Origin of the sequence: Bradyrhizobium sp. TM102 (assembly GCF_009176685.1) — a bacterium.
Lineage (GTDB): Bacteria > Pseudomonadota > Alphaproteobacteria > Rhizobiales > Xanthobacteraceae > Bradyrhizobium > Bradyrhizobium ottawaense.
Window position 1 is genome coordinate 57,672 of sequence record NZ_AP021855.1, and the last position, 57,010, is coordinate 114,681.

At 64.9% G+C, this 57,010-nt stretch carries 48 protein-coding genes (2 of these 48 only partly in view); 22 read left to right on the forward strand and 26 right to left on the reverse strand.

Translation table 11 applies throughout. From position 1 onward, the window contains the following. The 5 genes from GDN70_RS00300 to coxB form a co-directional block, all read right to left on the reverse strand. Positions 1-497: the 5' portion of a cytochrome c oxidase assembly protein gene (locus tag GDN70_RS00300; protein WP_028139838.1), read on the reverse strand. It extends 157 nt beyond the left edge of the window; only the first 497 of its 654 coding nucleotides appear in the window; it begins with the start codon at positions 495-497; the stop codon falls past the left edge of the window. A 5-nt stretch (positions 498-502) separates the two neighbouring features. Next, positions 503-679, reverse strand: a complete 177-nt coding sequence (locus GDN70_RS00305) for a hypothetical protein (protein ID WP_018316353.1) — start codon at positions 677-679, stop codon at positions 503-505. After that, on the reverse strand, positions 676-1,620 hold the full coding sequence (locus GDN70_RS00310; RefSeq protein WP_038948601.1) for a heme o synthase: 945 nt from the start codon (positions 1,618-1,620) through the stop codon (positions 676-678). Before GDN70_RS00310 ends, GDN70_RS00305 begins: the two co-directional genes overlap by 4 nt. 61 nt (positions 1,621-1,681) lie before the next feature. Next, positions 1,682-3,301, reverse strand: coding sequence for a cytochrome c oxidase subunit I (ctaD, locus tag GDN70_RS00315; protein ID WP_028139836.1), 1,620 nt, complete (start codon positions 3,299-3,301; stop codon positions 1,682-1,684). Positions 3,302-3,387: 86 nt separating this feature from the next. Continuing rightward, on the reverse strand, positions 3,388-4,227 hold the full coding sequence (gene coxB, locus GDN70_RS00320) for a cytochrome c oxidase subunit II (RefSeq protein ID WP_028139835.1): 840 nt from the start codon (positions 4,225-4,227) through the stop codon (positions 3,388-3,390). A 463-nt stretch (positions 4,228-4,690) separates the two neighbouring features. Between coxB and GDN70_RS00325 the strand changes: the two genes are divergently transcribed. The 4 genes from GDN70_RS00325 (at position 4,691) to GDN70_RS00340 (ending at position 8,271) form a co-directional block, all read left to right on the forward strand. Then, positions 4,691-5,236, forward strand: coding sequence for an invasion associated locus B family protein (locus tag GDN70_RS00325; RefSeq protein ID WP_028139834.1), 546 nt, complete (start codon positions 4,691-4,693; stop codon positions 5,234-5,236). Positions 5,237-5,484: 248 nt separating this feature from the next. Beyond that, positions 5,485-6,912, forward strand: coding sequence for a metalloprotease TldD (gene tldD, locus GDN70_RS00330; RefSeq protein WP_026201654.1), 1,428 nt, complete (start codon positions 5,485-5,487; stop codon positions 6,910-6,912). Beyond that, positions 6,909-7,688, forward strand: a complete 780-nt coding sequence (lepB, locus tag GDN70_RS00335; protein ID WP_018316360.1) for a signal peptidase I — start codon at positions 6,909-6,911, stop codon at positions 7,686-7,688. Before tldD ends, lepB begins: the two co-directional genes overlap by 4 nt. 16 nt (positions 7,689-7,704) lie before the next feature. Next, positions 7,705-8,271 (forward strand): nucleotidyltransferase family protein, encoded by a 567-nt coding sequence (locus tag GDN70_RS00340; RefSeq protein WP_038971875.1) that lies wholly within the window; start codon positions 7,705-7,707, stop codon positions 8,269-8,271. Between the two features lie 128 nt (positions 8,272-8,399). Here GDN70_RS00340 and GDN70_RS00350 read toward each other — a convergent pair whose 3' ends face one another. The 3 genes from GDN70_RS00350 to GDN70_RS00360 all read right to left on the reverse strand — a co-directional run bounded on the left by GDN70_RS00350 (position 8,400) and on the right by GDN70_RS00360 (position 11,160). Then, positions 8,400-8,978 (reverse strand): PAN domain-containing protein, encoded by a 579-nt coding sequence (locus tag GDN70_RS00350; RefSeq protein WP_038971874.1) that lies wholly within the window; start codon positions 8,976-8,978, stop codon positions 8,400-8,402. A gap of 214 nt (positions 8,979-9,192) precedes the next feature. After that, positions 9,193-10,563 (reverse strand): glutamate--cysteine ligase, encoded by a 1,371-nt coding sequence (locus tag GDN70_RS00355; RefSeq protein WP_028139831.1) that lies wholly within the window; start codon positions 10,561-10,563, stop codon positions 9,193-9,195. A gap of 99 nt (positions 10,564-10,662) precedes the next feature. Further along, a complete protein-coding gene (locus tag GDN70_RS00360) occupies positions 10,663-11,160 on the reverse strand; it encodes a MarR family winged helix-turn-helix transcriptional regulator (RefSeq protein WP_018316363.1) in 498 nt (165 codons plus the stop codon). A gap of 126 nt (positions 11,161-11,286) precedes the next feature. Between GDN70_RS00360 and gstA the strand changes: the two genes are divergently transcribed. Both gstA and GDN70_RS00370 read left to right on the forward strand, forming a co-directional pair. Next, positions 11,287-11,901, forward strand: a complete 615-nt coding sequence (gene gstA / locus GDN70_RS00365) for a glutathione transferase GstA (RefSeq protein ID WP_038971873.1) — start codon at positions 11,287-11,289, stop codon at positions 11,899-11,901. A 239-nt stretch (positions 11,902-12,140) separates the two neighbouring features. Further along, positions 12,141-12,449: a hypothetical protein gene (locus GDN70_RS00370; RefSeq protein WP_131233047.1), complete on the forward strand. Its 309-nt coding sequence runs from the start codon at positions 12,141-12,143 to the stop codon at positions 12,447-12,449. A gap of 317 nt (positions 12,450-12,766) precedes the next feature. On the opposite strand, the gene GDN70_RS00375 is transcribed toward GDN70_RS00370, so the two are convergent. The 4 genes from GDN70_RS00375 to GDN70_RS00390 form a co-directional block, all read right to left on the reverse strand. Then, the gene (locus tag GDN70_RS00375; protein ID WP_028139828.1) at positions 12,767-14,980 is read right to left on the reverse strand and encodes an FAD-dependent oxidoreductase; all 2,214 of its coding nucleotides are present in this window, start codon (positions 14,978-14,980) and stop codon (positions 12,767-12,769) included. 151 nt (positions 14,981-15,131) lie between these two features. Continuing rightward, the gene (locus GDN70_RS00380; RefSeq protein ID WP_028139827.1) at positions 15,132-16,340 is read right to left on the reverse strand and encodes an acetyl-CoA C-acetyltransferase; all 1,209 of its coding nucleotides are present in this window, start codon (positions 16,338-16,340) and stop codon (positions 15,132-15,134) included. A 72-nt stretch (positions 16,341-16,412) separates the two neighbouring features. Next, entirely contained in the window at positions 16,413-18,203 is a 1,791-nt protein-coding gene (locus tag GDN70_RS00385) for an acyl-CoA dehydrogenase C-terminal domain-containing protein (RefSeq protein ID WP_028139826.1), read from the reverse strand. A 102-nt stretch (positions 18,204-18,305) separates the two neighbouring features. Continuing rightward, on the reverse strand, positions 18,306-18,689 hold the full coding sequence (locus tag GDN70_RS00390; protein ID WP_028139825.1) for a nuclear transport factor 2 family protein: 384 nt from the start codon (positions 18,687-18,689) through the stop codon (positions 18,306-18,308). A gap of 202 nt (positions 18,690-18,891) precedes the next feature. Between GDN70_RS00390 and GDN70_RS00395 the strand changes: the two genes are divergently transcribed. The 4 genes from GDN70_RS00395 (at position 18,892) to GDN70_RS00410 (ending at position 25,315) form a co-directional block, all read left to right on the forward strand. After that, positions 18,892-19,485 carry a PadR family transcriptional regulator gene (locus GDN70_RS00395; protein WP_028139824.1) on the forward strand — a complete coding sequence of 198 codons (594 nt, stop codon included), beginning with the start codon at positions 18,892-18,894 and terminating at the stop codon, positions 19,483-19,485. Positions 19,486-19,779: 294 nt separating this feature from the next. Next, the gene (locus GDN70_RS00400; RefSeq protein WP_028139823.1) at positions 19,780-23,313 is read left to right on the forward strand and encodes a tetratricopeptide repeat protein; all 3,534 of its coding nucleotides are present in this window, start codon (positions 19,780-19,782) and stop codon (positions 23,311-23,313) included. Positions 23,314-23,630: 317 nt separating this feature from the next. Continuing rightward, positions 23,631-24,548: a sulfite exporter TauE/SafE family protein gene (locus tag GDN70_RS00405; RefSeq protein ID WP_028139822.1), complete on the forward strand. Its 918-nt coding sequence runs from the start codon at positions 23,631-23,633 to the stop codon at positions 24,546-24,548. Next, positions 24,545-25,315 carry a TIGR02186 family protein gene (locus GDN70_RS00410; RefSeq protein ID WP_028139821.1) on the forward strand — a complete coding sequence of 257 codons (771 nt, stop codon included), beginning with the start codon at positions 24,545-24,547 and terminating at the stop codon, positions 25,313-25,315. Before GDN70_RS00405 ends, GDN70_RS00410 begins: the two co-directional genes overlap by 4 nt. 133 nt (positions 25,316-25,448) lie before the next feature. Here GDN70_RS00410 and GDN70_RS00415 read toward each other — a convergent pair whose 3' ends face one another. After that, on the reverse strand, positions 25,449-26,360 hold the full coding sequence (locus GDN70_RS00415) for a DMT family transporter (RefSeq protein ID WP_028139820.1): 912 nt from the start codon (positions 26,358-26,360) through the stop codon (positions 25,449-25,451). A gap of 97 nt (positions 26,361-26,457) precedes the next feature. On the opposite strand from GDN70_RS00415, the gene GDN70_RS00420 reads away from it, so the two are divergent. Continuing rightward, positions 26,458-27,321 carry a LysR family transcriptional regulator gene (locus GDN70_RS00420; protein WP_028139819.1) on the forward strand — a complete coding sequence of 288 codons (864 nt, stop codon included), beginning with the start codon at positions 26,458-26,460 and terminating at the stop codon, positions 27,319-27,321. A 36-nt stretch (positions 27,322-27,357) separates the two neighbouring features. Here GDN70_RS00420 and GDN70_RS00425 read toward each other — a convergent pair whose 3' ends face one another. Next, a complete protein-coding gene (locus tag GDN70_RS00425) occupies positions 27,358-27,603 on the reverse strand; it encodes a hypothetical protein (protein ID WP_028139818.1) in 246 nt (81 codons plus the stop codon). A 203-nt stretch (positions 27,604-27,806) separates the two neighbouring features. Between GDN70_RS00425 and GDN70_RS00430 the strand changes: the two genes are divergently transcribed. Both GDN70_RS00430 and GDN70_RS00435 read left to right on the forward strand, forming a co-directional pair. Beyond that, complete coding sequence (locus GDN70_RS00430) at positions 27,807-30,323, forward strand: glycogen/starch/alpha-glucan phosphorylase (protein WP_028139817.1); 2,517 nt, start codon at positions 27,807-27,809, stop codon at positions 30,321-30,323. A 191-nt stretch (positions 30,324-30,514) separates the two neighbouring features. Next, on the forward strand, positions 30,515-31,330 hold the full coding sequence (locus GDN70_RS00435; RefSeq protein ID WP_038950728.1) for an acyl-CoA thioesterase II: 816 nt from the start codon (positions 30,515-30,517) through the stop codon (positions 31,328-31,330). A gap of 37 nt (positions 31,331-31,367) precedes the next feature. Here the strand turns inward: GDN70_RS00435 and GDN70_RS00440 are convergent, their stop codons facing one another. Beyond that, positions 31,368-32,561 (reverse strand): serine hydrolase, encoded by a 1,194-nt coding sequence (locus GDN70_RS00440; protein WP_152102024.1) that lies wholly within the window; start codon positions 32,559-32,561, stop codon positions 31,368-31,370. Between the two features lie 56 nt (positions 32,562-32,617). After that, entirely contained in the window at positions 32,618-34,258 is a 1,641-nt protein-coding gene (locus GDN70_RS00445) for an NAD(P)/FAD-dependent oxidoreductase (protein WP_152102025.1), read from the reverse strand. A gap of 334 nt (positions 34,259-34,592) precedes the next feature. On the opposite strand from GDN70_RS00445, the gene GDN70_RS00450 reads away from it, so the two are divergent. Further along, on the forward strand, positions 34,593-35,480 hold the full coding sequence (locus GDN70_RS00450) for a helix-turn-helix domain-containing protein (RefSeq protein WP_028139814.1): 888 nt from the start codon (positions 34,593-34,595) through the stop codon (positions 35,478-35,480). An 81-nt stretch (positions 35,481-35,561) separates the two neighbouring features. Here the strand turns inward: GDN70_RS00450 and GDN70_RS00455 are convergent, their stop codons facing one another. From GDN70_RS00455 to GDN70_RS00465, 3 genes are all read right to left on the reverse strand, one after another. Then, positions 35,562-37,178, reverse strand: coding sequence for a phosphoenolpyruvate carboxykinase (locus GDN70_RS00455; protein WP_152102026.1), 1,617 nt, complete (start codon positions 37,176-37,178; stop codon positions 35,562-35,564). 285 nt (positions 37,179-37,463) lie between these two features. Continuing rightward, positions 37,464-40,058: a CHAT domain-containing tetratricopeptide repeat protein gene (locus GDN70_RS00460; protein ID WP_038973665.1), complete on the reverse strand. Its 2,595-nt coding sequence runs from the start codon at positions 40,056-40,058 to the stop codon at positions 37,464-37,466. A gap of 78 nt (positions 40,059-40,136) precedes the next feature. Then, complete coding sequence (locus tag GDN70_RS00465) at positions 40,137-40,871, reverse strand: HugZ family protein (RefSeq protein WP_038950720.1); 735 nt, start codon at positions 40,869-40,871, stop codon at positions 40,137-40,139. Between the two features lie 241 nt (positions 40,872-41,112). Between GDN70_RS00465 and GDN70_RS00470 the strand changes: the two genes are divergently transcribed. From GDN70_RS00470 to GDN70_RS00490, 5 genes are all read left to right on the forward strand, one after another. Continuing rightward, the gene (locus tag GDN70_RS00470; protein WP_008542552.1) at positions 41,113-41,814 is read left to right on the forward strand and encodes a response regulator transcription factor; all 702 of its coding nucleotides are present in this window, start codon (positions 41,113-41,115) and stop codon (positions 41,812-41,814) included. A gap of 118 nt (positions 41,815-41,932) precedes the next feature. Next, positions 41,933-43,729, forward strand: coding sequence for a sensor histidine kinase (locus tag GDN70_RS00475; protein ID WP_028139810.1), 1,797 nt, complete (start codon positions 41,933-41,935; stop codon positions 43,727-43,729). Continuing rightward, complete coding sequence (locus tag GDN70_RS00480; RefSeq protein ID WP_038973661.1) at positions 43,726-44,250, forward strand: HPr kinase/phosphorylase; 525 nt, start codon at positions 43,726-43,728, stop codon at positions 44,248-44,250. Before GDN70_RS00475 ends, GDN70_RS00480 begins: the two co-directional genes overlap by 4 nt. Before the next feature lie 133 nt (positions 44,251-44,383). Further along, the gene (locus GDN70_RS00485; RefSeq protein ID WP_007597752.1) at positions 44,384-44,785 is read left to right on the forward strand and encodes a PTS sugar transporter subunit IIA; all 402 of its coding nucleotides are present in this window, start codon (positions 44,384-44,386) and stop codon (positions 44,783-44,785) included. Next, a complete protein-coding gene (locus tag GDN70_RS00490; RefSeq protein ID WP_028139808.1) occupies positions 44,782-45,099 on the forward strand; it encodes an HPr family phosphocarrier protein in 318 nt (105 codons plus the stop codon). Before GDN70_RS00485 ends, GDN70_RS00490 begins: the two co-directional genes overlap by 4 nt. A gap of 137 nt (positions 45,100-45,236) precedes the next feature. On the opposite strand, the gene GDN70_RS00495 is transcribed toward GDN70_RS00490, so the two are convergent. After that, positions 45,237-46,862: a glycosyltransferase family 39 protein gene (locus GDN70_RS00495; protein WP_152102027.1), complete on the reverse strand. Its 1,626-nt coding sequence runs from the start codon at positions 46,860-46,862 to the stop codon at positions 45,237-45,239. 114 nt (positions 46,863-46,976) lie between these two features. Between GDN70_RS00495 and lepA the strand changes: the two genes are divergently transcribed. Continuing rightward, the gene (lepA, locus tag GDN70_RS00500; protein ID WP_028139806.1) at positions 46,977-48,788 is read left to right on the forward strand and encodes a translation elongation factor 4; all 1,812 of its coding nucleotides are present in this window, start codon (positions 46,977-46,979) and stop codon (positions 48,786-48,788) included. Positions 48,789-49,185: 397 nt separating this feature from the next. Then, positions 49,186-50,406: an MFS transporter gene (locus GDN70_RS00505; protein WP_028139805.1), complete on the forward strand. Its 1,221-nt coding sequence runs from the start codon at positions 49,186-49,188 to the stop codon at positions 50,404-50,406. Between the two features lie 44 nt (positions 50,407-50,450). Here the strand turns inward: GDN70_RS00505 and GDN70_RS00510 are convergent, their stop codons facing one another. The 5 genes from GDN70_RS00510 to GDN70_RS00530 are packed head-to-tail and all read right to left on the reverse strand — an operon-like array spanning position 50,451 to position 55,740. Beyond that, positions 50,451-51,683, reverse strand: a complete 1,233-nt coding sequence (locus GDN70_RS00510; protein ID WP_028139804.1) for an efflux RND transporter periplasmic adaptor subunit — start codon at positions 51,681-51,683, stop codon at positions 50,451-50,453. Positions 51,684-51,685: 2 nt separating this feature from the next. Beyond that, a complete protein-coding gene (locus GDN70_RS00515) occupies positions 51,686-54,049 on the reverse strand; it encodes an ABC transporter permease (protein ID WP_152102028.1) in 2,364 nt (787 codons plus the stop codon). Positions 54,050-54,054: 5 nt separating this feature from the next. Further along, positions 54,055-54,762, reverse strand: a complete 708-nt coding sequence (locus tag GDN70_RS00520; protein ID WP_028139802.1) for an ABC transporter ATP-binding protein — start codon at positions 54,760-54,762, stop codon at positions 54,055-54,057. Between the two features lie 52 nt (positions 54,763-54,814). Then, positions 54,815-55,489, reverse strand: a complete 675-nt coding sequence (locus GDN70_RS00525) for an isoprenylcysteine carboxylmethyltransferase family protein (RefSeq protein ID WP_038950711.1) — start codon at positions 55,487-55,489, stop codon at positions 54,815-54,817. Further along, entirely contained in the window at positions 55,489-55,740 is a 252-nt protein-coding gene (locus GDN70_RS00530) for a DUF2933 domain-containing protein (RefSeq protein WP_028139800.1), read from the reverse strand. The genes GDN70_RS00525 and GDN70_RS00530 overlap by 1 nt, the downstream gene beginning before the upstream one ends. Before the next feature lie 180 nt (positions 55,741-55,920). Between GDN70_RS00530 and GDN70_RS00535 the strand changes: the two genes are divergently transcribed. Then, positions 55,921-56,169 carry a hypothetical protein gene (locus GDN70_RS00535; protein WP_028139799.1) on the forward strand — a complete coding sequence of 83 codons (249 nt, stop codon included), beginning with the start codon at positions 55,921-55,923 and terminating at the stop codon, positions 56,167-56,169. Positions 56,170-56,326: 157 nt separating this feature from the next. On the opposite strand, the gene GDN70_RS00540 is transcribed toward GDN70_RS00535, so the two are convergent. Beyond that, on the reverse strand, positions 56,327-57,010 hold the 3' portion of the coding sequence (locus GDN70_RS00540; protein ID WP_152102029.1) for a hypothetical protein. It continues 63 nt past the right edge of the window; 684 of the gene's 747 nt are visible here — the last part of the coding sequence; its start codon lies off the right edge, out of view — the gene reads right to left on this strand; it ends in the stop codon at positions 56,327-56,329.

Here is a 57,010-nt window from a genome sequence, read left to right on the forward strand (position 1 = left end):
ATCTCGCGCTTCTCGCCGGGTGCCATGGTCTGCTCGGTGAAGCAGAAGCAGTTGATCTTCTGGAAATAGGAGCCGACCGTCAGCGGCGCGACATTGTAGGCGGCCTGCGCGGCAGTGGTGCGCGCGGCCTGGTTGGTCACGGTGTAGAAGACGGTCACGACCTGGCCGATATTGACCTCGATCTCGCTCTGCTCCGGCTCGAACTTCCAGGGCAGGCCGGGCGCGACGTTGGAATCGAAGCGTACCGAGATTTTCCGCGCGATCGGGCCGGTGGCCGGCGCGGAGGTCGCAACCTGGGTCGTGCCGTTGAAGCCGGTGGCGCGGCAGAACCAGTTGTAGAACGGCACCGCCGCGTAGGAGGCACCCACCATCAGCGCGACCACGCCGCCGCAGATGGAAGCAACCACCACATCGCGGCCCAGCCCGCGGCCCTTGGTCGGCTCACGCTTGGCCGGCTTGGCGCTGACATCCTGCGATATGGTCGGCTCGTGATCCATGTTTCCTACATCGGCCGCACGAGGACTGCCGGCCCCTTGACCATGGTGACGGCGAAGAACAGCACCACGAGCACGCCGAGCGCGAGCGCGATCGCGATCGATCGCTGACGACGGCTCTTCTTCTGCGCCTCGGTGAGGACGATTCCATCTGGCTCGGGTTTGTCGACCATCCCTGCGATCATGCGCCCCCTACCAGCGGAGCAAGTGCCCGGAACACGACCTCGGCCAGCAGGGTCGCGAACAGCACGAACAGATAGAGGATCGAAAAGGCGAATAGCTTGCGGGTCGCACGCAGCGACGCAGCTCGCTCGCGGCGCAGATAGACGTTGATCGCGAGCACCAGCATGCCGGCGCCGAGGATCAGCGAGACGATGCCGTAAACGGCGTCGAAATAGCCGAGCGCCCAGGGCGCCGCGGCGACCGCGATCAGCACGATGGTGTAGAGCAGGATCTGGAGCCGCGTCGCGTCGGGACCGGCGACGTTGGGCAGCATCGGAATGCCGGCGCGCGCGTAATCGTCGGAGCGGAACAGCGCCAGCGCCCAGAAGTGCGGCGGGGTCCAGAAGAAGATGATGGCGAACAGCAGCAGCGGCTCGACGTCGACAGTGCCTGTGACCGCGGCCCAGGCCACCACCGGCGGCAGCGCACCGGCGGCACCGCCGATCACAATGTTCTGCGCGGTCCAGCGCTTCAGCCACATGGTGTAGATCACGACGTAGAAGAAGATGGTGAAGGCGAGCAGCGCGCCCGCGATCCAGTTGACGAGGATACCGAGCGTCATCACCGAGAAGAAGGACAGCGTCAGGCCGAACGCCATGGCTTCAGGGCGTGTGATGCGGCCGCGCGGAATCGGCCGGTTCGCCGTGCGCGACATCTTGGAGTCGATATCGCCTTCCAGCGCCATGTTGAGCGCGCCCGAGGCGCCCGCGCCGACGGCGATGCAGAGCAGCGAGGTGATCGCCAGCACCCAGTGGAAATGCCCGGGCGCCATCGCCATCCCGACCAGCGCGGTGAAGATCACCAGCGACATCACCCGCGGCTTCAAGAGCGCGATGTAGTCGCCGACCTCCGCTTCGGAGATGCGGGGATTGATGTCGATGGCGTTGTGGTCGAGGACGGACACTTAATTCAACTCGCTTCGTTATAGAGCCGCGGCGCCCGTCACGGGCGCCGCGGGAGATCGATCACTGCACGCGGGGCAGCACTTCGAACTGATGGAAGGGCGGCGGCGAGGGCAAGGTCCACTCCAGCGTGGTCGCACCTGCACCCCACGGATTGTCGCCGGCCGGCACCTTCTTCATGAAGGCGTCGAGCACGCAGTAGAGGAAGATCAGCACGCCGAAGCCGGAGATGTAGGAGCCGACCGACGAGACCAGGTTCCAGCCCGCGAACGCGTCGGGATAGTCGACGTAACGGCGCGGCATGCCCGACAGGCCGAGGAAGTGCTGCGGGAAGAACACCAGATTGACGCCGATGAAGGTGACCCAGAAGTGCGCCTTCGCGAGCGTCTCGTTGTACATGTAGCCCGACATCTTCGGGAACCAGTAGTACCAGCCGGCGAAGATCGCGAACACCGCACCGAGCGACAGCACGTAGTGGAAGTGTGCGACGACGTAGTAGGTCTCCTGCAGCACGCGGTCGACGCCGGCGTTCGCCAGCACGACGCCGGTGACGCCGCCGACCGTGAACAGGAAGATGAAGCCCACGGCCCAGATCATCGGGGCCCGGAATTCGATCGAGCCGCCCCACATCGTGGCGATCCACGAGAAGATCTTCACGCCGGTCGGAACCGCGATCACCATCGTCGCAGCGACGAAATAGGCCTGCGTCGCCGACGACATGCCGACCGTGTACATGTGGTGCGCCCACACCACGAAGCCGATGCCGCCGATCGCGACCATGGCGTAGGCCATGCCGAGATAGCCGAACACGGGCTTGCGCGAGAAGGTGGAGATGATCTGGCTGACCATGCCGAAGCCGGGCAGGATCAGAATGTACACCTCGGGGTGACCGAAGAACCAGAACAGATGCTGGAACAGCACGGGGTCACCGCCGCCGTCAGGCGCGAAGAAGGTCGTGTGGAAATTGCGGTCGGTCAGCAGCATGGTGATCGCACCGGCAAGCACCGGCAGCGACAGCAGCAGCAGGAACACCGTCACCAGGATCGACCACACGAACAGCGGCATCTTGTGCAGGGTCATGCCCGGCGCGCGCATGTTGAAGATCGTGGTGATGAAGTTGATGGCGCCGAGGATCGACGAGGCGCCCGCCAGATGCAGCGACAGGATCGCGAAGTCGACGGCCGGGCCCGGATGGCCCGAGCTCGACAGCGGCACGTACATGGTCCAGCCGGCGCCGACGCCGTTGGCACCCGGCTCGCCCTCGACGAAGGTCGACATCAGCAGCAGGGCGAAGGAGGCCGGCAGCAGCCAGAACGAGATGTTGTTCATGCGCGGGAACGCCATGTCGGGCGCGCCGATCATCAGCGGCACGAACCAGTTGCCGAAGCCGCCGATCATCGCGGGCATGACCATGAAGAAGATCATGATCAGGCCGTGAGAGGTCACGAACACGTTATAGGTGTGCGTCTCGTGGAAGATCTGCACGCCCGGATACATCAGCTCGGCACGGATCGCGATCGACATCGCGGCGCCGATGACGCCGGCGATGACCGCGAAGATCAGGTACATCGTGCCGATGTCCTTGTGGTTGGTCGAATAGACGTAGCGGCGCCATCCGGTCGGATGGGCATGCTCGTCATGTCCGTGGGCGTGATCGCCGTGTGCCGCTGCGCTCGTTGCCATTTTCAAATCCTGCCTTGCGTCCCAATCGGACCTCTGGAGGTCCCGCCCTTATGTCGCTTTCAGTCCCTCAAGCCGTCACCCGACGCCTACTGCGTCGGGCCGGCCGCGGAGGCGTAGGTGCTGGTGCCGCCGCTCGCAAATTTCTTCTTTGCCGTCTCGACCCAGGAGGCGAACTCCTGGTCATTCACGACGCGAATCGCGATCGGCATGAAGGCGTGGTCCTTGCCGCAGAGCTCCGAGCACTGGCCGTAGAACATGCCGGTCTTGGTCGCCTTGAACCAGGTCTCGTTCAGCCGGCCCGGAATGGCGTCGATCTTGACGCCGAAAGCCGGCAGCGCGAAGGCGTGGATGACGTCGGCGCCGGTGACCTGGACACGAATCACCTTGTTGACGGGCACCACCATCTCGTTGTCGACGCCGAGCAGGCGGGGCTGCTTGTCCTGCGCCATCAGCGAATCGAACTCGAACTTGCCGTTATCGGGATAGGCATAGGACCAGTACCACTGCTTGCCGGTCGCCTTGATGGTGATATCCGCCTTCGGCACGTCGAGCTCAAGGAACAGAAGCCGGAACGACGGCACCGAGATGCCGACCAGGATCAGCACCGGAACCAGCGTCCAAGCCACCTCGATCAGCGTGTTGTGGGTGGTCCGCGACGGCACCGGATTGGCCCGTGCGTTGAACTTGATGACCACGACCACGAGCAGCGCCAGGACGAACAGCGTGATCAGCGTGATCAGCACGAACAGGAAGTTGTGGAACCAGATGATGTTGTCCATCACCGGGGAGCCGGACTCCTGAAGCGTCCATTCCCAGGGCTTCGGCTGCCCGAGCTCGGCAAATGCCGCACCGCCCGTCGCCAGCGTCAGACCCGCCACGGCCAATCCCAGCAAGTGCCGGCCCACCGGGCCCATCGACATCCTCATGCCGTTCGCGCTCCCCTTACGAAATCACCCCAAGTGCGCTCCCCCCTGTTTGCGGGAAACGCTTATTCGATCCGCCCGCCTGACAAACCGCCGCGCAAGAATACCTCTAAGAGGAATTGGGGCCAGATCGCTAGAACGCCGAAATCAAGCCTCTCAAACCATAATTTTTGATCTATCGCAATGCAGTCTTGAGCCCCGTCTGCCAGCGATCACCCGCAAGATATTTCCTAGTAAGATCAGACAAAAATACCGTTTGCCGGGATGCTGCCGCTTGACAGCGGAATTGCCCGCGGTAGGCACTGACAGATGGCCGCGCAGGAACCTGATTCGTGCGGGCGGCGGCGGCGCGAGGCGGCGTGGAATTTGCTTGGGAATCGCCTTCAAGACGCCGTCATTCCCGTATCAGTCCGCCAGATTAGTCCTCCAAGCGCGAGCGACCCAGGCGAGCAGAGGGACCGACCCGATGGGGCTTTCGAAATCGATGGCAAGGCTGGCGAGAAGGCAGATGACCCGCCTCCCGGCGCTGGCCAGCCTGCTGGCTGCGCTCGTCGTTCTGGCACTCCCCGGCCTCGCCCATGCGCAGGGCGCGGTGCGCTCCGTGCATGGCGACTGGCAGATTCGCTGCGACACGCCGCCTGGCGCCCAAACCGAGCAATGCGCCCTGATCCAGAGCGTGGTCGCCGAAGACCGCTCCAATGCCGGCCTGACCGTCATCGTGCTGAAGACCGCCGACCAGAAGAGCCGCCTGATGCGCGTGGTCGCGCCGCTCGGGGTCCTGCTGCCCTCCGGTCTCGGGTTGAAGCTCGACAACCAGGACGTCGGCCGCGCCGGATTCGTCCGCTGCCTGCCCAATGGCTGCGTCGCCGAGGTCGTCATGGACGACAAGCTGCTCGGCCAGCTCCGCACCGCCAAGACCGCCACCTTCATCATCTTCGAGACCCCGGAAGAAGGCATCGGCTTCCCGCTCAGCCTGAACGGGCTCGGTGAAGGCTATGACAAGCTGCCGTAGGGGCGGCAATCCGATCGCACGTTCTTAATCCCGTTCATCCTTCGAGGGCCGCTGAAGAAGCGACCGCCTCCAGCGACAACGGCTTCGCCGTTGCGCGGGGGTGACGGTGATGGATTGATGCTCGCGGCCAACATTTTCGACAACACCGTCGGCAATCCTATCGTTTCCGTAATGTGACGCCCCGCCCCCTCGCGGAACCGGTCCGAAACCATTATCTTGCCCCACATCTTCCGATAATGGACGGACGCATGACAAACCCTGCCACGACCTCCCTGCTCGACCGCGCCAATCTCGATCGCGACCAGGTTCGCCACGAGGTCGCACGCGGGCTTTCCGGTGCCGACGACGGTGAGCTGTTCCTGGAGTACAGCCAGACCGAAGCGCTGATGTTCGACAATGGGCGGCTGAAGCAGGCGACCTACGACACCTCGCAAGGTTTTGGCTTACGCGCGGTCAAGGATGATGCCGTGGGCTACGCCCACTCCTCCGACGTCTCGCTGCCGGCGCTGATTCGCGCCGCCGATGCAGTCGCAGCCGTACGCGGCGGCTATTCCGGCAGCTTCGCCGCGCCGCCCGCGCACACCAATGTGCGCCTTTACGGCGATGACAACCCGCTGGATGCCCCGGGCTTCGAGACAAAAGTAAAACTGCTCGCCGAGATCGACGCTTATCTGCGCGACAAGGATCCGCGCGTGCGGCAGGTCAGCGTCAGCCTGGGTGCGACCTGGCAGGTCGTCGAGATCCTGCGGCCCGACGGCGAGAGCTATCGCGACATCCGCCCGCTCGTGCGCGTGAACATTTCCGTGGTCGCCGGCCAGGGCGACCGCCAGGAGAGCGGCAGCAAGGGTTATGGCGGCCGCGCCGGCTATGCTGAATTCATCGAGAGCAAGAACTGGCGCGATGCCGCCGACGGCGCGTTGCGCGAGGCCTTGGTCAATCTGGAATCGATCCCCGCCCCCGCCGGCGAGATGGACGTCGTGCTCGGGGCCGGCTGGCCCGGCGTGATGCTGCATGAAGCGGTCGGCCACGGCCTCGAAGGCGACTTCAACCGCAAGAAGACGTCGGCATTTGCCGGCCTGATGGGCCAGCAGGTCGCGGCCAAGGGCGTCACCGTGGTCGACGACGGCACCATGGCCTCGCGCCGCGGCTCGCTGTCGATCGACGACGAGGGCACGCCGACCAATCGCACCGTGCTGATCGAGGACGGCGTCCTGGTCGGCTACATGCAGGACCGCCAGAACGCGCGGCTGATGAACATGAAGCCGACCGGCAACGGCCGTCGCCAGGGCTATGCCCACGTGCCGATGCCGCGCATGACCAACACCTACATGCTCGCGGGCGACCGCGATCCGGCCGAGATCCTCGCTTCGGTGAAGAACGGCGTCTTCGCTGCGAATTTCGGCGGCGGCCAGGTGGACATCACCTCAGGCAAGTACGTTTTCCAGTGCACCGAGGCCTACAAGATCGAGAACGGCAAGCTGGGCGCGCCGCTGAAGGGCGCCATGCTGATCGGCAACGGGCCGACCGACCTGCATCGCATCCGCATGATCGGCAACGACCTTGCGCTCGATACCGGCATCGGCACCTGCGGCAAGAATGGACAGGGCGTGCCTGTCGGCGTCGGCCAGCCGTCGCTGCTGATGGAGCGCATCACCGTGGGTGGAACGGGCGCATGAGCGTGGAAGAAAAGGTCACCGTCACCCCCAAGCGGAAGAGCAGCGGCTGGGGCGGGCAGATCGTTCAACTCGCCGGCATCGTCGCCGCCGTCTTCATCGCCAAGGGCGCGCTTGCCGAGCCGTTCTACGTGCCGTCAGGCTCGATGGAACCGACGCTGCTGATCGGCGATGCGCTGCTCGCCTCGAAATTCCCCTACGGCTACGGCACCTCGTCGCTGCCGATCCAGATCAGCCTGCCCGAGAGCGGCCGCGTCTTCGCGGAGACGCCGAAGCAGGGTGACGTCGTCGTGTTCCGCTGGCCCGGCGATCGCTCGCAGGCCTGGGTCAAGCGCGTCGTGGGATTGCCGGGCGATCGCATCCAGATGCGGCAAGGCCAGCTCTTCATCAACGACCGCCCCGCCGAGCTCAAGCCGGACGGCGTTGGCGCCGCCGAGGACGACAATGGCGGCAGCGAGCCCGCCTATCGCTATGTCGAGACGCTGCCGAACGGCGTCTCGCATTTGATCTTCAAGATGCGCGACAACGGTCCGCTCGACAACTCACCGGAAGTGACGGTACCGGCCGGCCACCTCTTCGTGCTCGGCGACAACCGCGACAATTCCGCCGACAGCCGCGTGCCGCTGCGGTCCGGCGGCGTTGGCCTGTTGCCGATCGACAATCTGATCGGCCGTGCCGATGCGGTGCTCGGCTCCTGGGATCTCGGCATACGCGGCCAGCCGGTTTACACCTGGCTCTCCGGCTTCCGGCTCGGCCGGTTCTTCACCGCCGTGCATTGAGCCGCCTCATCGCACGATGAACCGTGACGAATTCCTCGCGCTCGCGCTGAGAAATCCCGTCAACGTCACGATCATCGACGTGCTGGCGCAGCTCGATCTGCCGGATGCATGGCTGGTCTCGGGATGCCTGGTGCAGACCGTATGGAACGTGCTCACCGGCCGCGCCATCGATCACGGCATCGCCGACTACGATGCGTTCTTTTTCGATCCCGATACATCGTGGGAGGCGGAGGATTTGGTCATCCGCAAGCTGCATGAGCGGCTCGCGCATCTCGGCGCCAAGGTCGAGATCCGCAACCAGGCGCGTGTGCATCTGTGGTACCCGGCCAAGCACGGCCTGCCCTATCCGCCGCTGAGAAGCTCGAGGGAAGGCATCGACCGCTTCCTCACGCAGAACACGCAGGTCGGGGTCAGGCGCACAGGCGGTGGCTACGAGGTCTACGCGCCGCACGGGTTTGACGATGTCGCAGGGCTGATCGCGCGGCCGAATCCGGGCCCGAATTTTTCCGCGACGAATTACGAGGCGAAGGCCGCACGCTGGAAGGCGCTATGGCCCGAGCTCACGGTGAACGCGGCGGAGTGAGGTCTCGTAGGGTGGGCAAAGCGGAGCGTGCCCACGCGTCTGTCGCCGCGTCTCAGAGATCGTGGGCACGGCGCAAGGGCGCCTTTGCCCACCCTACGGCACCTGCGTCCGGGGCACGAGCACCAACGCTACCGCACCACGCCCGACGTGAAGCCCGCCTTCCTTCGCGGCGGCTTGATTTCCTTTTTCAGGAAGCAACGCGCTTCGCGCCCGGTGTAGCCGGGGCGGGCATAGGTGAAGGCGCGGCATTTGTTGTCGGCGGTGCAGGCGGCCTTGCAGGCCTCTTCGCCCTCGCCGTCCTTGAGCTCGAAATTGCGCAGATCGCCGCCGGGGCGGTCGATCGACGTCTCCACGCCCTCGACCCGCGGTTCGATCACGCCGGCGCCGCGCACACCCGAGATGCAGCAACTTCCCGGCACCCGCGCCGGCACCGTGTTCTTCAGCCAGCACACCGCCGCGCCGCCTTCGACGTCGGGATAGCTGAAGCTCCACGAGCGGCAGCGGCGGTCGCGCTCGCACAGCAGCGCGCAATCCTCAGGATCGCCTGAAGCGACCGGCGTGCTGAAATAGTCGCCGCCGGGCCGGTCGAACGCAGTCTGGGCGCGCGCCGGCACACTCGCGCATGCGAGCGAAAGCAGCGCGGCGCATGCTACGACTTTTGCCAAGACCTTTGCCATGACGGCGCCGGACAGGCGGCCCTTCCCCATCGGAACAGCTTTCGAGTTATTGACGACGCTCGGGTTTTTTCAGCCGGTCATTTGATCGCCGCAAACCTGTATGGGCGATGAACGGCTGAATCTCCGACCGGGGGCCGACCGGCCTAAAGCGCGATGCGATGAGGATGAATCGTCATCGCGCTTTAGGTTGTTGTTTAAGCATGATCTTTTCGGAAAGCCGCTGCGCGCTTTTCCGGATCAGGCTTTAGAACGCGTATTCCGCGTAGGCCGGTTCCACCGAGCCCTTCCAGGGACCGTTGAACTTGTCCAACATTTCCTCGGCCGGCGTCCGGCCGGAATCGATGATGCGGTCGAGCGGCTCCAGATGCCGCGTTTCGTCGCGGCCGAGCTGGTCGATGCGGCCGCGCCGGCGCAGGCCGGCATGGGCCAGAACGAGGCATTCCTTGGCGATCTCGAACAGATAACGGTTCTTGATCCGCGCCTTGAAGCCGAAGCGCGTCACGTCGTCGCGCAGGGCCTGACGCTCGGGCGCGCTCCAGTGCTTGACGATCTCCCAGGCCGCATCGAGCGCGACGTCGTCATAGAGCAGCCCGACCCAGAACGCCGGCAGCGCCGGCAACCGGCCCCACGGGCCGCCGTCGGAGCCGCGCATCTCGAGATAGCGCTTGAGCCGCACCTCCGGGAAGATCGTCGAGAGATGGTTGGCCCAGTCCGACAGCGTCGGACGCTCGCCGGGAAGGTTGTTGTTGCGGCCGTCGAAGAACGCGCGGAACGAGGAGCCCGACACGTCGATGTATTCCTCGCCGCGCTTGACGAAATACATGGGCACGTCGAGCGCGTAGTCGACATAGCGCTCGAACCCCATGCCGTCCTCGAATGCCCACGGCATCATGCCCGACCGCGCATTGTCGGTGTCGCGCCAGATCTCGGAGCGGAAGGACAGGAAGCCGTTCGGCTTGCCTTCGGTGAACGGCGAATTGGCGAACAAGGCGGTTGCGACCGGCTGCAGCGCGAGCGAAACGCGCAGCTTCTTGACCATGTCGGCTTCGGAGGAGAAGTCGAGATTGGTCTGCACCGTGCAGGTCCGGTACATCATGTCGAGGCCGTATTGGCCGACCTTCGGCATGTAGTTGGTCATGATCTTGTAGCGGCCCTTGGGCATCACCGGGATATCGGCGCGCGACCAGGACGGCGTCATGCCGAGACCGAGGAAGCCGATGCCGAGCGGCGTTGCGATCTCGCGCACCTGTGCAAGATGCGCCATCAGCTCGCTCTGGGTCTGGTGCACGTTCTCGACCGGCGCGCCGGAGAGCTCGAACTGTCCACCGGGCTCGAGCGAGATCGCTCCGCCCCCGGTGACGTCGTAGAGGCCGATGATGTTGCCCTTCTCCATGATCGGCTCCCAGCCGAGCAGGAGCTTCATGCCTTCGAGCAACGCACCGATGCCGCGCGCACCCTCGTAAGGTACCGGACGGTGGCCCTCGAGCGTGAACGGCGTCTTCTCGTGCTCGGTGCCCATGCGGAATTCGGACGGGTCCTTGCAGCCTTCCTCGAACCACGAAACGAGCTCGTCGCGCGATTGCAGCGGCGTCATATCGATCTGGTCTCGCGCCATATCAAACTCTAATCAAAAGGCGCTTCGATCGAACGCGCGCGGGTGACGGGATGGTCCGCGAACCCACCGGGCGCACGGACGAGCTGGTGTGCCGCGCGATCATCGCGACGGCGAGGTTTCGTTGACGTTGGCGACGGGCGGCAGTTTCATCTCGCCGCACGAGCAGCCCAGGCGGTCGAGCAGGCCGCTGAGCTTGACGGCATCGGCATCGGACAGTTTCGAACCGACATATTTCTCGATCGCAGCCGAATAGGCGCTCCACATCCGCTTCTGCAGCTCGCGGCCGGCTTCCGTGATCTCGACGAACTGGCCGCGCTTGTCGATCTTGCATTCGCGCCGTGAAGCGAGGCCCTCGTCGACCAGGCGGTCGATCAGGCGCGAGGTGGAATATTGCGGGATCAGCATCTGCCGTTCGAGTTCCACCGGCCTTAGCTCGCCCGAGGGAGCCCGCGACAATTCGAGCAGCGCGTCATACCATGCCAGCGGCGGGAAGCCTGCCTTCTTGAGATCCTGCTCGACGCAATCGAGCACGCGGCTCTGTACCCGCATCAGGCGGATCCAGGCGGAAGTCGCCTCGGTCGATGGTTTGCGTTTCATGGTCCCGCTCAAGCTCGTCGTCCGTCTCTTACCCCATTTGATGCAGCTGCATCAATCTTGACTATTTCAAGCAGTTGCATGTAGTCGTTCTTTCGGCCGAACCAAGCGTCAAGAGGAGGAAATTCCATGAAACTGTACTATTCGCCCGGTGCCTGCTCGCTGTCCCCCCACATCGCGCTCCTCGAAGCCGGCCTGCCCTATGAGCTGGTCAAGGTCGATATCCGGGCCAAGAAGCTCGAAAATGGTGAGGACTATCTGAAGCTGAACCCAAAGGGCCAGGTCCCTGCGCTGGGCCTCGACAGCGGTGAGATCGTGACCGAAGGCCCGGTGATTGTCCAGATGATCGCCGATCAGGCATCAAGCAAGTCACTGGCGCCGGCCCATGGCAGTTCCGAGCGCTACAAGCTGCTGGAGTGGCTGAATTTCCTCACCTCGGAGGTGCACAAGAGCTTCGGTCCGATGTTCGCGCCGGCCCTGAACGACGAAGCCAAGGCTTTCTTCAGGGATCGCGTCATGGGCAAGCTGAAATATATCGACAGCCAGCTCGCCGGCCGCGACTACCTCATGGGCAAGCAGTTCACGGTCGCCGACGGCTATCTGTTCACGATGCTGACCTGGGGCGAGCGGATGAAGTTCGACCTCTCAGGCATGCCGAACCTTGCCGCCTACAAGGCCCGCGTCGAGGCGCGGCCGCAAGTGCAGGAAGCGCTGAAGAAGGAAGGCCTCGCGCAGGCGAAGTAAGACCAGCGCACGACGTTCGAGACGACGAAGAGCCGGATCGGCGATCCGGCTCTATTGCTTGAACCAGTTGCGGAAGCCCGGACGTTCGCGAGGTCCTGGGCATCAATTTTACGAGCATTGTCGGAGTTAACAATAACTCCGCCTTGTGTGTGCGGCAGAGATCACCATCGTTGTGAGTGCAATCCAGTTGGCTCAACTTCAGCCATGTACCGCGATGCGGCCTGAACTGGGAAGCTCTCGTGACAACCGTACTCCTCCTCTTGCTCGCGAGCACGATCACCGGCGTGGCGGCGGGACTCTTCTTCCGAGTCTGGAGTCTGTTGCTGGTCTCGCCGGCGACCGCGATCCTCGTCGCAACGGTCCTTCAGACCTCGGGATTCGGATTTTGGACGGGCATTCCCATCGTTGTCGGCTGCCTGATTGCCGGCCAGGTCGCCTATTTGGCGGCGACGCGCTTTGTGCACAGAGGCGAGCTCTCAATGCAGGACGACGTCGACGGCGACCCAGGCAAGCACGGCCATCGCCATGTCGATGAAGAGAACGAGTAGCGCCAGGCCGACCCAGGAGGGGATTTTTCTGCGCCGCCGGAGGAGCCTGCGGCGCGGCCACGGCTGCCCCAGCCGCAAGAAGGGGGCGTATCTCGCGGCAACGCCGGCTGCGCTGTCTTGAAACACCGCGGGGATCATTGCGGGACACCTTCAATGCTAACGAGCCATCCGATGGATCGTCAGCAAGAGCGGTGCCAGGGCGGAGGGAGCGCGGCCGGGCGGGATTTGGAGCGGCGTTTTCTCGCCATTGGGCGACAGCAAATAGAAAGGCCGGATCGATGATCCGGCCTTTTTGTTTCTGCGTGGCCCGACCCCCGTCAGGCCGCCGCCTTCTTCGGCGCGAAGCGGCCGTAGAAGGTCTCGCCCTTCGCCGCCATCTCCTCCAGCAGCTTCGGCGGCGTGAAGCGCGAGCCGTACTTCGCTTCCAGCTTGTGGCAGAGCTCGACGAACTTCTTGGTGCCCATGAAGTCGATATAGGACAGCGTGCCGCCGGTGAACGGCGCGAAGCCGAAGCCGAGGATGGAGCCGACATCGGCCTCGCGCGGATCGGTGATGACGTGGTCCTCGACCGTGCGCGCGGCTTCCACCGCCTGCACCACCAGGAAGCGCTGCTTCAGCTCCTCGATATCGAGCGTATCAGGGTCGAGCTGCTTCGGCTGCAAGGCCGAGAGGCCCGGCCACAGGCTCTTCTGGCCCTTGCCCTTCTCGGGATAGTCGTAAAAGCCCTTGCTGTTCTTGCGGCCCAGGCGGCCCTGCTTCTCGACCATCTCCACCATCAGCTTCTTCTGATCTGGATTGATGGCGTTGGGGCCGAGATCGGCTTCCGTTGCCTTCATGATCTTGAGGCCGAGATCGAGCGCGACTTCGTCGGAGAGCGAGAGCGGGCCGACCGGCATGCCGGCCATCTTGGCGCAGTTCTCGATCATCGCGGGCGGCACGCCCTCGAGGAACATCTCGTTGCCTTCGGCGACGTAGCGGCCGACGCAGCGATTGGCGAAGAACCCTCTGGAGTCGTTGACGACGATCGGCGTCTTGCCGATCTGCCGGACGTAGTCGAGCGCGGTCGCTAGCGCGAGGTCGCCGGTGTTCTTGCCCTTGATGATCTCGACCAGCATCATCTTCTCGACCGGCGAGAAGAAGTGGATGCCGACGAACTTGCCTTGGTCCTTGAAGCTCTCGGCCAGGGAGGTGATCGGCAGCGTCGAGGTGTTCGACGCGAAGATCACGTCCGGCTTCATGTGCTCCTGCGCCTTGGCGAAGGTATCAGCCTTGACCTTGCGGTCCTCGAACACGGCCTCGATGACGAGGTCGACGTCCTTCAGCGCCGCATAGTCCGCGGTGGGCGTGATGCGCGCGAGCAGCGCTTCGGCATCCGCGGGCTTGGCCCGGCCCTTCTTGATCTGATCCTCGATCACCTTCTGCGCATGGGCCTTGCCCTTGTCGGCGCTCTCCTGGTCGCGGTCGATCAGGACGACGTCGAGGCCGGCGCGGGCCGAGACGTAGCCGACGCTCGCGCCCATGAAGCCGGCGCCGATCACGGCGATCTTCTTCACCTTGGTCGCAGGCACGTCCTTCGGGCGGCGCGCGCCCTTGTTGAGCTCCTGCATCGACAGGAACAGGCTGCGGATCATCGCGGCCGCTTCCTTCGAGCGCAGCACCGAGGTGAAGTAGCGCGACTCCACCCGCAGCGCGGCGTCGATCGGCAACTGCAGGCCCTCATAGACGCAGCTCATGATGGCGCGCGCGGCCGGATAATTGTCGTAGGTCTCGCGGCGATAGATCGCGTTTCCCGCCGGGAACATCATCATGCCGGCCTTGGAGAACACCGGGCCGCCGGGCAGCTTGAAGCCCTTCTCGTCCCAGGGCGCGACCGCCTTGCCGCCGCCCTTGATCCAGTCCTTCGCGGCCTTGATGAGGTCGGCGGCGGGAACGATGGCGTGGATCAGGTTCAGCGCCTTCGCCTTCTCGATCGTGACCGGATCGCCCTTGAGCAGGATCGTCATCGCGTCCTGTGGCGGCACCAGGCGCGGCACGCGCTGCGTACCGCCGGCACCGGGGAACAGGCCGACCTTGACCTCGGGCAGGCCGAGGCGGGTCTTGGGATTCTCCGCGGCGACGCGATAGTGGCAGCACAGCGTGATTTCGAAGCCACCGCCGAGCGCGAGCCCGTTGATCGCGGCCGCCCACGGCTTGCCTGACGTCTCGATCGAGCGCAGCACCAGCGAGAAGCGGCGGCTCTGGTCGAACAGCATCTGGTTCGCGGCGGTCTCGCCCTGCTCCTTGAACACCTTGGCGTAAGCCTGGTTCATGCCTTCGAGCATCGACAGGTCGGCGCCGGCGCAGAATGCCTCCTTGGCGGAGGTAATGACGACGCCCTTCACCGCGGCATCCGCGGTGGTCGCCTTGACGATCGCGTCGAGCTCGTTGGTCGAGGTCTCGTCGAGCACGTTCATCGAGCGGCCCGGGATGTCCCAGGTAACGAGCGCGATGCCGTCGGAATCGGTCTCAACCTTGAAATTCTTGTAAGTCATGTTGGTTGCTCCTCGGTGCCGCAGCCGATCTCAGGCGCGGCGGTTGACTTGAGATCTCGTAGGGTGGGTTAGCGAAGCGTAACCCACCACGGTCTTTCGCTGCGGAGACAGAAGAGGTGGGTTACGCCTTCGGCTAACCCACCCTACGGACCTACACCCGCTCGATGATGGTCGCGGTGCCCATGCCGCCGCCGATGCACAGCGTGACGAGGGCGGTGGACTTGTTGGTGCGCTCGAGCTCGTCGAGCACGGTGCCGAGGATCATCGCACCGGTCGCGCCGAGCGGATGGCCGAGCGCGATGGCGCCGCCATTGACGTTGATCTTGGCGTTGTCGATGTCGAAGGCCTGGATGTAGCGCAGCACGACCGAGGCGAAGGCCTCGTTGAGCTCGAACAGATCGATGTCCGACTTCTTCATGCCGGAGCGCGCGAACAGCTTTTCGGTGACGTCGACCGGGCCGGTCAGCATCATCGCGGGCTCGGAGCCAATGTTGGCGAACGCACGGATTTTTGCACGCGGCTTCAGGCCGTATTTCGCTCCCGCCTCCTTGCTGCCGAGCAGCACGGCGCCGGCGCCGTCGACGATGCCCGACGAGTTGCCGGCGTGGTGCACGTAATTGACGCGTTCGATCTCGGGGTGCGACTGCAGCGCGACACCGTCGAAGCCGCCCATCTGCGCCATCATCGTGAACGACGGCTGCAGCTGCGCCAGCGACTGCATCGTCGTCGAGGGACGCATATGCTCGTCCTTGGCCAGGATGGTGAGGCCGTTGATGTCCTTCACCGGGACGATCGATTTGTCGAAGCGGCCTTCCTCCCACGACTTCGCGGCACGCTGCTGGCTCTGCACGGCATAGGCATCGACGTCGTCGCGCGAGAAGCCGTATTTGGTCGCGATCAGATCGGCCGAGACGCCCTGCGGCATGAAATAGGCCGGCACCGCCATCGAGGGATCCATCGGCCACGCACCGCCGGAGGCGCCGATGCCGACGCGGCTCATCGATTCCGCGCCGCCGCCGATCACCAGCTCATGCTGGCCACTCATCACCTGCGCGGCGGCGAAGTTCACGGCATCGAGGCCGGAGGCGCAGAAGCGGCTGATCTGCACGCCGGGCACGGCTTCGCCGAGACCTGCCTTCAGTGCGGCAAAGCGCGCGATGTCGGAGCCGGCTTCGCCGACCGGATCGACCACGCCGAGGATGACGTCGTCGACGGAATCCTGCGGCAGGTTGTTGCGGTCCTTCAGCGCCTTCAGCGGCACGGTGGCGAGCGCGAGCGCGGTCACTTCGTGCAACGAACCGTCAGCCTTGCCGCGGCCGCGGGGGGTGCGGACGTGATCGTAGATATAGGCATCTGCCATGGGAGCCTCCTGATTGCAGTTATGTTGGTGGCGACCGCGGCGCGGTCGCAATCATTGGTGAAGCGGGAAGCCTCAGAACGCTTCCGCCGGCAATTCCATGATGGTGGCGCAGCCGGCCTGGATGCGCGCGAGATTGGCGGCGGTCTCCGGCAGCATCCGCTCCATGAAGAAACGACCGGTGACGAGCTTGGTGGAGAGATAGGGCGTGGCCCCGCTCTCGGCAATCTTGGCATTCGTCACCTTCGCCATCTTCGCCCACATGTAGCCGAGCGCGACGAACCCGAACAGATGCAGGTAATCAGTTGCGGCGGCGCCGGCATTGTCAGGCTTCGCCATCGCGTTCTGCATCAGCCAGGTCGTGGCCTGCTGGAGATGGCCGAGCGAGGCCGAGAGCGGCGCGATGAAGGGCTTGAGCGCCTCGTCGCCGCCGTTCTCCTTGGCAAAGGCCATGACCTCGCCGAAGAAGGCCATGATGGCGCGGCCACCGTCGCGCGGCAGCTTGCGGCCGACGAGGTCGAGCGCCTGGATACCGTTGGCGCCTTCATAGATCATGGCGATGCGGGCATCGCGCACGAACTGCTCCATGCCCTGCTCGGCGATGTAGCCGTGGCCGCCATACATCTGCTGCGCCTGCACCGCGTTGGCAAAACCGTAATCGGTGAGGAAGCCCTTCAGCACCGGCGTCATCAGGCCCATGTGGTCGTCGGCGGCCTGGCGGTCCTTCGGGTCTTCGGAGCGATGGGCGACGTCGCTCTTCAGCGCGGTCCACATCACGAAGGCACGCGCGGCTTCGTTGAAGGCGCGGATCGAGAGCAGCGTGCGGCGCACGTCGGGATGCACGATGATCGGGTCGGCCTGCTTGTCCGGCGCCTTGACGCCGGTGAGCGAGCGGCCCTGGATGCGCTCGCGGGCATAGGCGACCGCGTTCTGGTAGGCGACCTCGGACTGCGCGAGGCCCTGCACGGCGACGCCGAGCCTCGCCTCGTTCATCATCACGAACATGCCCTGCATGCCCTTGTTCTCTTCGCCGATCAGCCAGCCGGTGGCGCTGTCGTAGTTCATCACGCAGGTCGAATTGCCGTGGATGCCCATCTTGTGCTCGATCGAGCCGCAGACGACGCCGTTGCGGGCACCGACTGAGCCATCCGGATTCACAAGGAACTTGGGCACCACGAACAGCGACACGCCCTTGATGCCGGCGGGTGCGCCCTCGATGCGGGCGAGCACGAGGTGGATGATGTTGGAGGCAAGATCATGCTCACCGGCCGAGATGAAGATCTTGGTGCCCGTGATCTTGAAGCTGCCGTCGGCCTGGCGCACCGCCTTGGTGCGGAGCATGCCGAGATCGGTGCCGCAATGCGGCTCGGTCAGGTTCATGGTGCCGGTCCATTCGCCGGCGACCATCTTCGGCACGTAGGTCTTCTTCTGCTCGGGCGAACCATGAACGATCAGCGCCGCGGTCGCGCCCATGGTGAGGCCGCCATACATCGAGAACGCCATGTTGGCAGAGATCTGGAATTCGTTGACGGCCTGGCTCAGCGTCACCGGCAGGCCCTGCCCGCCGAACTCGGTCGGCGCCGACAGACCGAGCCAGCCGCCTTCGGCGACCTGCTTGAACGCGTCCTTGAAGCCCTTGGGCGTGGTGACGTTGCCGTCATCAGTGCGCTTGCAGCCTTCGAGATCGCCGACGCGATTGAGCGGCTGCAGCACCTCTTCGGCGAGCTTGGCGGCTTCACCCAAAATGGCTTCGCGCACATCGCTCGACGCATCGGAGAAGCCGGCGAGATTGTCGTAGCGGTCGATCTGGAAGACGTCGTTGAGCAGGAAGTTCACGTCTTCGACGGGGGCTTTGTAGATCGGCATTGCGGTCTCCCGGCATGGGCTTGAAGTGGTGGAATTCTCTGAACGGTCCTGCGGCGCAGCTTTGCCCGCGAGCTTAGCGGGTTCTGCAACCTCAGGGCAGGGTCATGATTGGGCGGCCAACTGCTCCGCCATCAGACGGTGCAGCATGTTGATCGCCTTGAGCGGACGCACCATCACCTTGAAATGCGTGATGCGTCCCTCGGCATCGAAGCTGATGATGTCGACGCCGTTGATCTCGATGCCGTCGATCATGGTCTTGAATTCGAGCACGGCGCCGCGCTCGCGCGTCCACTCACCGACATAGGTGAAGCCGGGGCCGCCGAGCACCTTCTCGGCGCTGGAAAGGTATTTGAATGTGATGTCGCGCCCGCGCTGCGGCGAATGCACGACGGGACTTTCGAAGACAGCGTCGGGATGAAGCAAGTCCCAAAGCGCGGTGCGGTCGTGGGACTTCATGTAGCCGTACCAGGAGTCGAGGCCGGTCATTCTCGGGTGCCTCCCTAAAGGCCTTGGCAAAAATCTCGAAAACAACCCCATGCACAGTAGCGTGCTGATTGATTCCGCTGGGTTTTTCGGGTCGGATCTTCAGCCCGTCCCTGATCGCCTCATATGCACATTGACGCATATGCGCCAATGCGCATAAAGTCAAGCCGATTGGTTCGGGTCGAAGAGAAGAAGGAGGCCGGTCATGGCACTGGGCGACGCAATCCTCGCATGCCTGACGGAACGCCCCATGACGGGCTACGAGCTCGCCAAGACATTCGACTCCTCGATCGGCTTCTTCTGGAAAGCCGACCACCAGCAGATCTACCGCGAGCTCTCCAAGCTGCGCGACCGCGGCCACATCCAGGGCCGCGAGGTCGTGCAATCGGGCAAGCCCAACAAGCTGGTTTATACGCTCACTCCGGAGGGGCGAACAGCGCTGCGGCACTGGGCCGCGCGACCAAGCACGCCAGCCTCGACCAAGGACGATCTCCTGGTCCGCCTCCATGCGCTCGACAGCATCGACATCGAGCCGCTGCGCACCGACCTGATGGCCCGCCTGGAGCACCACCGCGACCGCCACGCCAATTACGAACGCATCCTGAAGAAGCGCTTCCCGGAGGGAACGGCGGAAGGCCGGCTCGATCTCGGCAACCTGCTCCTGCTCCGGCTCGGCGCCCGTCACGAACAGATGGTCGCCGACTTCTGCGAAGAGGCGCTCGATGCGCTGTCGGCGATGACCGGCAAGGCCACGGTGGTGCCGCTCGACGAGGGCAAGCGCGAGAAGGGCGGAGGCTAGTAGCCGCCTCCTCACCGTCATGGCCGGGCTTGTCCCGGCCATCCACGACCTATCGCGCGACACCGAAGAACGTGGATGCCCGGGACAAGCCCGGGCATGACGAGCATCGTTGGTTCCCCCCGCCCAACTTTAAGACACCGGCGACGCGTTCCTTAACCCGTTATTTACCGTAACAGGAAAAAGTCGGTTTTCGAGGCAGACGACCCGCGCCAAATCCGATTGTCTTTGCAACCGGCACGCGAGGGAAGGCTGGAGGCGCCGGGTGGGGCGCCGGAGTCGGAACCGGACAGAGTCATGAATTCGCGCGTATCGTGGAGTGTTGACGGCATCGATCCATCCGTCCGGGAGCGGGCCGAAGCTGCTGCGCGTCGCGCCGGCATGTCACTCAACGATTGGCTGAACTCCACCCTCGGCGAGACTGCTCCCCCTAACTTTCGCGAATCTTACGACCAGCGTCCGCAAGCCCCGCACGTTCAAACCCGGGGACCGAGCCAGGAAAGCCGCGAAGTCGCCGACATCCACCAGCGGCTCGACGCGATCACCCAGCAGATTGAACGGATCTCCAAGCCCGCGCAGCGCCAAGACTCTTCACGACAGGATTCGTCCCGACAGGATTCGTCGCGACAGGACCCTTCGCGGCCAGGCGCCTCGCGCGAGCAAGGCGTCGCGCGCCAGCTCAACGATGCGATCTCGCGGCTCGATGCGCGGCTGTCGCAAATCTCCCGGCCGCAGCAGCCTCAACCGCAGCAGCCCCCGGCTCAGCGCCCGGCGCCGGCCGACACGCGCCAGCGCCAGGCCGATGCGGTCGAGCGTGCGGCAGCGCAGGTCTATCGCAACTCCCCGCCCCTCAGCCCCGCCTCGTTTGACGTCGCCGTCGCCGAGATCACCGCGCGGCAGAGCGAGCTCGACGGCTTCACGCCGCGGCAAATGCCGCCGCGCGCCGCGCCCTCGATCGCGCCCAATGCTGCTCCCTGGGCCGCTCCTGTCGCACCTCCGATGGCGCCACCCGCGCCTGCCTATGCTCCGCCGCCACCGCAGCCGGGGCCGGATTTTTCCGCGCTCGAGCGCCATCTGCTCAAGATCACGAGCCAGATCGAGTCGCTGCAGCGGCCCGACAATACCGAGCAGGCGATCAACGCCTTCCGCAGCGAGCTTGCCGAGATCCGCGCCGCCATCACCGAGGCGATGCCGCGGCGCGCGATCGAATCGATCGAGAACGAGATCCGCTCGCTGCACCGCCGGATCGACGAGACGCGTTCCAACGGCACCGACGGCCAGGTCCTGTCGGGCATCGAGCACGCGCTGTCCGACATCAAGCAGGTGCTGCGCACGCTGACGCCGGCCGAGCAGCTCACCGGCTATGACGAGGCGATCCGCAATCTCGGCGCCAAGCTCGACCTGATCCTGCGCGCCAATGACGATCCCTCGACGGTGCGCCAGCTCGAAGGCGCGATCACGGCACTGCGCGGCATCGTCTCCAACGTCGCGTCCAACGAAGCGCTGGCACGCCTGTCCGAAGACGTGCAGCTGCTGTCGTCCAAGGTCGACCAGGTCACCCGCGCCTCCGGCCAGGGCGACAGCTTCGCGGTGCTGGAGCAGCGCATTGCGGCGCTCACCGCGGCGCTGGAAACGCGCGAGCGGCCGCAGCCGGCCGAGAGCACCGAGCACCTGGAATCCGCAATCCGCGCGCTGTCGGACCGCTTCGACCGCATGCAGGTCGGCAACGATTCGGCCTCGACCTTTGCGCATCTCGAACAGCGCGTCTCGTATTTGCTGGAGCGGATCGAAGCCGCCGCCGATCCGCGCAACGGCAATTTGAGCCGCGTCGAGGACGGGCTGCACGACATCCTGCGTCACCTCGAGCGGCAGCAGGCGACCTATTCCGCGCTGGCCGAGAGCCGCAGCTCCGCAGCCCCGGCCGATTCCGGAATGGTCGATCTGGTCAAGCGCGAGCTGTCCGACATCCGCTTCAGCCAGGCCGAGACCAACCGCAGCACGCAGGATTCGCTCGACGCCGTCCATAGCGCGCTCGGCCATGTCGTCGACCGCCTCTCCATGATCGAGGGCGATCTGCGCGCGGTGCGCACCGCGCCGCCGGCCCCCGCGCCAATGCCCATGCCGATGGCCGCTCCCATGGAGCCCGCGCCGCCGATGGCGCGCGAGCCGCGGCCGCAAGCCCAGCAGCAGCCGAAATACGATCCGAAGCCGGAGCTGCCCAACCCCGCCGCGCAGCAGCAGGCCCACGCGCCGCAACAGGCCCAAGGCGCCTTCGCCCAAGCCGCTTTCTCCGCCGCGCCGCGTGAATTCCATGCCGCCGCCCCTGCCGCGCCGCCGCCGGTGCCATCGGCACCACCGGTGCCGCCGCGCGCGATCAGCGAGATCCTGGAGCCGCACACGGTCCCCGCGCGCACCGCGCTCGCGCCGGAATTACCGCCGGATCATCCGCTCGAGCCGGGCACACGGCCGGGCGGACGCCTCGCCACGCCATCGGAGCGCATCGCCGCCTCCGAGAGCGCGATCAGCGACATTCCCGCTGCGCCGAAAGAGCCGGTGTCGTCGTCGAGCTTCATCGCGGCCGCCCGCCGCGCCGCCCAGGCCGCCGCCGCGCAGCCGGAAAAGCCGGCGCGCGGTGCCAAGGGTGGTGCGAAGGCCGGCTCCGATCGCGGCAAGGACAAGGGCAAGGACGGCAGCTCGACCATCACCTCGAAGATCCGCTCGCTGCTGGTCGGCGCGAGCGTGGTCGTCATCGTGCTCGGCACCTTCAAGATGGCGATGAACCTGCTCGAGGGCAGCCCGCCGCCCGCGCCGCAGGCCATGGACAATACGTTGAGCCAGCCCGCGCCGCAGGCCGCACCGCCACCGTCGGTGATCGAGAACAAGCCGGCCACGCCCGAGCAGGTCACGCCATCGATGACCTCGCCGACGCCGATCGGACGGCAGTCCCAGAACAACGCCGCGCCGGCTCCCGCCGCCAATTCGGGCAACTCGGCCTCGGTTGAAATTCCGCCGGCGCCCGCCGCCTCTGTGCCGCCGCCTGCCGCGAGCAGCGACGTCACCGGCGCGCTGTCGGGCACGAGCCGCGCCAAGCTCAGCATGATCCAGGTGCCGCCGAGCGAAAAGCTGCCTGACGGCATCGGCGGCCCGGTGCTGCGCACCGCCGCGATGAAGGGCGATGCGACCGCGGCCTACGAGATCGGCTTGCGCTTTGCCGAAGGCAAGGGTGTCGCCACCAATTACGACGAAGCGGCCAAATGGTACGACCGCGCGGCGCAGGCCGGCGTGGTGCCCGCGACCTTCCGCCTCGGCACGCTCTACGAAAAGGGGCTCGGCGTGAAGAAGGACGCCGACATCGCCCGCCGCTACTACACCCAGGCCGCCGAGCGCGGCAACGCCAAGGCGATGCACAATCTCGCGGTGCTCGACGCCGACGGCGGCGGACGCGGCGCCAACTACAAGAGCGCGGCGCAATGGTTCCGCAAGGCCGCCGATCGCGGCGTTGCCGACAGCCAGTTCAACCTCGGCATCCTCTATGCCCGCGGCATCGGCGTCGAACAGAACCTCGCCGAATCCTACAAATGGTTCAGCCTCGCAGCTGCCCAGGGTGATGCGGACGCCTCCGGCAAGCGCGACGACGTCGCCAAGCGTCTCGACCCGCAATCGCTCGCGGCCGCCAAGCTCGCGATCCAGACCTTCAGCGCCGAGCCGCAGCCCGACGACGCCGTCAACGTTCCGGCCCCGAATGGCGGCTGGGACAGCGCGCCGCAGGCGAATGCAAAGCCGGCGCCGAAGCAAGTCGCGACCAAGCGCTCGGCCTCCGCAGCACATTAAGGGCGGTTTGGTACGCTTTCACTGTCGTCGCCCGGCTTGACCGGGCGACCCGGTATTCCAGCGACGTCGGTTGGATACGGAGAAGCTGCGGCGTACTGGATGCCCCGGTCAAGCCGGGGCATGACAGCGGCGAATGTGGCGGAATCCTCGCCTCACAGCGAAGCAGCGATCTGATCCCTCTTAGCCCATTCACCACGCCCGAAATTCCCGGTCCCTCCCAACCGCAAATTCCGCTATTGAGGGGCGCGGCAACCGTTCCGACCTTCCCGCGAGCATTCCGCGACAATCGATCCGTCTCGCCGGCGTATGGTTCTTCGATGCAGCTCTATCTTCCGATCGCCGATCTTCCCGTCAACGTCTTCCTGGTGCTCGCCATGGGCGCCGCGGTCGGCTTCGTCTCGGGGATGTTCGGAATCGGCGGCGGCTTCCTGATGACGCCGCTGCTGATCTTCATCGGCATCACGCCGGCGGTCGCGGTCGCCTCCGTCACGAGCCACATTGCAGCCTCCTCGTTTTCCGGCGCGCTGTCTTACTGGCGGCGGCGCGCGATCGATCCGGCGCTGGCGAGCGTCCTGCTCTGCGGCGGCGTGACCGGCACGGCGCTCGGCGTGTGGACCTTCACGCAGCTTCGCGCGCTCGGCCAGCTCGATCTGATGATCGCGCTCTCTTACGTGGTGCTGCTCAGCACCGTCGGCAGCCTGATGTTCTCGGAAGGCCTGCGCGCGCTGATGCGAACCCGGCGCGGCGCGCTGCCGCCACGCCGCACCCACAACTGGATCCACGGCCTGCCGCTGAAGATGCGCTTCAAGCGCTCGAAGATCTATCTCTCGGTCATCCCCGTGGTGATCGTCGGCATCATGATCGGCTTCATCGGCGCCATCATGGGCATCGGCGGCGGCTTCATCCTGGTGCCGATCATGATCTATCTGCTGAGGGTGCCGACCTCGACGGTGATCGGGACCTCGATGGTCCTGACGCTCGTCACGATGCTGTTCGCGACCATGCTGCATGCGGTGACCAATCACCTCGTCGACGCCGTGCTGGCGCTGATCCTGATGGTCGGCGGCGTCACCGGCGCGCAATTCGGCGTCCGCGCCGGGCAGAAGATCCGCGGCGAGCAGCTGCGGCTGCTGCTCGGCCTCCTGATCCTCTCGGTCGGAATCCGCTTCGCGATCGAGCTGGTGATCCGGCCGGAGGATCTCTTCACCATCCGCGAGCTGGGGGTGAGCGGATGATGCGCGCAGCTCTCGCACTCCTGCTCGCCCTGCTGCTCGGATCAGCCGCGCGCGCCGAGCGGCTGATCGTCTCGGTGTCCAACCACCGCGTCACGGTGACACCGAACTATTCCGGCGAGGAGCTGGTGCTGTTCGGCTCGGTGGAGAAGGACGCGACGACGCCCGCCGATCGCACCGCCTATGATCTCGTCGTCACCGTGATGGGCCCGCGCGCCGACATGATGACGCGGCGCAAGGAGCGCACCTTCGGCATCTGGATCAACACCGACTACCGGCAGTTCCTGCAGGTGCCGAGCTATCTGGCGCTGTTCGCCAACCGTCCCTTTGAGGCGATCACCTCGCCCGAGATCGCGCGGCGGCAGCAGATCGGGCTGAACAACGTGCTGCTGACGCAGCGGGTCGGCGGCGATTATGCCGACGTGGTGCCGAACGACGCGTTCCGCTCGGCCTTCATCCGCCTGCGCACCCAGCGCGGACTCTATCGCGAGGATCCGAGCGCCGTCACGTTCCTGACGCCGACCCTGTTTCGCACCGGCATTCCGCTGCCGGCGGAGGTGCCGATCGGCACCTACGAGGTCGAGATCAGACTGTTTGCGAACGGCGCGTTCATCGGCAAGACCGAGACCGCGTTCGAGATCGTCAAGGTCGGCTTCGAGCAGTTCGTCGCCACCACCGCCAGGCAGAATGGGCTGATCTATGGCCTCGTCACCGCCGCGATGGCGCTGATGACGGGATGGATGGCGTCGATCGTGTTTCGGAAGGATTAGCCGCTGTCATTCCGGGGCGCGCGCAGCGCGAGCTCCGGTGCGCAATTGCGCACCTGAGAATCCATTCATCCGCGGAGTTGGTGCCCGATGGATTCCGGGCTCGAGGCTTCGCCTCGCCCCGGAATGACAGCTTCTAGGCGGCCGCCTTCGCCGGCCGCGTCACCAGATAGATGCCGAGCGCGACTGGAATGATCCCGAGCAGATCGCGCGCCTCGACGTGCTCGCCGAGCACGAGATACGCGAACAGCATGCCGAGCGGCGGCATCAGGAAATGATAGGCGCTGGCGGCGGTGGCGCCGCACACTTTCAGGAGATGAAACCAGAGCCAATAGGCGAGGATGGAGCCCCCCAGCACGAGGAAGGCGAAGGCGCCGAGCAGGCTCGGCGTGACATCGATCGCATGCACGTCGGCGAAGGTGAACGCGACCGGCGTCAGCACGATGCCGGCGGCAAGGTTCTGCACGCCGTTGCCGATCCACAAGGATCCCTTCGGCGCGAGCAGCTTGAACAGGATGGTGCCGGCAACGAGCGAGGCGAGCGAAGCCAGCGTGAAGACGATGCCATGCAGGGAATCCGTGCCGACCGACAGGCGATGCCAGACGATCAGGGTCACGCCGGTGATGCCGAGCAGCAGGCCGCCGGCCTTGCGCCAGGTCATGCCTTCCCCGAGCAGCAGGGCAGCGAGCGCCGCGGTGAAGACCGGATTGGCCGAGACGATCAGGCCGCCGAGGCCGGCGGAGACCGATTGCAGGCCGGTGTAGCCGAGCCCGAGATAGAGCGCGTTGTTGGCAATCCCAAGTACGGCGAAGATCGCCGCATCGCGCCAGGTTAACGACCAGCTGTCGCCGCGGATCAGCGTGGCGCCCAGGATCAAAATGCCGGCGAGCGAGAAGCGCGCGGCGAGCAGGATCAGCGGCGGGCAATGGGTGACGCCGATCTTGCCGGCGACGAAGGCGTAGCTCCAGAGCAGGCAGAACAGGCCGATGGCCAGCGGCAGCGTGTTGAAGCGGCTGCGCGGAACGGGAATCGAGGGGGCGAGCGACATGGGGGCATTCTCCTGAGCCTCGATCTAGGGAGCCCGCTTGTCATTTGGAAATTAAATGATTAACTCGCTATCAGTGGATTTTCGAATGGAGGCGGCCATGCTCGATCTCGAGCTGCTGCGCAGCTTCGTCTCGGTGGTCGAGGCCGGCGGCTTCACCCGCGCCGGCGAGCGCGTCCATCGCACGCAGTCGACCGTCAGCCAGCAGATCAAGCGGCTGGAGGACGATATCGGCCAGGTGCTGCTGCACCGCGACGGCAAGAATGTGCGCCCGACCGAGGCCGGCGAGCGGCTGCTCTCTTACGCGCGGCGTTTGCTCTCGCTCGCCGAGGAGGCGCGCGACGTGCTGCGCCAGCCGGACGGCGAAGGCGCGATCCGGCTCGGCATCCCCGAAGATTTCGCGGCGTACCGGCTGACCAAATTACTGGGCGCGTTCTCGCGCTCGCATCCGGGCCTGCGGCTCGACGTGCGCGCCGACCAGAGCAAGCATCTGGCGCGCGATCTCGAACGCGGCGAGCTAGACGTAGCGCTATTCAAGCGTGCGGCCGGCGAGAAAGGCGCCATCGCGGTTTGGCCGGAGCGCGTGCACTGGGTCACCAGCAAGGGCCATCCGGTCGATGTCCATGCCGCATCCGTGCCGCTGATCGGTTTTCCGACCGGCTGCCTCTATCGTGCCGGCGCCATCCACGCGCTGGAAAGCGTCGGCCGCGCCTGGCACATGGCCTATTCCTCGTCGAGCCTCTCCGGCATCCAGGCCGCGGTCGCCGCCGGCATGGGCCTCAGCATCTTGTCGGAAATGTCGATCCAGTCCGACCACCGCGTGCTGACGGCGAAAGACGGTTTTGCGCCGATCAACAAGACCGAGGTCGCACTGATGGCCTCGCCCGATGCGAGCCCGGCAACGCTGCGGCTTGCGGATCGTCTTGCCGAGTTTTGCGATGCGGTGCAGGCCAAAGCGGCTTGAAGGCGGCCCAGATTCGCGAGCGTTGCGGCCCGCCTCTCAATTCACCGCGGACATCAGCCTGTCGCCGCACGCATTCGCGTAAAACTTGCCGCCGCATTGGCGCTTGATGGCGGCGCAGCGGGCCGCGGGCGAGGCATTCTGCGGGACCGTGAAACCGCAGGTCAGGCCGTCGGCGCTGCGACCGGGCTTGCCGGCGGCAAACGCGGCACTGAGGGTGCTGATGCAGACGACGAGCAGGGCAGCCGCGGCGATTTCGATCAGCAGTCGCGTCAGCAGTCTCATGGGAATGTTCTCCACACTGATGGCTGAATTGATCCGCAATCTAGCACTGAATCCCGGTTTCTCCGTGCTCGCCCGGGTTCCCAAATCGGCCCGTTCCTTGCATAAATTTACGCCAGCGCAGTGCAAGGCCGCATCGGCGACAGTTCCCGTGCAGGGGCAAGACGCGTAGGGTTAGTAGTGTGTTCGACCAGGAAGTGACGGCTTTGCAAGATCAATCGTTCCAGCCCAGTTTTCCCGCCCCCGGCCAGCCGATCGACGAGCTCGCGCTGGCTGAGATCAAGGGCGCGATCCTGGCGAAGCTGCGCCTTGCCATCGGCAAGGATGCGGGCATGGCGACCAGGCACGACTGGTACCAGGCCGCGGCGCTGGCGCTGCGCGACCGCGTCGTGCATCGCTGGCTCACGGCCGAGAAGCACAGCTACGACGCGGGCCGCAAGCGCGTCTATTATCTCTCACTCGAATTCCTGATCGGCCGTCTCTTCACCGATGCGCTCAACAACATGGGCCTGCTCAAGATCTTCGAGGTCGCGCTCGGCGATCTCGGTGTCTCGCTGCCAGAGCTGCGCAAATGCGAGCCGGACGCCGCGCTCGGCAATGGCGGCCTCGGGCGCCTCGCCGCCTGCTTCATGGAGAGCATGGCGACGCTGTCGATCCCCGCGATCGGCTACGGCATCCGCTATGATTACGGCCTGTTCCGCCAGATCATCAACCAGGGCTGGCAGCAGGAATATCCCGACGAATGGCTGAGCTTCGGCAATCCCTGGGAATTGCAGCGGCCCGAAGTGATCTACGACATCAATTTCGGCGGCGGCGTCGAGCATGTCGACGACAAGGGCCGCGACCGCGCGATCTGGCATCCGGGCGAGACCGTTCAGGCGATCGCCTATGACACGCCGATCGTCGGCTGGCGGGGCCAGCACGTCAACGCGCTGCGCCTGTGGTCGGCGCGTTCGCCCGATCCGTTGAAGTTAGATGCCTTCAACAAGGGCGACTATGTCAGCGCCACCGCCGAGCAGTCGCGCGCGGAAGCGATCTGCAAATTCCTCTATCCGAACGACGAGAGCCCGGCAGGCCGCGAGCTGCGCCTGCGCCAGGAATATTTCTTCGTCTCGGCCTCGCTCCAGGATCTCGTCAAGCGACACCTTGCGTCCGACGGCCAGCTGCGCAGCCTGTCGTCCAAGGTCGCGGTGCAGCTCAACGACACCCATCCGAGCCTCGCCGTCACCGAGCTGATGCGGATCCTCGTCGATCTGCACAATTTCCGCTGGGACGAGGCCTGGAAGATCACGGTCGCCACCCTCTCCTACACCAACCACACGCTGCTGCCCGAGGCGCTGGAGACCTGGCCGGTCGAGCTGTTCGAGCGGCTGCTGCCGCGGCATCTCGAGATCATCTACCGCATCAACGTGCAGCATCTGGCGCTGGCCGAAGCGCGCTGCCCCGGCGACATCGACTTCCGCGCCTCGGTCTCGCTGATCGACGAGAAGAGCGGGCGCCGCGTGCGCATGGGCCAGCTCGCCTTCGTCGGCTCGCACCGCATCAACGGCGTCTCGGGCATGCATTCGGACCTGATGCGCGAGACCGTGTTCCACGACCTCAACCATCTCTATCCCGGCCGCATCACCAACAAGACCAACGGCATCACCTTCCGCCGATGGCTGATGCTGGCGAACCCGAAGCTGACCGATCTGTTGCGCGAGACCTGCGGCGAGGCGGTGCTCGACGATCCGACCCAGCTCTCGCTGATCGAAGCGCGCGCCAGCGACGTCGAATTCCAGAAGAAGTTCCGCAGCGTCAAGCTTCACAACAAGACCGCGCTGGCGCGCCTGATCGGCGAACGGCTCGGCATCAAGGTCGACCCGACCGCGCTGTTCGACGTGCAGATCAAGCGCATCCACGAATACAAGCGCCAGCTCCTCAATGTCATCGAGACCGTCGCGCTGTACCAGGCGATCAAGGACGATCCAACCGGCAATTGGGTGCCGCGGGTGAAGATCTTCGCCGGCAAGGCTGCCGCGAGCTACCGCTACGCAAAACTGATCATCAAGCTGATCAACGACGTCGCGGAGGTCGTGAACAACGACCCCACGATCGGCGGCAAGCTCAAGGTGGTGTTCCTGCCCGATTACAATGTCAGCCTCGCCGAAGTGATCATTCCCGCGGCCGACCTGTCCGAGCAGATCTCGACCGCGGGCATGGAAGCGTCCGGCACCGGCAACATGAAGCTGGCGCTGAACGGCGCCATCACCATCGGCACGCTCGACGGCGCCAATATCGAGATCCGCGACCATGTCGGCGCCGAGAACATCGCGATCTTCGGCATGGAGGCCGGCGACGTGATGATCCGGCGCAAGCAGGGGCTGGACGCCTCCGACCTGATCCTCAATTCGCCGAAGCTGCAGCGCGCCATCAATGCGATCGGCACCGGCGAGTTCTCGCCCGGCGACCCCGGACGTTTCGAGTCGATCGCGCACGCGCTGCGCTATCTCGACCATTACATGGTCAGCGCCGATTTCGATTCCTATTACGAGGCGCAGCGCAGCGTCGATGCGCGCTGGCTGGTCTCGCCGGCCTGGACCCGCGCCTCCATCCTCAACGTCGCGCGCATGGCCTGGTTCTCCTCCGACCGCACCATCCGCGAATACGCCGAGGAGATCTGGAACGTGCCGGTCAATCCGACCACGCCGCTGCTGCCGAACCTGCGCGACGCCGCGGGCTGATTTTTCCGCGGCGTGGAAGCGCGGTTACTCGATACGTAATTGCGCATCCGGGCAATGGCTGTGATATGACGACCGTCATTCCGGGGCGGCTCGCAGAGCCGAACCCGGAATCTCGAGCTTCCGGGTTCGATGCTCTGGGCCGCGCTACGCGGTCCCGTCGCATCGCTCCGGAATGACAGACGGAAACACACATGCACGCCAAGCTCCCGCACCCCTTCGACGACGCCACCCGCGTCACCGCCGGCGACTCCAGCTGGCAGGGGCACACCAGCGACGATTATTGGGCCTTCGTCGGCCCGTTCGGCGGCGCCACCGCCGCGACCATTTTGCGCGCGCTGATCGACCATCCGGAACGCGCCGGCGATCCGCTCGCCCTCACGGTCAATTATTGCGCGCCGATCGCCAAGGGGCCGTTCGATCTCGACGTGCGGCTGGTGAAGGCCAACCGCTCCAGCCAGCACTGGAGCGTCGAGCTCAGCCAAGGCGGCGGCGAGGTCGCAACGCTCGCCACCGCGGTGTTCGCCGAGCGCCGGCCGTCCTGGGAGCACCGGGTGGCGCAATATCCCGATGCAAAGCCGTTCGAAGCGACGCTGCCGTTCCCGAAGATCGCGGCGTCCTGGGCCAACCAGTACGAGTTTCGCTTCGTCGAGGGCGAGATGCGGATCGGCCCGCAGCAGGCCGAGCCCGCCAGCACCTATTCGAAGATCTGGATCAGCGACCGCACGCCGCGCAAGCTCGACATGCTGTCGCTGATGTCGATGTCGGACGCCTTCTTCGGCCGCATCTTCCACGCTCGGCGCGAGCTGGTGCCGTTCGGCACGGTGTCGCTGACGACCTATTTCCACACCGACAGCGACGAGCTCGCGGCTGAGGACATCACGCGCGTGCTGGCCACCGCCGATTCGAAGATCATGCACAAGAGCTACGCCGACCAGAACGCCGAGCTGTGGTCGCCGAACGGAAGGCTGCTCGCGACCTCGACACAGATCGCGTATTTCAAGGCGTGAGCTCTCGCCACCCCTCGTCCCGTTCTTGCCGGGGTTCCTAACCCGCCATTCGCGGCCTCAGGCTCTGATAAAACGCCGTCTCGAAATTCATGTAACCGATGAACGACGTTGGATCGCCGAACGGAAGAATCTGCGTGGCCCAGAACCCGCCGAACCCGTTCTGCCGGTCGATCCAATAGAACAGATTGGCAAGGCCCGCCCAGCCGAGGGCGCCGGCGGGACGCCCGGTGGGTGCTTCCTGGTCGTTGATCATGAATGAGAGCGCCCAGGACTTTGACTGGCCCGGGAAGAACTCGGCATCATTGCACAGCGCCGGGATGACGCCGGTGATCGGTGTCACCTTCTTGTCTCCGAGATGATTCTTCTCCGCCATGCGCACGGTCTCCGCCTTCAGCACGCGGCCATGCTCGCCGGCACCGTCATTCAACCACATCCGGATGAAACGCATGTAGTCGCCGACCGTGCCGTAAAGGCCGTGGCCACCCATATGCACTTCAGGCTTGGCGGGGAGCTCGAAATCCATCGGCGTCAACGAGCCGTCGGCGCCGCGCGCGTGGATCCCCGCCAGTTTGCTGCGCATGGCGTCGGTCAGCTCGAAGGTCATGCTCTTGATTCCGAGCGGCTCGAAGATGCGCGTATTGAAAACCTCTCCAAGCCGGCGCCCGGCGATGGCCTCGACGATTTGGCCGCACCAGTCGAGATTGGTGCCGTAGTCCCAACGCTCGCCCGGATCGAACAGCAGCGGCGTCATCAGGCAGGCTTTGGAAGCGGTGATGACGCTGGGCTGGCCCTTCTCCTCGGCCAGGCGGTTGTAGGTGTGGTTGATGAAGTCGTAGCTGAGACCGGCGGTATGCGTCATCAGCATCCGCGTGGTGATGTCCCGCTTGGGCGCCCGCAGCATCGGCCCACCCGCGGCATCGAAGCCCTCGATGACCTGGAGCTTGCCGATGTCCGGAGCGTAGCGCTTGGCCGGTGCGTCGAGATCGAGCTTGCCCTCTTCGACGAGTTGCAGCACGGCCGTGCCGGTGACCGCCTTGGTCGTGGAGAAGATGGCGAAGATGCTGTCGGTCGTCATCTCGGCCGGCTGGTCGACACGCCGTTTCCCCGCTGCGCCTTCGTAGATGTTGCGATCGCGGTTCGTCACCATCGCGACGACGCCGGGCACACGCGGCGTGGATGTGACGACGCCGCCGAGAACGGCGTCTGCGGCGGCACCGAAATTCGTGCTCATTTTTGTCCTCCCGTTTGTATTGGATGAATTCCGTCGATGCCGCGCCTCGCGAGCACTCAATTCATGGTAAAACCCTGGTAGCCGCTGGCAGCGACCTCGTTGCATTTCTGCCGATAGGCGCCGACGCCCCCGCAATAGGACAGAACGCGGCGCGGTTTGCCTTCGACGTTCGAGCCCAGGTACCAGGAATTGGTCTTCGCGATCAGCGTCGCATTGGCGATCTCATCGTGATGCGCCACCCATCCGTCTTCGGCATCCTTGGTCGGCTCAACCACCTTCAGGTTCTTCGTACGCACGAACCTGATGCAATCGTCGATCCATTCGACCTGCTGCTGGAGACAGGTGGTCATGTTGCAGAGCGCAGCCGACGGAGCCAGCGGCACCGCAGTCGTGAACAGGTTCGGATAGCCGTGAACCTGCAGGCCCATCGTGGTGCGGATATCCTTGCTCCAATCCTCCTTCAGCGACCGCCCACCGCGGCCCCTGATATCGATGCGCGTCAACGCGCCGGTTCCGGCGTCGAATCCAGTCGCCAGAACGATGACGTCGAGCTCGTGGATCGTCCCGTCCGCGGTCTGGATACCCGTGGGTGTCACGCGTTCGATCGGATTGGCCTTGACGCTGACGATCTCGACATTGGGGCGATGGAAGGCTTCGAGGAAGTTCTGCTCCAGTGGCACCCGATGCGTCCCGAAACCGTAGTCGGCCGGAATCAAGGCATCGCACAGCTTTGGATCCTTCAGTCGCTCGCGCATCTTCTCGCGCACGAAGCCCGAGATTTCGGCGTTGACCTCGGCGTCGAAGAACAACTCGGCGAAGGACGATATCCAAAGCTTCAGGGAGCCGTCGTTCCAGCAATCCTCGATCACCTCCCGGCGCCGCTCCGGCGTCAGGCCGGCCCAGGCGTGCTCGAAATCATATTCGAATCCGGTGAAGGTATGCGGCAGGCGCTCCGTGAGATGCTGGAATTTCGACTTGTAGGCCTCCGCATCTTCCTCGCTGTACTTGGGATTCTTCATCGGAATCATGTATTGCGGCGTGCGAACAAAGACTTTCAGATGACCGACCTCGCCGGCGATCGTCTGGATGACCTGGATGCCGGTTGCGCCGTTGCCGATAACGCCGACGCGCTTGCCGCCGAATTCGACCGGCTCCTTGGGCCAGCGCGCCGTGTGGAACAGCTGCCCCTTGAACGTCTCCTGTCCCGGAAACGATACGTGCGGGGCGGAGAGCATGCCGCAACAGGTGATCAGAAACTGGGTGTCGATCACGTCACCCCTGTCGGTCGTGACCAGCCAGCGCTGTGTGGCTTCGTTGAAATGGGCGCTTTTGACGATCGTCCCGAACTGGATGTCCTTGCGCAGATCGAGGCGGTCGGCGATGTAGTTGAGCCAGCGCTCGATTTCCGGCTGGCCGGGGAATTTCTCGCTCCAGCTCCATCCCTTGTAGAGCTCCTCGGAGAACAGGTACTGGTAGATGTGGCTCTCTGAATCGAAGCGGGCGCCGGGATAGCGATTCCAATACCAGGTGCCGCCCACGCCTGCGCCCGCGTCAATGGCCCTGACGTTCAATCCCTGTTCGCGCAAACGGTAGAGCTGATAGAGCCCGGCGACGCCGGCTCCAACAACCACCGCGTCGAATTTCGCCGTTACATGCGCGCCATTGCTTCCATTGGGTTTGGTCGCCGTTTCTGCCATTTTTCCCTCCTAGCTCTTCCCAGAGCGCGCGGCCTTCCTCACCCGTCGTGTGATCGGATGGCCGTGCATCGCGTCATTTGTCGGTCCCGCGAGCGCTTGCGGCTTTTCACCGTTCTTCCGCACTTGCCCGGAACGCGAGGGAGGCTATGAGGCGGGCTGCGTTCCCGGCTTGAACAAAACCGACAATCCTTTGAATGAAGCCGGAGGCCGGCGCCGACCTCGCCCGAGCTCGCTTGGCAAATGGCAAATCCGGCCTATGCTGCTGCCTTGCCGATCGGCCAATGAGAACAACAAGCAGTCGACCCGCCAAAACTCCAGGGAGGAGGCTCGCGCGATGGGGCAGTTCATCACGGTCGAGGAGCTGCCACGCTATGCTCCCGGCGAAATGATGCTGGACAGTTCGGCGGTGGGAAAAGCCGATTTTCGGCTGCGCGTGTTCCGCTATGCGCCATCCGATATCTGGGTGCCGCCGTCCGATAACTTTCTGATCGTAATTTATCGCGAAGGCACCACGGCGATGAAACGCCGCGTGACCGGATCCTGGAAGCAGGATCATGTCGGCCGCGGCGTCACGACGCTGCTGACGCGCGCGGAAGCTTCGAACTGGCGATGGTGCCATGACCTCGAAGTCAGTCATTTCTACATCTCGCCTAGTCTCATGGCGAAGACCGCAAGCGAGGCTTTTGACCGGGATACCGAAAGCGTCGAGCTTCATGATCTGCTCAGGATCGAGGATCCGGTCCTGGCCTGGATTGCTGACCAGATGGTGCAGGAGGTTTCCGCAGGAGGTCCGGGCGGCCGGCTCTGCTACGACGCCATGGCACTTCAGGCGAGCGTCCACATCCTGCGAAAATATGCCTCAGTGCAGTTCAAGCTGCCCTGTGCGCAAGGGCGCTTCAGGCCGGCGCATGCGCGGATGATCGAGGACTATATCGAGCAGAACATCTTCCGGAATATCACGCTCGACGAACTGGCCAACATCTGCAACTGCACGCCGGTGCAGTTCACCCGCAAGTTTCAGGTGCATTATGGCATGCGCCCGCACGCCTACGTCCTCACCCGCAAGGTGAAGCGCGCCTGCGAACATCTGCGCAAGGACCGGCTTGCACTGAAGGAGATCGCCCTGTTGAGCGGATTCTCCGACCAGAGCCATCTCAACCGGATCTTTCGCAGGCATATGAGTGCGACTCCCGCAGAATATCGCAAGCAATGCACAGGCTAGGCAGCCTGACGATGCTCAGGCCGCAAAAGAAAGGGCGGCTGATCAAGCCGCCCTTTCACGTCAATCACATCTTGCGAGAACTTACTCCGCCGCGAGCTTCACGTCCGGCGCGGCGGCGCGCACCTCGGCGTCCACCTGGGCTTCGAACTTGGCAAAGTTCTTCTGGAACATGCCGACCAGCGCGCGGGCGGTCTTGTCGAACTCGTCCTTGTCCTTCCAGGTGTTGACCGGGTTGAGGATCTCGGCCGGCACGCCGGGCAGCGCGGTCGGGACCGCGAAGCCGAAGTACTTGTCGGTGCGGAATTCGACGTTGCGAAGCGACCCGTCGAGCGCGGCGGTGAGCAGCGCACGCGTCACCTTGATCGGCATGCGCGAGCCGACACCATACTTGCCGCCGGTCCAGCCCGTATTGACCAGCCAGCAATCGACATTGTGCTGGGCGATGAGGTCGCGCAGCATGTTGCCGTAGACGCTGGGGTCGAGCGGCAGGAAGGGCGAGCCGAAGCAGGTCGAGAACTCCGGCTGCGGCTCGTTGCCGAGACCGCGCTCGGTGCCCGCGACCTTGGCGGTGTAGCCGGACAGGAAGTGATACATCGCCTGCGCCGGCGAGAGCTTGGCGATCGGCGGCAACACGCCGAAGGCGTCGGCGGCGAGCATCACCACGTTCTTCGGCTGCGGCGCGCGGCCGGTGCGCGAGGCGTTCGGGATGAAGTCGAGCGGATAGGCCGAGCGCGTGTTCTCGGTCTTGGAGCCGTCGTCGAAATCCACCACGCGGGTGTCTTCGTCGAGCACGCAGTTCTCGAGCACCGCGCCGAAGCGGGTCGAGGCCGCGAAGATCTCGGGCTCGGCTTCCTGCGACAGCTTGATGCACTTGGCGTAGCAGCCGCCTTCGAAGTTGAAGACGCCGTTCGGGCCCCAGCCGTGCTCGTCGTCGCCGATCAGCGTGCGGTTGGGATCCGCCGACAGCGTGGTCTTGCCGGTGCCGGACAGGCCGAAGAAGATCGCCGCGTCGCCCTTGGCGCCGACATTGGCCGAGCAATGCATCGGCATCACGCCGCGCTCGGGCAGATAATAGTTCAGCGTGGTGAAGACCGACTTCTTCATCTCGCCGGCATAATAAGACCCGCCGATCAGGACGATCTTGCGGGCGAAATCGATCGCGACGACGTTCTCCGACTTGCAGCCGTGACGTTTGGGATCGGCGCGGAAGCTCGGCATGTCGATGATGGTGAGCTCCGGCACGAAGGTCGGCAGCTCGATCGCCTCGGGGCGAATCAGCAGCGTGCGGATGAACAGCGAGTGCCAGGCGAGCTCGGTGAAGACGCGCGTCTTGATCCGGTAGGCCGGGTCGGCACCACCATAGAGATCCTGCGCGAACAGCTTCTTGCCTTCGGCGTGCTTGAGGAAGTCCTGATAGAGCGTCTCGAACTGCTCTGCGGTGATCGACTGGTTGCCGGCCCACCACATCTTCTTGTCGGTGGTGGCGTCACGCACCGTGAACTTGTCCTTCGGGCTGCGCCCGGTGAACTCGCCGGTGTCGGCGCAGAGTGCGCCGTCAGCGGACAGCACCGCCTCGCCCGCAGTGAGCGAGTATTGATAGAGTTGCGGCGCACCGAGGTTCCAGTGAACCTGCTTGAGATTCTTTAAACCGAACTTGTCGGCGCCGAAGGCACCGTTGCGCACGCCCGTCTCTTGCACGAAAAATCCTCCTAGAACCCGCGACATTCAGCGCGACCAGAACTTCAGCACCATCGCGGTCACCGTGATTTATAGGCCAACCGGCCTCGGCTGGGCGACCTAATAATGATGAACGCTGGCGTTGCCAAGCTGATCCCGCAGGATTTGGTTTATTCAAGGACCGCGCCAAACGTCGCGCATGTCAGCTCTGAGCAGCTGCATCAAAAAATCACGAATGATCGCGCAACCAAATGCGGAATTCGGCGTTGATGATGGTTTTTGCGACGCACAATTCCGGCTGCCGGCTTATCGTACCTCGCCTTCGCCAATGAGCGCGAACGGTCCCCACATCGCCGGGTAGGCGTTGCGCGGTGACGAGGTGTCGTCGACAAACGTTAACATCGCGCGGCGCAAGGCTTCGGCGCGACCGATTTTCGGTTCGTTCTTCAGCAACTCGAACGTCGATGTGGTGAGGCGGGTGGCGGCTTCCGAATCCACGGCCCAATGCGAGACCAGAAGCGCACGGGCACCGGCATAGAAGAAAGAGCGCGCCAATCCCGACAGCGCTTCGGCCCCGGGCTTGTCGCCGGCGATGGTGTTGCAGGCGGACAGAACCACCCAATCGGCGTTGAGCTTGAGCTGGGCCACTTCGCTCGCGGTCAGAAGGCCGTCGTCGAGCTCAGACGGCTGATCGGGAATGGACAATGCAAGCGAGGGCTCGCCCAGTCCCTTGACGTCGCCGGCAACGAGGCCGTGGGTGGCAAAATAGATGATGCCGTATTGGGCAAGCGCTGCACGCTTCAGCGTCGTTTCACTGGCATCGCGTCCGAGATGGATGTCGGCATCATTGGCGCCGACGTCCCTTGCCACCGCGTTCAGCTCGTCGGCGGTATCGGGCAGTTGCGGCAACGCCTGCGCCAGCCGCGCGCGATCGACCCCGGCGCCGCGCCAGAAATCGGTATAGGCAATCGTCGCAATGCTGCGCGCCGCGACCTTGCCGCCTGCGGCGCGACGGTCGGCGGGCCCTTCGGCTGCGGGATTGAAGACGGGATCGCCGAAGCCGGTCATCGGCTTTGCGCCCTGATCCCTGCGCGCGAAGGCACGCAGCGATTTCAGGCTGATCACCGACGGCAGCACCGAGACGGCCTGACGCCTGAGCAGCCAGGCGGCGTCGCGATAGCCGTCGAGCCTGTCCGGAATCGCAGCCTGCGGCTTCTCGGTGACCAGCAGATGGAACGGCAATGCGGTCAGCGCCGCCGATGGCACGACCAGCAGATTGCGCTTGTCCTTCGTCAACGCCTCGACCGGGCCGAGCAGCGCGACATAGAGCTCGTTGGCGAGCGCGAGATCGAACAGGCCCGATTTGCCGGAGGCATCGCGCGCCTTGCCGACATCCAGCCCCCTGCGGAAGGCCGAGACTTTCCGCGCCATTGCGTCCGCGCCGAGCGAGATCTCCTTCCAGTCGGCGCCATCGCGCGTGATCGCGATGACGTAGCTCCGCTTGTCGACGACGGAATAGATCACCATCGCCTCATCGGCCGACAGCAGCGGCTGGATGTCCTTCACCGCCAGCGGCAGCGGGTTGGAGAGCGAGGCGTAGTCGGGAAACTCGAGCGTGAGCGACTTTTGCAGCCCCGCGCGTTCGCTTGCAATCGCAACGATCCGCGCGCGGCTGCGCTGCTCGGCCGTGACGTCCCGCTGCGCCGATTGCTTCGACACCGCGGTGATGATCGCCTTGTCGAGCGCCTCGGCCTCGGCCGCGAGATCCTGATCCCGACGCACCAGCTCGGCGAGCCGATCGCTGCCGGCGGCCAATCGCACCGCGAGCTTGTTCACGGCAGAGGCGGCGGAAGATTGCGTGCCGCGCTGGATCGCGCCGAGCGCGTCATCGAGCGCCTTGTCGCTCGCCAGGAGCGTTTGCTGGCGCGCAGCGAACAGAACCGGCAGCACGGTGCGCAGCTGCGCGCGGTTGGCGGCAAGCGTCTTCTGCGCAAACGGCAAGGCCTCGGCGTTGCGGCCCGACACCTGAAGGAAATAAGCGAGATTGCTGGTCGAAGTCACGACATCGGGATGATCCACCCCGAGCGCCCGCTCGCGGATGGCAAGCGCGCGGCGATAGAGCGGCTCGGCCTCGGCATAGCGCTGCTGGTGCTCGTAGAGCCCGGCGAGATTGTTGAGCGAGCGCGCCACGTCGGGATGATCCGGGCCCAGCACCTTTTCGCGGATCGCGAGCGAGCGCTTGATCGGCGCTTCGGCATCGGCATCGCGGTTGAGGTCGCGATCGACCTGGCCGAGATTGTTCAGGACGGTGGCAACCGCGGGATGCTCGGGCCCGGCGGCCTTCTGATAGATCGCGAGGGCCCGCTGAAACAGCGGCTCGGCGTCGGCAAAATGCTCCTGCTTCACGTAGAGCGTGGCGAGATTGTTGAGGGCCTGGCCGACATCGGGATGCTCGCGCGACAGCGCCTTTTCGCGAACGGCCAGCGCACGCTTGAACAGCGGTTCGGCTTCGGTGAAGCGGCTCTGCCGCTGATAGAGCGCGGCGAGATTGTTCAGGAGCGGCGCAATCTCGACGCTGCCCTGACCGGTCCCCTTCTCCATCAGCGCGATGGCGCGTTTGTAGAGCGGCTCGGCCTGATCGTCGTGGCCCTGGTCGGCGTGAATCTGCCCGAGATTGTTGAGCGCCGCGGCGAGGTCGCGGTTGTTGCTGGTCTTCTCGAGCGAGGCCACCATGGCCTGCGCCAGCGGCAGCGCCTCCGAATATTTGCCGGCGCTCCGGAGCGCATTGATGCGCCCGCTCTGCGCCGACAGATCGCTCTTCTGGGCAAGGCCGGGCGTGGCAAGCGACGTGGTGATCGCCAGCGCCAGACCCGCAGCCAATGCCAAACGACGACGCGCCATGAACCCTCTCGCTGCGAGCCTTAAGACCTGACCGTCTTGGGTCGCAGCGATGGGTCGCGGCGTTCAAATTGTTGCGTTCTAGTCCATCTTCATGCGCGCTTCGCCAGCAAGGCGGACCAGCATCTTGCGCAGCGACGTGCCGTCCGTCACCCGCTCCGGGAAGTCCAGCCGCAGCGCGGTCTGGCCGTCCTGCATATCGAGGCCTTCCGGATCGCAGCCGGTGCAGCGCCAGTCCCCCGCGGCAGCGCCAAGGAGCTTTGTCGCATAGAGGCCCATGGCGTCGCGATGATCGGCATTCATATGCGCGACCGCCCCCTCCTCCGCTGCCAGCAGATCTTCGGCGCCGGAGAGGTCCGTGAGGAACTGGGCGGGCTTGAGATCGACGATCCGGCCGAAGCCGGCGACCAGATGAGTTCCCGTGGGGCGGATCCGGAAAAAAGAGAAATCCTTAAAGGAAACAAAGCCTTCCGCCGACGGATGCGCATTGAGATAACGTCGCTGGAGCAAATCCCTCGCGGCATCAGCCTGCTCCGCCCGGCCGGACAGCATGATCCGGGCGCCTTCCAGCGGATCGCCCGCCGCCCGCTCGTCCAGCATCAGGGAGACCCTGCTGTCGGCGAGAAGGTTCCTTGTATGCACGGCGAGGCCCGAGATCAGCAGGATGGGGGAACCGTCGGGATGGCTGGCCAGATTGACCAGGGAACAATAGGGGTCGCCGCTGCCGGCCATGAGAGTTGCCAGCGCCCCCTGCCGCGATCGCCGCAGCAGGGATTTGGCGAGCTTTGCGGGGTCGAAATCAGGGGTCGGTTGCATCGGCTTTCTCGGCTCAGGTGGTTGCAAGGGAGGCCTTTTTTCGGGTAAACGGGGGCCTGGTTATGGGTCGACATGCGGCGAATCTGCCGCGTTTCGTGGAACTTGGTCACACTTCAGCCCAGCTTGCATTGCTCGGTGACAAGGTTCGAACGCCGACATCGGCACCCATGTATGCGGCGCATCAGTGGATTGCTCGCCGTTTCAAGCCACGACCCAAACGGAAAGCAGAAAGCAGAGGCTCATGCCCACAATCGCTTTGGTCGACGACGACCGCAACATTCTCACATCCGTCTCGATCGCGCTGGAAGCCGAAGGCTACCGCATCATGACCTACACCGACGGCGCTTCCGCGCTTGACGGTTTCCGCACCACCCAGCCCGATCTCGCCATCCTCGACATCAAGATGCCGCGCATGGACGGCATGGAGACGCTGCGCCGGCTCAGGCAGAAGTCCGACCTGCCGGTGATCTTCCTGACCTCCAAGGACGAGGAGATCGACGAGCTGTTCGGCCTCAAGATGGGCGCCGACGATTTCATCCGCAAACCGTTCTCGCAGCGTCTCCTGGTCGAGCGCGTCAAGGCGGTGCTGCGCCGCTCGGCGCCGAAGGACCCGACCGTCGCGCCGAAGGAGAACGACGCCAAGGCGCTCGACCGCGGCCTGCTGCGCATGGATCCGGAACGGCATACCTGCACCTGGAAGAACGAGCCGGTGACGCTGACCGTCACGGAATTCCTGATCCTGCAGGCGCTCGCGACCCGGCCCGGCGTGGTGAAGAGCCGCAACGCGCTGATGGACGCGGCCTATGACGACCAGGTCTATGTCGACGACCGCACCATCGACAGCCACATCAAGCGGCTGCGCAAGAAGTTCAAGGTGGTCGACAACGAGTTCGAGATGATCGAGACGCTGTACGGCGTCGGCTACCGCTTCAAGGAAGCCTGAGGCGCGAGGCGCCTTCACGAAAGACTGAGAGCATCGCCGGTTCTGATTTCATCGGGACCGGGATGGCTCTAGGATGCGGGGACCATTGCCACGAGCTGTCCTAACGCGGGCGTAAGCATTGCTTGACCGAACGCAGCCTGACGAGAACCAGAGCGCCGGGGAGATCACATCCGACGGCGTTCCGGAGCAATTTGCCGAAGACAAGCCGCAGGGCTTCCGACCGCTGAACTGGCTCAAGCGCGCCGGGCAATTCTTCTTCGCGCTGTCCTTCTCCAGCCTGACCCGCCGCATCGTCTCGCTCAATCTCGCCGGCCTCGTCGCGCTGGTGGCGAGCATCCTGTATCTGTCGCAATTCCGCGCCGGACTGATCGACGCGCGGGCGCAGAGCCTCCTGGTGCAGGCCGAGATCATCGCCGGCGCGATCGCGGCCTCCGCCACGGTGCAGACCAACGCCATCACCATCGATCCCGACCGGCTGCTCGACCTCAAGCCGGGCGAGACCTATGGCGGCTCGGACGAGTACTCGCCGCTGGACTTCCCGATCAATCCGGAGCGCGTGGCGCCGGTGCTGCGCACGCTGATCTCGCCGACCAAGACGCGCGCCCGCATCTACGATCCGAACGGCAGCCTGCTGCTCGACAGCCGCAACCTCGAAAACGTGCTGCGCCTCGACCTGCCGCCGCCGGCGGAGAAGCCCGGCTTCGTCGAGCGCGGCATGGTCGCGGTGCGCACCTGGCTGAACCGCGGCGACTTGCCGCTCTATCGCGAGCTCGGCCCCGAGAACGGCAACGGCTATGCCGAGGTGGGCGATGCGCTCCAGGGCCAGAAACGCTCGATGGTGCGGGTCAATGCCCGCGGCGAGGTGATCGTCTCGGTCGCGGTCCCGGTGCTGCGCTCGCGCGCGATCCACGGCGCGCTGATGCTGTCGACGCAAGGTGACGACATCGACCAGATGGTCACTGCCGAACGCCTCGCCATCCTGAAAGTCGGCGGCGTCGCGGCCGCCGTCATGATCATGCTGTCGCTGCTGCTTGCGAGCACGATCGCCGGGCCCGTGCGCCGGCTTGCCGACAGCGCCGAGCGCGTCCGCCGCCGCATCAAGGCCCGCATCGAGATCCCCGATTTCACCCGCCGCCGCGACGAGATCGGTCATCTCTCCGGCGCCCTGCGCGACATGACGAGCGCGCTCTACAGCCGCATCGAGGCGATCGAGATGTTCGCCGCCGACGTCGCCCACGAATTGAAGAACCCGCTGACCTCGCTGCGCTCGGCGGTCGAGACACTGCCGCTGGCGCGCAACGAGAACAGCCGTGCGCGCCTGCTCGAGGTGATCGAGCACGACGTCAAGCGGCTCGACCGCCTGATCTCCGACATCTCCGACGCCAGCCGCCTCGATGCCGAATTGCAGCGCCAGGACGCGATCCCGGTCGATTTGCGCCGCCTGCTGACGACGCTGGTGTCCGTCGCCAACGAGACCAAGCTCGGCCACGACGTCGCGGTCGAGACGCGCTTCGAGGGCCGCAGCCCGACCGACACCTTCGCCGTGTCCGGCCACGATTCACGGCTCGGACAAGTGGTCTCCAACCTGCTGTCCAACGCGCAGTCGTTCTCCGAACCCGGCAGCAAGGTGCGCCTCACCTGCCGCCGCGCGCGCTCCGAGATCGAGATCGTGGTCGACGACGACGGCCCCGGCATTCGCGACGACGCGCTGGAACGCATCTTCGAGCGCTTCTACACCGACCGTCCGCATCAGGGTTTTGGCCAGAACTCCGGCCTCGGCCTGTCGATCTCCAAGCAGATCATCGACGCCCATGGCGGGCGCATCTGGGCCGAGAACCGCGCAGGCCCGCCGGATGAGGAGGGCGTGCCGACGGTCGCAGGCGCGCGCTTCGTGGTGAGGCTGCCGGCGCTATGAACGACGGCGGGCCCAGCGTTCACGCCTCCGCAGTCAAGGTCGGACATCGGGCGGTGCTGATCCGCGGTCCCTCGGGCTCCGGCAAGTCGCGCCTTGCCTTTGATTTGATCATGGCCGGACGCTCGGGCGTGGTCGAAAGGGCCGTTCTGGTCGGGGATGACCGTGTCCATCTGGCGACAGTCGGCGATGAAATTGAAGTCCGCCCCGCGCCGGTATTGGCTGGCCTGATCGAGATCCGGGGCCTCGGGATCCGCCACTGCGACTTCGTGGAGCATGCGACCGTCGGTCTCGTGGTCGATCTGGATGCCGCGGACGCCGAGCGCCTGCCTGCGACGGATTCGCTGAAAACCATCATTTCCGGTGTCGAAATACCGCGAATCCCTGTTGGCCGCGGATATTCACCCCTCCCACTGGTTGTCGCGGCCTTGACCACTACCAAGAGTTCATCTTCCGTTAACCCTTCAGGCGATTGTTTGAAGGGAAATGGTAACCATATGAACCCCACTATCGCGACCGAATAGACCGGCGCAGCTCCCCTCATCCATCCGTCTAGATTCAGGGAGATACGCAACATCCCCTCTTGCGCAGGGGCTCTGGATGGTCAAAGTGGCGCGTTCGTGCGGTGCACCAAAAGCGCCCGCGAGGAGTTTTCCGATGATTGGTCTAGTACTTGTGACCCACGGGCGCCTTGCCGACGAATTCAAGGCAGCGCTTGAACATGTCATGGGCCCACAAAAGCAAATCGAAGCGATCACGATCGGTGCCGAAGATGATTCCGATCTCTGCCGAAGTGACATCATCGAGGCGGTTAACCGCGTCGATTCCGGCGACGGCGTTGCGATCCTCACCGACATGTTCGGCGGCACGCCGTCGAACCTTGCAATATCCTGCATGAGCCGGCCCAAGGTCGAAGTGCTCGCGGGCATCAACCTGCCCATGCTGGTCAAGCTCGCCAAGGTGCGCGAGGAGCGTCCGCTGCCCGACGCGATCGCGATGGCCCAGGAAGCGGGACGCAAATACGTCACCATCGCCAGTCGCGTGCTCGCCGGCAAATGAGCGACGAGGCGCCACAAGCGGGGACAGGCGTGCCCGCGGGCGCGATCTCCAAGGACCTCCTGATCATCAACAAGCGCGGCCTGCATGCCCGCGCCTCCGCGAAATTCGTCCAGGCTGTCGAGCGCTTCGATGCGCAGGTCTGGGTGACGCGCGGTGGCGAGACGGTTGGCGGCACCTCGATCATGGGCCTGATGATGCTTGCCGCCGGACCGGGCACGACGATCACCGTCGCCGCCGCCGGCACGGATGCCGAAGCTGCGCTCGCGGCGATCACCGAGCTCGTTGAAAGCAAGTTCAACGAGGAAGGGGTTTAGGCCCCTCTCGCGCTACACGCTCAGTGCCGTAGGGTGGGCAAAGCGAAGCGTGCCCACGACTTTTCTGCGATTAGCGCGAGATGGTGGGCACGGCGCTTCGCGCCTTTGCCCACCCTACGAGACCGAGAACGTCGCAATCACTTCGCCGGTGGCGCGATGTAGACGTTCCAGCTCATCGCCGGGCCGGCCTTGCCGTGGGTGAAGCGGCGCGTGGTCATCACCACGCGCTCGGCGGTCGGCGCGACCTCCGAAATCCACTTCTCGAACTTGGGCAGGCGTTCGTCGGTCGCATCGAACACGCCGATGAAGCCGTATGTCTTGACGTCGTCGAGCGAGGTCAGCCCGGACGCCCAGGCCTCGTTCGGCGTGAACGGGCTGGGGTGATCGGGGCTGTAGAACACCATCGGCTGGATCGTCTCCATCGTCCCCGCAACGACCGCCCAGCGCGAGGCGAAGCGCGCGTGCCAGGCCTGGGTCAGCTCGCGCGCGAGCTCGGAGCGCGCGCCATAGGTCGCCGTGTTGCCGGCATTGGCCGTCATCTCGCGTGCGGCGATCCAGGGCGAGGCGGCGAGCGTGGCAACGCTGAGCACGAGCCAGATCGCGGCGATGTTGAACAGGCTCGCGCCCTGCACCCGCAGCGTGGGAATCGCGACCAGCGCGAGCGGCACCAGGAAGAACAGCGAGATGCCCCAATCGGTCTTCAGGTAGACGCCGAAGACCAGCGCGCCGAGCGGCGGGCCGAATGCGACGATGATCTGGATCATCCACACGTTCAGCGCCTGCAAGACATTGACGCCCGGATTGGCGCCGCGCGCCCAGGCGCGCGTGACGATGCGCAAGGGCGCGCGCAGCAGCAATGTGAACGACGGCGGCACCAGCGCCATCGCGAGCCCGGCCAGCGCCACCGGCAATGCCAGCAGCCCGAGATTATGCAGCATGTAGCCGGTGACGAGCTGATGCACCTGGCCGCTGTCCGCGAGGCTGTAGGTGTCGCCGGCATAGGTCAGCGGCACGAAATGCGCCTCGGCCAGCCAGACCACGTGCGGGATCATCGCCACGACCATCGTCGCGATCGCGACCCAGGGCGCCGGCGATACCAAGAATCTCATCCGCTCCGGATGGATCAGCGCGGCGAGCCCGATGGCGCCGATCATGGTCAGCACCCAATATTTGGTCATCAGCGCCAGCGCGCCGGCAAGGCCGAGCAGGACGCCTGACCGCCAGCTCCGCTTCTCGAACGCGTTGAGATAGGCGAGCACCAGCAGCGGCAGGGCGACGAGCTGGAGCAGATCCGGGTTGTACTTGAACCCCTTGAAATTGAAGATCGGGTAGAGCGCGACCATCACCACGACCAGGAACGCGCGCCGCGCGTCCACCACGCGCAAGGCAACCAGCCAGCAGATCACCATGCCGGCGCTGACCGTCGCCATCGCCAGCGCATAGGTCGCCCAGTCCGCCGCCGGGAACACCTTGAACCAGAGCCCGGCGACCCAGCCCGACAGCGGCGGATGCTTGCCATAGCCCCATAGGAATTTCTGGCCCCAGCCATAGGCCTCTGCGACGTCCATGTGAACGTCCTGCGCGGCCTTCAGATTGATCAGGATGAAGGTCCAGAGCACCGCATGGAGGATGGCGAGCTGGATCACCAGCCACAATCTCGCCTCGGGGCGGACCGCGCAGGCAACCAGCCAGGCCCGGAAGCGGCCAAAGCTCAGGCGGGCCTTCGTGCGCACTTCAGGGGAGGGAAGAGACGTGGTCGACATGGGCGCTTGCCTAGCGCGTTTTGGCCCATCTTGGAATCAGCTTGGCGTGAACAAAGGCCCTGAAATTACAGCAATATGGTTGCCGCACGGGGATGTGAGTGGTATCCCGCGCCCATGACGACCGTCCCCATTTCCAACATCCGCAATTTCTCCATCGTCGCCCATATCGACCATGGCAAATCGACGCTGGCCGACCGTCTGATCCAGATGACCGGCGGCCTCTCCGACCGCGAAATGGCGGGCAAGGAGCAGGTGCTCGATTCCATGGACATCGAGCGCGAGCGCGGCATCACCATCAAGGCGCAGACGGTGCGGCTTTCGTACCGCGCCAAGGACGGCAAGGATTACATCTTCAACCTGATGGACACGCCCGGCCATGTCGACTTCGCCTACGAAGTCTCGCGGTCGCTGGCGGCCTGCGAAGGTTCCCTGCTGGTGGTCGACGCCAGCCAGGGCGTCGAGGCGCAGACGCTCGCCAACGTCTACCAGGCACTCGACAACAATCACGAGATCGTCCCGGTCCTGAACAAGGTCGACCTGCCCGCGGCCGAGCCCGAGAAGATCAAGCAGCAGATCGAGGACGTCATCGGCATCGACGCCTCCGACGCGGTGATGATCTCGGCCAAGACCGGCCTCGGCGTGCCCGACGTGCTGGAAGCCATCGTCACCCGCCTGCCGCCGCCGAAGGGCGACCGGAGTGCGACCTTGAAGGCGCTGCTGGTCGACAGCTGGTACGACGTCTATCTCGGCGTCGTCGTTCTCATCCGTGTCGTCGACGGCGTCATGAAGAAGGGCAGCCGCGTGCGCATGATGGGCACGGGCGCCGCCTATGACGTCGAGCGCGTCGGCTTCTTCACGCCGAAGATGCAGCAGGTCGACGAGCTCGGCCCCGGCGAGATCGGCTTCATCACCGCCGCGATCAAGGAAGTCGCCGACACCCGCGTCGGCGACACCATCACCGACGACAGGAAGCCTGTCACCGAAATGCTGCCGGGCTTCAAGCCGGCAATCCCCGTGGTGTTCTGCGGCCTGTTCCCGGTCGACGCCGACGATTTCGAAACGCTGCGCGGCGCCATGGGCAAGCTGCGCCTCAACGACGCCAGCTTCTCGTTCGAGATGGAGACCTCGGCCGCACTCGGCTTCGGCTTCCGCTGCGGCTTCCTCGGACTTCTGCATCTCGAGATCATTCAGGAGCGGTTGTCGCGCGAGTTCGATCTCAATCTGATCGCGACCGCGCCGAGCGTCATCTACAAGATGAAGCTCACCGACGGCCAAGAGATCGAGATCCACAATCCCGTCGACATGCCCGACGTGGTCAAGATCGCCGAGATCCAGGAGCCCTGGATCGAGGCCACGATCATGACACCCGACGAATATCTCGGCAGCGTGCTGAAGCTGTGTCAGGACCGCCGCGGCTCGCAGAAGGAGCTCACTTACGTCGGCTCCCGCGCCATGGTGAAATACGATTTGCCGCTCAACGAGGTCGTGTTCGACTTCTACGACCGCCTCAAGTCGGTCTCCAAGGGCTACGCCTCGTTCGACTATCATCTCACCGACTACAAGCCGGCCGACCTCGTCAAGATGCAGATCCTCGTCAACAACGAGCCGGTCGACGCGCTCTCGATGCTGGTCCACCGCACCCGCGCGGAGGGGCGCGGCCGCGCCATGGTCGAGAAGATGAAGGAGCTGATCCCGCCGCACATGTTCCAGATCCCGATCCAGGCGGCGATCGGCGGCAAGGTGATCGCCCGCGAGACGGTGCGCGCCCTGCGCAAGGACGTCACCGCAAAATGCTACGGCGGCGACATCACGCGTAAACGAAAACTTCTGGAGAAGCAGAAGGAAGGCAAGAAGAAGATGCGGCAGTTCGGCAAGGTCGACATCCCGCAGGAAGCCTTCATTGCCGCGCTGAAGGTGGATAGCTGAGGCGGGGGTAAGCTTTCACAGTCACATCAGCCGCCGTCATGCCCGGGCTCGTCCCGGGCATTTGCGTTTTGGCCGGGACCCGGCGAAACAAAAATATCGAAAACAACCCCATGCACATTAGGCGAAGGCTTGTCTGGATTGGAGTTTTCGATTTTTAGAAATCAATTTGACCCATTGGGCAAAACAGTGGCACGATGGCATTGCGCAATTGCGCATCTGAGAATCCATCGTACAGCAGGCAACACGGAGAGATGGATTCCGGGTTCGCGCCAAGTGGCGCGCCCCGGATGACGACGGGTTACGAAAACGCGCAGCCGCCAGCCTTGCCCTCCGCCGTCTGATAGGCCACCATCCCTCCCGCGCCTCACCAACAAAACCAACAGCGCTGAGGAAACGCATGAGCAAGGCATCACGCTTCGACTATGGCTGGGTCGTGGTCGCTGCAGGCGCGCTGATGACCTGTGTGGGCTTCGGCACGATGCTGTCGCTGGCAGTGTTCCTGCAGCCGATTTCGGAAGCGATGGGCTGGTCGCGCGCCGGTGTATCGGCGGCGGCAACGCTGGATTTCCTCTGCATGGGATTTGCCGCGTTCCTGTGGGGCGCGCTGTCGGACCGGTTCGGCACGCGCATCGTGGTTCTCGCGGGAAGCGTTCTGCTGGGGCTCGGTCTCGTCACGGCGAGCCAGGCGACAAGCCTGTGGCAATTCCAGCTTTGCTTCGGCGTGCTGATCGGCATTGCCGCCGGCAGCTTCTACGCACCGATGATGGCGCTCGCGAGCGCCTGGATCGAGACAAACCGCAGCCTTGCGGTGGCGCTGGTTTCCGCCGGCATGGGCGTGTCGCCGGTGACGATCGCGCCGACTGCGAGCTGGCTGATCACGGCCTATGACTGGCGCACCGCGATGCTGGTGATCGGCATCGCTTCGTGGGCGCTGCTGATCCCGGCCTGCTTCCTGGTGCGTCCGGCGCCGGTGGCGGCGGGCGCCGCCACGGCAGACGCAACACCGGAGGTCGAGCTGACCGCGGCGCAGGCGCTGCGCACGCCGCAATTCATCGCGCTCGCGGCGGCGCATTTCGCCTGCTGCGCGGCGCATTCCGGCCCGATCTTCCACATGGTGGCCTATGCGATGGTGTGCGGCATCGCACCGCTCACGGCGGTGACGGTCTACAGCGTCGCCGGCGTCTCGGGCCTCGGCGGCCGCCTGCTGTTGGGCGCGCTGGCCGATCGCATCGGCGCGAAGCCCGTGCTTGTCGGCGGCCTGCTCGTGCAGGCGATGTGCATCGCGACCTATCTCGCAGTGGCGCAGCTCGGCGAATTCTACGCGCTCTCGGTGGTGTTCGGCCTCGCCTATGGCGGGGTGATGCCGCTGTATGCGGTGCTGGTCCGCGAATTCTTCGGCGCGCGCATCATGGGCACCGTGTTCGGCGCGGTGTCGGCCTTCGCCAGCCTCGGCATGGCGCTCGGGCCGTGGGCCGGCGGACTCGTGTTCGACAATTTCCAGCGCTACACATGGCTGCACGCCGGCTCCTTCGCGATCGGGCTCGCCGCCGTCGCGGTGGCGCTGAGCTTCCCGACGAAACGCAGGCCATCGCTCGACCTGGGCCGCGCTGCGGCCTGACACCTGCATATCGCTCTGCTCGGTAGCGTGCCGGCGCGGGCCCTCTACTCTCTTTGCGCGATCCTAGTTTCATCGGAGATCCGGTCACTTGGATGCAGCACGACGCGGTCTCCGGCAACGAGACCCGAGAGAACCTCCGCGAGGCGGTTGTTGCGGTGGCCGATCTGGACGAGAGTCGTCCGGGCCCGGCCGTTCTGGTCGACAAAAACGGCCCACTGATCGCCTCTCCGGAACAAAGCGCTTACCGGCACGGACAGGGCGTCCTGGGCGCTCCATGTCGTCACATGCACAACGACGCGGTAGTCGTGGCCAAGCGAGGCCCAATTCTCTGGCGGGTCGCTGAAATCGATGGTGACCCGGACCCGCTGTTCCTCGATACCCAGCGCCGAAACCTTCAGGAAGCCGGCGGGGTCGACACGGACCACCTTGCCCCTGATCGGCTGCCCGCCCCAGCCGTCGATCCGCACGGGCGCGCCAACCTTGATCTGCACGGCATCGATCGACAGCAGGTCAGCCACAACCTCCAGATCGAGCGGGTTGCCGATGTCGATCAACGACGTCCCGGGCAGAACCGTCGCCTCGCTGTCCTGGATGATCTTCAGCACCCGTCCGCTCGCCGGTGCGAGCACGCGGACGCAGCACATCGGCTCCGCTGACGGCGCGGCATTGGCAGGGTCCATCAGCCGCGCCGCAAGACTGGTGCGCACTGCGCGACGCATCTCGATCTGAGCCTTCGCACTAGCCAGGGCGGCTTCGTTGGTGGCGACCTCGAATTTCGCCTTGTCGAAGGCCTGAGCCGAGGTGGATTGCGTCCGCAGCAGCGTCTGCGCCCGCTGGAACTCGGTCCGGGAGAAGTCCAGCGCGGCCTCGATCCGCTTCACTTCGGCCTCCTGCTGCTGAATGGCCGCATCGGCAGCCAGCACTTCGGCCTGAAGCTGGTCGCGCGAGCGCACGTCGATGAATCCCGGCAGCGTCGGCTGCATGAGAGCGACGACGGTCTGGTTGGCGGTCACCTCGTCGCCGACGTGAAGCGAAGGTCCCTGCTCGCCGAGCGGATGCGAAATCCTGAGGACCTTTCCAGCGATGGGCGCCGAGACCGTGTAGACGTGGCGAACATGCGTCTTGCCGTCATCGTCCGCGGTAACTTCGATCGGACCCTTGGCCAGGGTTGCGAGATCGACCAGAACCGGGCGCGGCCAAGCAAACCAGGCCAGCCCGCTCGCAATGGCGGCTAGAAGCGCAGCGCCGATGAAACGTTTGGTCCAGTTTGCCGACATAGCTAGTCTCGCGTCTTGAGGACCGCGACGAGGTCCAGTTTGTCGATGCGTTCGCGGATGACCGCGGCGGAGGCGATCGCGGCCAGGACCACGACGGAGGTCGCGGTGACATAGGTGGAATGCTCGACGACGAGGCGGACCCGCATCAGCTCGCCGGCCAGATTGGTCTTCATCACCCATGCGAGCCCGTAGCCCATCAGCCAGCCCGGCGGCTGGGCGATCAACGTCAGGATGGCGAGCTCGAGCAGGAGAATGCGCAGGACCTCGCCGCGCGTGAAGCCGAGCACGCGCAGGCTCGCCAGCTCGCGCGCCCGTTCGGACAGTGAGATTCGGGCGTTGTTGTAGACCACGCCGAACGCGATCACGGCGGCGAGACCGGTGTAGATGCTCGCCATCGTGGTGACGAGCAGTGCGACCGTCTTGCGGAAGTTCGCGAGCGAGACACGCTGCAGCGCCACGCCGCCAACCGTCGGCATGGACTTCACCGCCGCGTAGAAATCCTCCCTCCGGCTCTCGTCGAGGCTGAGGTTCACACTGCTCACGACCGGCGCTTCACGCATCAGCTTGCGGAGCGCCCCAATCTCCATCATTCCCCTGATGCCGAAATAATCCTCGACCGTCGCCACGACCGGCGTCGTGACCGTGCGACGGGCGCCCTCCAGCATATCGAGTTCGACGGTGTCACCGGCGCGGACGCCGAGGATCTGAGCTAGCATGCCGGACAGCGCAAGGCCCGTCTCGGGCAGCGCGACCGGATGAAGGTCGGCGCCGATGATACGCCGCAAGTCTGCATCGGCGGGCCGGCCGCTGATCATGATCCGGCGTTCGACGTTGCCGTGGCGAATCCGGACGGGCACCTCTCGGAACGGTTCGGCCGAGAGAACGCCCGGCAGTCGGCTCACCTGCTCCACCACGTTCGCGATGCGCTTCTCGGCAAAGCCGATGGTCGCATCCTGCCGGTCGGCGAGGAAGTAGGTTACGTCGATCAGGTGCTCCATCGAGTCGCGCGTGAACAACGAGACGACCAGGATGGCCGTGGCCAGCGCCATGCCAAGCGCCGTGAACACGGCGCGCGCAGGATGCCGCGCGATGTTACGTATCATCATGAGCGTCGGCTGCGATACGATCTGGTCGAGCTGAATGCTTGCCGGCAACAGCCGCCGATAGACCGGCGGCGCGGGCGGTTGCATTGCAACGGCCGGCGGCAGCTTGACCACGTCCCGCAGCGCCCGCAGAGCGCCGATGGCAGCGGCCGCCGCGCTGAGCGCGCCGGCGGTGACGTACAGATCCGGCGCCTTCGCGAATACCAGGAACGGAAAGTGGAAGAAGTCGCCGAACAGGGCGGTGACGCGCAATCCGAGCCAGGTGCCGGCGACGCCGCCCAGGAGAATTCCGGTCGCAACGATCAATGCCACGAACTTCAGATAATGCAGCACGACGCTGCGGTCCGAATAGCCGAGCGCCTTGAAGAGGCCGATCTGTTCGCGCTCGAGCGCGACCAGCCGGGTTAAAGTGAGGTTGACCAAGAACGCGGCCACCAGCAGAAAGATCGGTGGCAACGTGCGGCTCATGTTGTTGAGCATGTCGAGTTCATGATCGAGCCAGGCGTGCGAGGTCTGGTCCTTCCGGCCATGCGCCGCCTGCCCGCCATACGGGTCGAGCAACGCGTCGACCCGCGCGATCACGTCGCGCTCCGACGCCCCAGGCTGCAGCTTGACTGACACCGCCGAGAAAGCGCCATCGAGATCATAGACACTGGCGAGCGACTTCTCCGACATCCAGACGATGGCGTAGCGGCGATCGTCCGGCATCAGATCGCCAGGGCCGACGGTGTAGACGAATTCGGGTGACAACGCGGTGCCGACAATCACGAGTTCGCGCTTCTTGCCATTCAGGATGGCCGAGAACCGCGCCCCTTCCGAGAAGCCGTGAGCCCGGGCGAACGGCTCGTTGACGACCACCTCCTCCGTCCGTCCCGACTCCGGGAACCGTCCGGACCGCATGTAGAGCCGGTTCAGATGCGCTTCGCCGTTGTCGGGCAGCGAGACGAACTGCGCGCTAGCCGGCTCCGAGAAGCCGGGAATGTCCAGCAGCGCCGGCTTAGCGATACGAGCATCGACGGCGGCGACGCCGGGGATCTCGCCGATCCTACCGGTGAGCGCCTTGGGCGCGCGCTTCGCTTGAGCGAACACGTCGGCGAAGCCGTAACGTTCGTAGTATGCGATCCGGGTTTCCTCGAGTGAGCGATGGGAGCCGACCGCGAGCACCAGCGTCGCAACGCCGCCGCCGACGACCAGCGCGACGGCGAGCACCTGCGCCCAGAGCCTTCTGACGTCGCGAAACAGCTTGATATCGAGCACCGTCATGGCCGTCACCAGGTGAGCTCGGCGGCTTGCCGCCGTCTCTCGTTGTTCTGAATCCGGGAGATCCGGCCGTCAGCGAAGAACAGCACCCGGTCGGCAACCTCCTGAATGCTGGCGTTGTGCGTGATGATGATAGTGGTGGTGCCGAGCTGCCTGTTCACCCCGAGCAGCGCTTCGATGACCCGAATGCCGGTCTTCGAGTCCAGCGCCCCGGTCGGCTCGTCGCACAGCAGCACGGCCGGTCGCTTCGCGATGGCGCGGGCAATTGCGACGCGCTGCTGCTCGCCGCCGGAGAGCTGGGCGGGGAAGTGATGCATCCGCTCTTCCAGTCCAACCAGTGCGAGGGCCTCGTCGGGCCGCATCGGGTCCTGGGCGACTTCGGTCACCAGCGCAACGTTTTCATAGGCCGTAAGGCTCGGCACCAGATTGTAGAACTGGAAGACGAAGCCGATATGGTCCCGGCGATACCTGGTCAGTTCGCGATCTCCGAGATCCGTCAGGTCGAGATCGCGGAAGAACAGCCTGCCGCTGGTCGGGCGGTCGAGACCACCCATGATGTTGAGCAACGTGGTCTTGCCGCTGCCGGAGGGGCCGAGCAGCACGACCACTTCCCTCTCGGCGATTTCGAGGCCGACATCGTTGAGGGCGTGAACCATCACCTCGCCGGAGACGTAGGTCTTGGTCAGGGCTTTCGCGGTGAAGACAGGCTCGCTCATCGACGTCCTTTCGAGCCTCCATCGTCATCCGACGGAATCTTCCTCCCCAAAGTCAGCCGAGACGATAGCCGCCGGAAGAGCCGCGGCCGAACAGCCGACGGGGATGGGGTATGAAGGCCGGGACTTCCGAAGCGTACTTCGCGTAGGCCTCGCCGAATTCGGCCCGGGCGTCCCGCTCCTCGTCTCGCGCGAGCTTGACGTACATGACGGTCAGGACGGGAAACATCGCCAGCGTGAGGATGGTCGGCCACTGCAACAGGAAGCCGAACATCACCAGCACGAAGCCGACATATTGCGGATGCCGCACGTAGCTGTAGGGGCCGGACGTCGCGAGTCTTCGGGTCTGCTGCGCGTCGTACAGCACCCGCCAGGCGGCAGAGATCAGGATGAACCCCGCACCGATGAAGATGAAGCTCAGGACGTGGAACGGTCCCGCGTGCGGATTGGTTTTCCAGCCGAACATCATCTCAAGCAGGTGGCCGGCATCATGCGAGAACCAGTCGACATTCGGGTAGCGCGACTGCAGCCAGCCCGACAGGAAATAGATGGTGAGCGGGAAACCGTACATCTCGACGAACAGCGCAACCAGAAACGCGCTGAACGCGCCGAACGAGCGCCAGTCGCGGGGCGTCTGCGGCTTGAAGAAGCTGTAGGCGAACAGGATGAACACCGCCGAATTGACGATGACGAGGCTCCAGAGACCGTAAGCTGGCGCGGTGTCGTGCATCACGCGCTCCCTCGATCGTTCGGCCGGCCGCCATGATGGTGCCCGTGTCCGCCATGCATGAAGATATGCATCAACGGACAGGCGAGGAGCGGCAGCCAGACCAGGAGCCCGAGCACATGGGCCCGATGCTCGGTGAACAGGAGCGCGCCGCCGATGACCAGGAACCCCGCCAGGACCAGCCCGGCCTTCGCTTTGGTGGACATGCCCTCCTGCGGGCGTTCGCCATACCCGAAATGGTTTTGGACGGTCATGATACGCTCCAGCGATCGATACAGCATAGGAGCACCGCTGCCGTCATTGTTGACGCAGATCAACGGCTCATCGGTCCTGAGGGGCGGCCATGACCGCGCCAGGGTTCCGATTTGCGATTTCTCAAGATGGACTTTTCGCTGCAGCTTATCGTGAGGCTTCCGCAACCAGGGAGAACGATCATGATCACCAAGAAGCTTCTCGCCGCCGTCGGCGTGGTTTCCCTGCTGGCTGTTCCGGCAATGGCCGATAGCACCGACAAGGAAAAGAACGGTCATCACTACAGCGGTGGCCCCAAGACCGAAGTACCGCATCACATGGGCAAGAAGACAACAAGCGGCTCCTCGGCGAAGACCAGTTCGGGCGGTCATCATTACACGGGCGGACCGAACACCTCGTCGCCGCATCACATGGGCGACAAGACAAAGTGAATCTGTCTAGCGCCGGCGTGTAATGGTCTCAGGCTGGCTGCGACACCAGCCGCCGCCAGAGAGCTAACACAGGCGACACTTTATGGTCCGGATCGCTTTCGGAGCGCAGCCGGCGGACGAGGCCGCACCGCTGCCGCCGCGGGCCCGGGATCACCGATCAATTCACCGCTCGCAGCGCGGCCGTGAAGGCGGCGAGATCGGTTCGTGCCGTCTCGTCCGGTGCCCATCTCGGAAGGTCAGCAAGCTGCTCGATCACGCGGGCCCGATCCTGCGGCAGCAGGAAGCTCGCCCAGACCTCGCGCGTGTCGCGGATGGCGGCGGCGACCAGACGCGCGTTGGCGGATTTGCCCGCGCCCTGGATCGCCGCGCAGACGGTGCCCAGGATGAATTCGGCGGCGCTCCGGCGGAAGCCCGTAAATCCCTCCTGGCGGATGCGGGTGCGCTGCTCCGGCGCAAGGCTCGCCATGAACAGCTCGCCCGCAACCGCCTCGCGCGCCATTCCGCGGATGACGAAGTTCATCGCCGCCGCGTACTGATCGCCATAGTCGGTCATGTTGCGCTGAAGCGTCGCAAGATCGGGCTGCGCCCCCGGCTTCGAGCCATAGAGCGCGAACAGCTTGTAGGTCGCGTTGGCGGCGTCCATCCAGTCCATCAGCCAGCTCATGTCGCTCGCCTTCGCCGGCGGCAGCGCCCCCAGGGCCTCAACATCGAAGACGCGGCCGAGCAGCGCGGTGGTCTCCGGCCGGGTCAGGTCGGGTCGCTCCCCTTTTTTCGCAACGCCTTCGACGTAGACCCGGAACATCCGCGCGGCCTCGCCCGCGGCGGCGGCATCACGGGGCCC

Excerpts from the sequence above, each read along its gene's own strand:
- GDN70_RS00305 (WP_018316353.1), bottom strand. The coding sequence starts at position 679 with ATGATCGCAGGGATGGTCGACAAACCCGAGCCAGATGGAATCGTCCTC.
- ctaD (WP_028139836.1), bottom strand. The coding sequence starts at position 3,301 with ATGGCAACGAGCGCAGCGGCACACGGCGATCACGCCCACGGACATGAC.
- coxB (WP_028139835.1), bottom strand. The coding sequence starts at position 4,227 with ATGAGGATGTCGATGGGCCCGGTGGGCCGGCACTTGCTGGGATTGGCC.
- GDN70_RS00325 (WP_028139834.1), top strand. The coding sequence starts at position 4,691 with ATGGGGCTTTCGAAATCGATGGCAAGGCTGGCGAGAAGGCAGATGACC.
- tldD (WP_026201654.1), top strand. The coding sequence starts at position 5,485 with ATGACAAACCCTGCCACGACCTCCCTGCTCGACCGCGCCAATCTCGAT.
- lepB (WP_018316360.1), top strand. The coding sequence starts at position 6,909 with ATGAGCGTGGAAGAAAAGGTCACCGTCACCCCCAAGCGGAAGAGCAGC.
- GDN70_RS00340 (WP_038971875.1), top strand. The coding sequence starts at position 7,705 with ATGAACCGTGACGAATTCCTCGCGCTCGCGCTGAGAAATCCCGTCAAC.
- GDN70_RS00350 (WP_038971874.1), bottom strand. The coding sequence starts at position 8,978 with ATGGGGAAGGGCCGCCTGTCCGGCGCCGTCATGGCAAAGGTCTTGGCA.
- GDN70_RS00355 (WP_028139831.1), bottom strand. The coding sequence starts at position 10,563 with ATGGCGCGAGACCAGATCGATATGACGCCGCTGCAATCGCGCGACGAG.
- GDN70_RS00360 (WP_018316363.1), bottom strand. The coding sequence starts at position 11,160 with ATGAAACGCAAACCATCGACCGAGGCGACTTCCGCCTGGATCCGCCTG.
- gstA (WP_038971873.1), top strand. The coding sequence starts at position 11,287 with ATGAAACTGTACTATTCGCCCGGTGCCTGCTCGCTGTCCCCCCACATC.
- GDN70_RS00375 (WP_028139828.1), bottom strand. The coding sequence starts at position 14,980 with ATGACTTACAAGAATTTCAAGGTTGAGACCGATTCCGACGGCATCGCG.
- GDN70_RS00380 (WP_028139827.1), bottom strand. The coding sequence starts at position 16,340 with ATGGCAGATGCCTATATCTACGATCACGTCCGCACCCCCCGCGGCCGC.
- GDN70_RS00385 (WP_028139826.1), bottom strand. The coding sequence starts at position 18,203 with ATGCCGATCTACAAAGCCCCCGTCGAAGACGTGAACTTCCTGCTCAAC.
- GDN70_RS00390 (WP_028139825.1), bottom strand. The coding sequence starts at position 18,689 with ATGACCGGCCTCGACTCCTGGTACGGCTACATGAAGTCCCACGACCGC.
- GDN70_RS00395 (WP_028139824.1), top strand. The coding sequence starts at position 18,892 with ATGGCACTGGGCGACGCAATCCTCGCATGCCTGACGGAACGCCCCATG.
- GDN70_RS00400 (WP_028139823.1), top strand. The coding sequence starts at position 19,780 with ATGAATTCGCGCGTATCGTGGAGTGTTGACGGCATCGATCCATCCGTC.
- GDN70_RS00405 (WP_028139822.1), top strand. The coding sequence starts at position 23,631 with ATGCAGCTCTATCTTCCGATCGCCGATCTTCCCGTCAACGTCTTCCTG.
- GDN70_RS00410 (WP_028139821.1), top strand. The coding sequence starts at position 24,545 with ATGATGCGCGCAGCTCTCGCACTCCTGCTCGCCCTGCTGCTCGGATCA.
- GDN70_RS00415 (WP_028139820.1), bottom strand. The coding sequence starts at position 26,360 with ATGTCGCTCGCCCCCTCGATTCCCGTTCCGCGCAGCCGCTTCAACACG.
- GDN70_RS00420 (WP_028139819.1), top strand. The coding sequence starts at position 26,458 with ATGCTCGATCTCGAGCTGCTGCGCAGCTTCGTCTCGGTGGTCGAGGCC.
- GDN70_RS00425 (WP_028139818.1), bottom strand. The coding sequence starts at position 27,603 with ATGAGACTGCTGACGCGACTGCTGATCGAAATCGCCGCGGCTGCCCTG.
- GDN70_RS00435 (WP_038950728.1), top strand. The coding sequence starts at position 30,515 with ATGCACGCCAAGCTCCCGCACCCCTTCGACGACGCCACCCGCGTCACC.
- GDN70_RS00440 (WP_152102024.1), bottom strand. The coding sequence starts at position 32,561 with ATGAGCACGAATTTCGGTGCCGCCGCAGACGCCGTTCTCGGCGGCGTC.
- GDN70_RS00445 (WP_152102025.1), bottom strand. The coding sequence starts at position 34,258 with ATGGCAGAAACGGCGACCAAACCCAATGGAAGCAATGGCGCGCATGTA.
- GDN70_RS00450 (WP_028139814.1), top strand. The coding sequence starts at position 34,593 with ATGGGGCAGTTCATCACGGTCGAGGAGCTGCCACGCTATGCTCCCGGC.
- GDN70_RS00460 (WP_038973665.1), bottom strand. The coding sequence starts at position 40,058 with ATGGCGCGTCGTCGTTTGGCATTGGCTGCGGGTCTGGCGCTGGCGATC.
- GDN70_RS00465 (WP_038950720.1), bottom strand. The coding sequence starts at position 40,871 with ATGCAACCGACCCCTGATTTCGACCCCGCAAAGCTCGCCAAATCCCTG.
- GDN70_RS00470 (WP_008542552.1), top strand. The coding sequence starts at position 41,113 with ATGCCCACAATCGCTTTGGTCGACGACGACCGCAACATTCTCACATCC.
- GDN70_RS00480 (WP_038973661.1), top strand. The coding sequence starts at position 43,726 with ATGAACGACGGCGGGCCCAGCGTTCACGCCTCCGCAGTCAAGGTCGGA.
- GDN70_RS00485 (WP_007597752.1), top strand. The coding sequence starts at position 44,384 with ATGATTGGTCTAGTACTTGTGACCCACGGGCGCCTTGCCGACGAATTC.
- GDN70_RS00490 (WP_028139808.1), top strand. The coding sequence starts at position 44,782 with ATGAGCGACGAGGCGCCACAAGCGGGGACAGGCGTGCCCGCGGGCGCG.
- GDN70_RS00495 (WP_152102027.1), bottom strand. The coding sequence starts at position 46,862 with ATGTCGACCACGTCTCTTCCCTCCCCTGAAGTGCGCACGAAGGCCCGC.
- lepA (WP_028139806.1), top strand. The coding sequence starts at position 46,977 with ATGACGACCGTCCCCATTTCCAACATCCGCAATTTCTCCATCGTCGCC.
- GDN70_RS00505 (WP_028139805.1), top strand. The coding sequence starts at position 49,186 with ATGAGCAAGGCATCACGCTTCGACTATGGCTGGGTCGTGGTCGCTGCA.
- GDN70_RS00510 (WP_028139804.1), bottom strand. The coding sequence starts at position 51,683 with ATGTCGGCAAACTGGACCAAACGTTTCATCGGCGCTGCGCTTCTAGCC.
- GDN70_RS00515 (WP_152102028.1), bottom strand. The coding sequence starts at position 54,049 with ATGACGGTGCTCGATATCAAGCTGTTTCGCGACGTCAGAAGGCTCTGG.
- GDN70_RS00520 (WP_028139802.1), bottom strand. The coding sequence starts at position 54,762 with ATGAGCGAGCCTGTCTTCACCGCGAAAGCCCTGACCAAGACCTACGTC.
- GDN70_RS00525 (WP_038950711.1), bottom strand. The coding sequence starts at position 55,489 with ATGCACGACACCGCGCCAGCTTACGGTCTCTGGAGCCTCGTCATCGTC.
- GDN70_RS00530 (WP_028139800.1), bottom strand. The coding sequence starts at position 55,740 with ATGACCGTCCAAAACCATTTCGGGTATGGCGAACGCCCGCAGGAGGGC.
- GDN70_RS00535 (WP_028139799.1), top strand. The coding sequence starts at position 55,921 with ATGATCACCAAGAAGCTTCTCGCCGCCGTCGGCGTGGTTTCCCTGCTG.